The organism is Paenibacillus sp. GQ49 (assembly GCF_059759055.1).
Genome location: NZ_JCAXEL010000026.1, coordinates 1 through 57,671, shown reverse-complemented (window position 1 = coordinate 57,671; position 57,671 = coordinate 1). Strand labels below are relative to the sequence as shown.

General features: G+C 38.9%; 46 protein-coding genes and 5 pseudogenes (1 of these 51 running past the window's edge). 14 read left to right on the top strand and 37 right to left on the bottom strand.

The window, feature by feature from the left end; translation table 11 throughout:
- Together AC6CIF_RS28810 and AC6CIF_RS28805 are read left to right on the top strand one after the other, a co-directional pair.
- Nucleotides 1–147 carry the final stretch of a DUF2306 domain-containing protein gene (locus AC6CIF_RS28810; protein WP_105598975.1) on the top strand. The gene continues 492 nt to the left of window position 1, outside the view, so the window shows 147 of its 639 coding nt (coding positions 493–639); its start codon lies beyond the left edge, outside the window; the stop codon is at nt 145–147.
- A complete protein-coding gene (locus tag AC6CIF_RS28805) occupies nt 144–968 on the top strand; it encodes a DJ-1/PfpI family protein (RefSeq protein WP_076334222.1) in 825 nt (274 codons plus the stop codon). Before AC6CIF_RS28810 ends, AC6CIF_RS28805 begins: the two co-directional genes overlap by 4 nt.
- A 972-nt stretch (nt 969–1,940) precedes the next feature.
- Here AC6CIF_RS28805 and AC6CIF_RS28800 read toward each other — a convergent pair.
- From AC6CIF_RS28800 to AC6CIF_RS28775, 6 genes and pseudogenes are all read right to left on the bottom strand, one after another.
- Nucleotides 1,941–2,723, bottom strand: coding sequence for an MBL fold metallo-hydrolase (locus AC6CIF_RS28800; protein WP_076334221.1), 783 nt, complete (start codon nt 2,721–2,723; stop codon nt 1,941–1,943).
- A gap of 202 nt (nt 2,724–2,925) precedes the next feature.
- The gene (locus AC6CIF_RS28795) at nt 2,926–5,439 is read right to left on the bottom strand and encodes an excinuclease ABC subunit UvrA (RefSeq protein ID WP_076334220.1); all 2,514 of its coding nucleotides are present in this window, start codon (nt 5,437–5,439) and stop codon (nt 2,926–2,928) included.
- Nucleotides 5,440–5,510: 71 nt separating this feature from the next.
- Nucleotides 5,511–5,924: an Lrp/AsnC family transcriptional regulator gene (locus AC6CIF_RS28790; RefSeq protein ID WP_076334219.1), complete on the bottom strand. Its 414-nt coding sequence runs from the start codon at nt 5,922–5,924 to the stop codon at nt 5,511–5,513.
- Between the two features lie 788 nt (nt 5,925–6,712).
- Complete coding sequence (locus AC6CIF_RS28785; protein ID WP_498202464.1) at nt 6,713–6,865, bottom strand: hypothetical protein; 153 nt, start codon at nt 6,863–6,865, stop codon at nt 6,713–6,715.
- Complete coding sequence (locus tag AC6CIF_RS28780) at nt 6,862–7,170, bottom strand: hypothetical protein (protein WP_076334218.1); 309 nt, start codon at nt 7,168–7,170, stop codon at nt 6,862–6,864. The genes AC6CIF_RS28785 and AC6CIF_RS28780 overlap by 4 nt, the downstream gene beginning before the upstream one ends.
- 12 nt (nt 7,171–7,182) lie before the next feature.
- A pseudogene (locus AC6CIF_RS28775) lies at nt 7,183–7,590 on the bottom strand (carbohydrate ABC transporter permease); the annotation flags it as partial.
- Between AC6CIF_RS28775 and AC6CIF_RS28770 the strand changes: the two are divergent.
- A complete protein-coding gene (locus tag AC6CIF_RS28770) occupies nt 7,535–7,780 on the top strand; it encodes a GntR family transcriptional regulator (RefSeq protein ID WP_254848011.1) in 246 nt (81 codons plus the stop codon). The pseudogene AC6CIF_RS28775 and the gene AC6CIF_RS28770 overlap by 56 nt on opposite strands.
- A gap of 328 nt (nt 7,781–8,108) precedes the next feature.
- Here AC6CIF_RS28770 and AC6CIF_RS28765 read toward each other — a convergent pair whose 3' ends face one another.
- Nucleotides 8,109–9,008: an SDR family oxidoreductase gene (locus AC6CIF_RS28765; RefSeq protein ID WP_076334215.1), complete on the bottom strand. Its 900-nt coding sequence runs from the start codon at nt 9,006–9,008 to the stop codon at nt 8,109–8,111.
- Between the two features lie 137 nt (nt 9,009–9,145).
- Here AC6CIF_RS28765 and AC6CIF_RS28760 point away from each other — a divergent pair, with 137 nt between their 5' ends.
- Complete coding sequence (locus AC6CIF_RS28760; RefSeq protein WP_237175050.1) at nt 9,146–9,487, top strand: winged helix-turn-helix transcriptional regulator; 342 nt, start codon at nt 9,146–9,148, stop codon at nt 9,485–9,487.
- Nucleotides 9,488–9,504: 17 nt separating this feature from the next.
- Here the strand turns inward: AC6CIF_RS28760 and AC6CIF_RS28755 are convergent, their stop codons facing one another.
- The 6 genes from AC6CIF_RS28755 to AC6CIF_RS28730 all read right to left on the bottom strand — a co-directional run bounded on the left by AC6CIF_RS28755 (nt 9,505) and on the right by AC6CIF_RS28730 (nt 18,462).
- Entirely contained in the window at nt 9,505–10,314 is an 810-nt protein-coding gene (locus AC6CIF_RS28755) for a response regulator (protein WP_076334214.1), read from the bottom strand.
- Nucleotides 10,289–12,055, bottom strand: a complete 1,767-nt coding sequence (locus AC6CIF_RS28750) for a cache domain-containing sensor histidine kinase (RefSeq protein WP_076334213.1) — start codon at nt 12,053–12,055, stop codon at nt 10,289–10,291. The genes AC6CIF_RS28755 and AC6CIF_RS28750 overlap by 26 nt, the downstream gene beginning before the upstream one ends.
- A 116-nt stretch (nt 12,056–12,171) precedes the next feature.
- Nucleotides 12,172–13,710, bottom strand: a complete 1,539-nt coding sequence (locus AC6CIF_RS28745) for an extracellular solute-binding protein (protein WP_076334212.1) — start codon at nt 13,708–13,710, stop codon at nt 12,172–12,174.
- 43 nt (nt 13,711–13,753) lie between these two features.
- Nucleotides 13,754–14,617 carry a carbohydrate ABC transporter permease gene (locus AC6CIF_RS28740; protein ID WP_439823117.1) on the bottom strand — a complete coding sequence of 288 codons (864 nt, stop codon included), beginning with the start codon at nt 14,615–14,617 and terminating at the stop codon, nt 13,754–13,756.
- 56 nt (nt 14,618–14,673) lie between these two features.
- Nucleotides 14,674–15,564: an ABC transporter permease gene (locus AC6CIF_RS28735; RefSeq protein WP_498202463.1), complete on the bottom strand. Its 891-nt coding sequence runs from the start codon at nt 15,562–15,564 to the stop codon at nt 14,674–14,676.
- Between the two features lie 186 nt (nt 15,565–15,750).
- The gene (locus tag AC6CIF_RS28730; protein ID WP_076334210.1) at nt 15,751–18,462 is read right to left on the bottom strand and encodes a glycosyl hydrolase family 95 catalytic domain-containing protein; all 2,712 of its coding nucleotides are present in this window, start codon (nt 18,460–18,462) and stop codon (nt 15,751–15,753) included.
- A gap of 153 nt (nt 18,463–18,615) precedes the next feature.
- Between AC6CIF_RS28730 and AC6CIF_RS28725 the strand changes: the two genes are divergently transcribed.
- Entirely contained in the window at nt 18,616–19,500 is an 885-nt protein-coding gene (locus AC6CIF_RS28725) for an AraC family transcriptional regulator (protein WP_258170176.1), read from the top strand.
- A gap of 571 nt (nt 19,501–20,071) precedes the next feature.
- On the opposite strand, the gene AC6CIF_RS28720 is transcribed toward AC6CIF_RS28725, so the two are convergent.
- A complete protein-coding gene (locus tag AC6CIF_RS28720; protein WP_083679762.1) occupies nt 20,072–20,368 on the bottom strand; it encodes an ArsR/SmtB family transcription factor in 297 nt (98 codons plus the stop codon).
- Between the two features lie 291 nt (nt 20,369–20,659).
- Between AC6CIF_RS28720 and AC6CIF_RS28715 the strand changes: the two are divergent.
- Nucleotides 20,660–21,204, top strand: a pseudogene (locus tag AC6CIF_RS28715) (cupin domain-containing protein).
- Nucleotides 21,205–23,206: 2,002 nt separating this feature from the next.
- Here the strand turns inward: AC6CIF_RS28715 and AC6CIF_RS28710 are convergent.
- The 5 genes from AC6CIF_RS28710 to AC6CIF_RS28690 form a co-directional block, all read right to left on the bottom strand.
- Nucleotides 23,207–24,697 carry a hypothetical protein gene (locus AC6CIF_RS28710; protein ID WP_498202462.1) on the bottom strand — a complete coding sequence of 497 codons (1,491 nt, stop codon included), beginning with the start codon at nt 24,695–24,697 and terminating at the stop codon, nt 23,207–23,209.
- Nucleotides 24,698–24,700: 3 nt separating this feature from the next.
- On the bottom strand, nt 24,701–25,681 hold the full coding sequence (locus tag AC6CIF_RS28705; protein ID WP_498202461.1) for an AAA family ATPase: 981 nt from the start codon (nt 25,679–25,681) through the stop codon (nt 24,701–24,703).
- A 19-nt stretch (nt 25,682–25,700) separates the two neighbouring features.
- Nucleotides 25,701–26,231: a hypothetical protein gene (locus AC6CIF_RS28700; protein ID WP_498202460.1), complete on the bottom strand. Its 531-nt coding sequence runs from the start codon at nt 26,229–26,231 to the stop codon at nt 25,701–25,703.
- 215 nt (nt 26,232–26,446) lie between these two features.
- Nucleotides 26,447–27,676 carry a TnsB C-terminal domain-containing protein gene (locus AC6CIF_RS28695; protein ID WP_498202459.1) on the bottom strand — a complete coding sequence of 410 codons (1,230 nt, stop codon included), beginning with the start codon at nt 27,674–27,676 and terminating at the stop codon, nt 26,447–26,449.
- Nucleotides 27,673–28,350 (bottom strand): TnsA endonuclease N-terminal domain-containing protein, encoded by a 678-nt coding sequence (locus AC6CIF_RS28690; protein ID WP_498202458.1) that lies wholly within the window; start codon nt 28,348–28,350, stop codon nt 27,673–27,675. Before AC6CIF_RS28690 ends, AC6CIF_RS28695 begins: the two co-directional genes overlap by 4 nt.
- Before the next feature lie 128 nt (nt 28,351–28,478).
- Here AC6CIF_RS28690 and AC6CIF_RS28685 point away from each other — a divergent pair, with 128 nt between their 5' ends.
- Nucleotides 28,479–28,736, top strand: coding sequence for a helix-turn-helix domain-containing protein (locus AC6CIF_RS28685; protein WP_123066444.1), 258 nt, complete (start codon nt 28,479–28,481; stop codon nt 28,734–28,736).
- A gap of 62 nt (nt 28,737–28,798) precedes the next feature.
- Nucleotides 28,799–29,836: a tyrosine-type recombinase/integrase gene (locus AC6CIF_RS28680; RefSeq protein WP_498202457.1), complete on the top strand. Its 1,038-nt coding sequence runs from the start codon at nt 28,799–28,801 to the stop codon at nt 29,834–29,836.
- A gap of 49 nt (nt 29,837–29,885) precedes the next feature.
- Here the strand turns inward: AC6CIF_RS28680 and AC6CIF_RS28675 are convergent, their stop codons facing one another.
- Nucleotides 29,886–30,212 (bottom strand): hypothetical protein, encoded by a 327-nt coding sequence (locus AC6CIF_RS28675; protein WP_498202456.1) that lies wholly within the window; start codon nt 30,210–30,212, stop codon nt 29,886–29,888.
- Nucleotides 30,213–30,340: 128 nt separating this feature from the next.
- Between AC6CIF_RS28675 and AC6CIF_RS28670 the strand changes: the two genes are divergently transcribed.
- The gene (locus AC6CIF_RS28670) at nt 30,341–30,682 is read left to right on the top strand and encodes a helix-turn-helix domain-containing protein (RefSeq protein ID WP_402872742.1); all 342 of its coding nucleotides are present in this window, start codon (nt 30,341–30,343) and stop codon (nt 30,680–30,682) included.
- A 46-nt stretch (nt 30,683–30,728) separates the two neighbouring features.
- Here AC6CIF_RS28670 and AC6CIF_RS28665 read toward each other — a convergent pair whose 3' ends face one another.
- The gene (locus tag AC6CIF_RS28665; protein ID WP_498202455.1) at nt 30,729–31,568 is read right to left on the bottom strand and encodes a hypothetical protein; all 840 of its coding nucleotides are present in this window, start codon (nt 31,566–31,568) and stop codon (nt 30,729–30,731) included.
- Between the two features lie 1,175 nt (nt 31,569–32,743).
- Between AC6CIF_RS28665 and AC6CIF_RS28660 the strand changes: the two genes are divergently transcribed.
- The 4 genes from AC6CIF_RS28660 to AC6CIF_RS28645 all read left to right on the top strand — a co-directional run bounded on the left by AC6CIF_RS28660 (nt 32,744) and on the right by AC6CIF_RS28645 (nt 34,914).
- Nucleotides 32,744–32,923, top strand: a complete 180-nt coding sequence (locus tag AC6CIF_RS28660; RefSeq protein ID WP_498202478.1) for an aldo/keto reductase — start codon at nt 32,744–32,746, stop codon at nt 32,921–32,923.
- Between the two features lie 670 nt (nt 32,924–33,593).
- A complete protein-coding gene (locus tag AC6CIF_RS28655; protein ID WP_498202454.1) occupies nt 33,594–33,956 on the top strand; it encodes a transposase in 363 nt (120 codons plus the stop codon).
- A 3-nt stretch (nt 33,957–33,959) separates the two neighbouring features.
- Nucleotides 33,960–34,412 carry a hypothetical protein gene (locus AC6CIF_RS28650; protein WP_498202453.1) on the top strand — a complete coding sequence of 151 codons (453 nt, stop codon included), beginning with the start codon at nt 33,960–33,962 and terminating at the stop codon, nt 34,410–34,412.
- Between the two features lie 310 nt (nt 34,413–34,722).
- Complete coding sequence (locus AC6CIF_RS28645; RefSeq protein WP_498202452.1) at nt 34,723–34,914, top strand: hypothetical protein; 192 nt, start codon at nt 34,723–34,725, stop codon at nt 34,912–34,914.
- Nucleotides 34,915–35,219: 305 nt separating this feature from the next.
- Here the strand turns inward: AC6CIF_RS28645 and AC6CIF_RS28640 are convergent, their stop codons facing one another.
- The 15 genes and pseudogenes from AC6CIF_RS28640 to AC6CIF_RS28570 all read right to left on the bottom strand — a co-directional run bounded on the left by AC6CIF_RS28640 (nt 35,220) and on the right by AC6CIF_RS28570 (nt 55,200).
- Nucleotides 35,220–36,377, bottom strand: coding sequence for an ATP-binding protein (locus tag AC6CIF_RS28640; RefSeq protein WP_498202451.1), 1,158 nt, complete (start codon nt 36,375–36,377; stop codon nt 35,220–35,222).
- A 398-nt stretch (nt 36,378–36,775) separates the two neighbouring features.
- Nucleotides 36,776–37,945 (bottom strand): hypothetical protein, encoded by a 1,170-nt coding sequence (locus AC6CIF_RS28635; RefSeq protein WP_498202450.1) that lies wholly within the window; start codon nt 37,943–37,945, stop codon nt 36,776–36,778.
- Nucleotides 37,933–38,157: a hypothetical protein gene (locus tag AC6CIF_RS28630; protein ID WP_498202449.1), complete on the bottom strand. Its 225-nt coding sequence runs from the start codon at nt 38,155–38,157 to the stop codon at nt 37,933–37,935. Before AC6CIF_RS28630 ends, AC6CIF_RS28635 begins: the two co-directional genes overlap by 13 nt.
- Before the next feature lie 207 nt (nt 38,158–38,364).
- Nucleotides 38,365–39,510: a hypothetical protein gene (locus AC6CIF_RS28625; protein WP_498202448.1), complete on the bottom strand. Its 1,146-nt coding sequence runs from the start codon at nt 39,508–39,510 to the stop codon at nt 38,365–38,367.
- 247 nt (nt 39,511–39,757) lie between these two features.
- Nucleotides 39,758–40,876, bottom strand: a complete 1,119-nt coding sequence (locus tag AC6CIF_RS28620) for a UvrD-helicase domain-containing protein (protein ID WP_498202447.1) — start codon at nt 40,874–40,876, stop codon at nt 39,758–39,760.
- Between the two features lie 6 nt (nt 40,877–40,882).
- Nucleotides 40,883–42,520, bottom strand: a complete 1,638-nt coding sequence (locus tag AC6CIF_RS28615; RefSeq protein ID WP_498202446.1) for an ATP-dependent nuclease — start codon at nt 42,518–42,520, stop codon at nt 40,883–40,885.
- A complete protein-coding gene (locus AC6CIF_RS28610; RefSeq protein WP_498202445.1) occupies nt 42,510–43,403 on the bottom strand; it encodes a hypothetical protein in 894 nt (297 codons plus the stop codon). The genes AC6CIF_RS28615 and AC6CIF_RS28610 overlap by 11 nt, the downstream gene beginning before the upstream one ends.
- A gap of 216 nt (nt 43,404–43,619) precedes the next feature.
- Complete coding sequence (locus tag AC6CIF_RS28605; RefSeq protein ID WP_498202444.1) at nt 43,620–47,111, bottom strand: DEAD/DEAH box helicase; 3,492 nt, start codon at nt 47,109–47,111, stop codon at nt 43,620–43,622.
- Nucleotides 47,081–47,896 (bottom strand): hypothetical protein, encoded by an 816-nt coding sequence (locus AC6CIF_RS28600; protein ID WP_498202443.1) that lies wholly within the window; start codon nt 47,894–47,896, stop codon nt 47,081–47,083. Before AC6CIF_RS28600 ends, AC6CIF_RS28605 begins: the two co-directional genes overlap by 31 nt.
- A 785-nt stretch (nt 47,897–48,681) precedes the next feature.
- Nucleotides 48,682–49,102 (bottom strand): annotated as a pseudogene (tnpA, locus tag AC6CIF_RS28595) (IS200/IS605 family transposase).
- 266 nt (nt 49,103–49,368) lie between these two features.
- Nucleotides 49,369–50,421 (bottom strand): hypothetical protein, encoded by a 1,053-nt coding sequence (locus AC6CIF_RS28590; RefSeq protein WP_498202442.1) that lies wholly within the window; start codon nt 50,419–50,421, stop codon nt 49,369–49,371.
- Nucleotides 50,422–50,734: 313 nt separating this feature from the next.
- Entirely contained in the window at nt 50,735–52,513 is a 1,779-nt protein-coding gene (locus AC6CIF_RS28585) for a hypothetical protein (protein ID WP_498202441.1), read from the bottom strand.
- A 1,066-nt stretch (nt 52,514–53,579) separates the two neighbouring features.
- Nucleotides 53,580–54,181: pseudogene (locus tag AC6CIF_RS28580) on the bottom strand (SDR family NAD(P)-dependent oxidoreductase); the annotation flags it as partial.
- A 134-nt stretch (nt 54,182–54,315) separates the two neighbouring features.
- The gene (locus tag AC6CIF_RS28575; protein WP_498202440.1) at nt 54,316–54,588 is read right to left on the bottom strand and encodes a hypothetical protein; all 273 of its coding nucleotides are present in this window, start codon (nt 54,586–54,588) and stop codon (nt 54,316–54,318) included.
- Complete coding sequence (locus tag AC6CIF_RS28570) at nt 54,589–55,200, bottom strand: hypothetical protein (protein ID WP_498202439.1); 612 nt, start codon at nt 55,198–55,200, stop codon at nt 54,589–54,591.
- Nucleotides 55,201–55,632: 432 nt separating this feature from the next.
- Here AC6CIF_RS28570 and AC6CIF_RS28565 point away from each other — a divergent pair, with 432 nt between their 5' ends.
- Nucleotides 55,633–57,279 carry a carboxylesterase family protein gene (locus AC6CIF_RS28565; protein WP_498202437.1) on the top strand — a complete coding sequence of 549 codons (1,647 nt, stop codon included), beginning with the start codon at nt 55,633–55,635 and terminating at the stop codon, nt 57,277–57,279.
- A 125-nt stretch (nt 57,280–57,404) separates the two neighbouring features.
- Here AC6CIF_RS28565 and AC6CIF_RS28560 read toward each other — a convergent pair.
- Nucleotides 57,405–57,661 (bottom strand): annotated as a pseudogene (locus AC6CIF_RS28560) (transposase); the annotation flags it as partial.
- Nucleotides 57,662–57,671 lie beyond the last annotated feature (10 nt).

Below are 57,671 nucleotides of genomic sequence, written 5' to 3'. Positions count from 1 at the left end.
CATCTCATTACTTCCCTGTTTCATCAGGGATTCGGGTACGTTTACCCTACTAGCTACACCATCGGCGTTTACGGCTCGATTGCGCTGCTGCTAGTTATTCCTGAAATCATCATCAGAACAAATCGAAAGGAATGGGTATCAGGATGAAAAAAATACTTAGCTTACTCACGTCGTTAACGCTCGTTCTATGTCTATTATCCCCCGCAGCAAGCGCAGAAACAAACAAGAATCCAGATCCATCCAAGGGTAAAAGCGTGCATGTACAAATCGTATTATTCGATGGGTTTGATCTGCTGGACGCATTAGCGCCATATGAAGTATTTGCTGCTGCCGGAATGTACACTGGTGGAAAAGTTACTGTAGAATTAGTATCTGCAGAAGGTAAGCGTTCGGTGCCGAGCGGGCTGAATGGACCTGCCCTCGATGCGCAAGATGTGTTAGACCCTGATCATTCCGGTATTATTGTTGTTCCTGGCGCTTCGGGGAAGCCAGCGGGGAATACCTCAGATGCTATTCCCAACATATTAAGGCAGGCCAAGGATACGGGATTAACAACGATGATGAAACAAGCTATGAATAATAAGGAAGTTACGGTGGCTACCGTGTGTGGAGGTTCATTGCTGCTGGCTATGGATGGATTGTTGAAAGACAGATATGCTGTCACCAATCAGTTAGGCATGAGTGCGTTAGGGGCTCTCGGTGCAATTCCCGTCGATGCAAGGATCGTGGAAGATGGCTCTCGTTTGGTAACTGGCGGTGGTGTTACTTCTGGACTTGATGTTGCCTTGTATTTGGTTGAGCGTGAAGTAGGACCACAGATTGCGAATGCCGTAGAGAAGTTATTCGAGTACGAGCGTAGAGGAACGGTTTGGCAAGCAAACGGCATACCGCCGATTAACTTTGGGACGAGCCAGGATACGTCTAGAAAAGAACAACCGTCTGCACTGGAGAAAAAAGTCGAGAAGTGAGGAATCGAGCATAAGTTGCAATGAAACATGTCGTTTCATCTTCTCACCTATGAAACTGAAAACAAGCCGGAATTTTGACGTGACCCCTAAAAGTTAGACACGGTTATTTTGCCAGGCAATTTGCTCAATATGGGTTCGGTATTGCACCGGACTCATTTTTGATTTTACTTTCAATCGTTTTGCATGTTAGTATTCCACATATTCCCAAGGTTTTGTATAAAATGCTCTACTTTCGAATTTCTTATAGTAAAGTATTCTGATTTCATATCCTCAAAGATTACTCCTTCACTGAATTATGATAACATTTTCCTTGGTAGGTTCGCGTTCTTTCTTCCAACCCGAAAACTGCTGTGATTGTATGCAAATTTCGGAAATGAATTAATGGGCGAATAACCAATTATATATGTGCCTAATAATCGGCAATAGGAACCTGCTCTTGTCCAATAAGGTAATCGGTACAGATTCTTGTCCTCAACAGCTAGTTTCCGTCCGATATTTCGCTTTAATACCTAGCCACCCGTGTTTAACCTCTCATCGTGTCTGTTGTTTCATAACAATGTGAACACTTTCATGTATTATGGTACTTAATGAGATTTTAAGTGCATGTGCTCATCGTTAGGTATACATCTAATCGGCTAACGGACTATGTTCTTGTCTATCCCGGCAATCGGTACAAGTTCTTGTCCTTAGGGAACTTGTACCGATAAAATAAGAAAGCCGCTAAAATAGCGACTTCAATAGGAATATGTTCTTGTCCCTCGACAATAATAAAGTTAATAAATTTTTTTCTATTAACTCAGATTCTTACCTTAAGTACATACCTCTGTACGTTTGCTTAAACAGCATTAATTGTTCCTTAATCACATACGCTCACTAAGATGCACGTCTATCAATTAGAAAAGAAGCTCCACCTACATAAATAGGTAAAGCACAACTAATCTATTGTTCAACTGATATTCTTTATTTATAGGATTAGTACTCTAATTTTTCCCCATCTTCTGGAACTGATAACTTTGCGCCAAATCCGTGCTCTTTTGCAAAGTCTTTTAACTCTTTACGTGTTAGATAAGCATGATTAACTGCCTCCATATGGGTTGCAAACAATTCAGCTTCTGGAAGAGTTTGATGTACTTTTAGTACACCTTCTGCCCCCATAATTAACGGCCCACCAATTTCAAATTGATTGTTACCTGCGTTAATAATTACAACATCCGGCTGATATTTTTGTAGATTGTTCTCCACTTCGTCATACCAAACGGTATCACCTAATAAATATACAGTCTTCTCACTTTCATGCTTAAAGACAACACCGCAAGCAGGACCTGATATTGCTAGCATCTCGTCAACACTTGCGTGTTTTCCATTGGTATGAGTTAAAGAAATTCCCTCAAAATGTGTCTTATCACCTATTACATAAACATTCTTAAACCCTTGCTCACGAAGTGTAGTTGCATCATCCTCATTTTGCGAAAATAAAGGAATTTGTTTATCTATTTGTTCACTTGCCGCAGGATCCCAGTGATCTGGATGCAAATGCGTTACAATCAATGCATCCACGCCTTCTAGAATTTCATTAACTGACATTGGCAATTCAGTTATAGGATTACTCTCCAAATTTCCAGACATAGGCATCGGTGCATGTGGTGGTGCAAATGGAGGAATTTCACCTTTTTTAGAGAGCATAGGATCTACTAAAAAGATTTTTTTACCATACTTTATTTTTAACGTTGCATTCCTGATTTGCGTAATATACATCGAAAATCCTCCTTTAAATTTATCAAGTTATTTGAGCTCTGTAATTTACCGATTTGAATCAAAGTACCACTTGCTCACTCATAATAATCTAATCGGTTTATATTATCATTTTACCGTCTAATAAAAAATCATTACATTATTAAAAAAGGAAAACAGCCAAATTACTTTATTTTCTAAAGAAAGTAGGAACGATATAATTGATTCATGTAAGATAATTCTTTATATATTTTCCAGTAACACTGGATTTTGTTCTGCAAATTTGTTCTACAGAACCATTTGCCATTAATTGACCTCCATAGCGTCCCCCATTTGGCCCCATATCAACAATATAGTCAGCATTAGCGATCACATCTAAGTCATGCTCAATTACAATTACTGTTGCTTTACTTTGCACCAATTTATCTAATACACCCACTAATGTAGCAACATCTCGAGGATGCAATCCAATACTTGGTTCATCAAAGATAAATAAGTAGTTTGCTTGTTTTTTCTCTAAATAGTAAGTCAGCTTTAATCGTTGTGCTTCTCCACCAGAAAGTGCTGGCGTGCTTTCGCCTAGATGTAGATAACCAAGACCTAGTTCATTTAAAACTTTCAATGTTTTAGAGATGCTGGATTGGTTTTTAAAGAAAGATTGTGCTTCTGCAACCGTCAATTCCAGTACTTCCGCAATATTCTTTCCTTGCAAAGTAAGATCTAATATCTCATCTCTATATCGCTTGCCCTGACATTGTGGACAGACTTCAACAATATCTGGTAAGTACTGAATATCTAGATTTACACTCCCTGTACCCTCACAATAAGTGCAAGCTCCTGAATTGTTATTATAGGAAAAATCAGTTGCCTTGAATGCATGTGTCTGATCCGCTTCCGTTTCAAAGAGTTTGCGCAGCTTGTCCATAATTTTAGAGTAAGTGGCTACTGTAGAACGAATATTTTTCCCAATCGGATTTGAGTCAATTTCTACGACTTGCTTGATCTTTCCTTCGCCTGTTAATGCAACATGGTCGGGAAGTTTCTCCTTTGCCAATCTGGCTTTCATAGCGGGGACGAGACTATCTAATACTAATGTGGTCTTCCCTGATCCTGAAATCCCTGTCACAACATTGAGACCATTCAACACAAACTCCGCACGAACTTCATGGATGTTGTTTTTACCTTGAACTGTAACTATTATCTTATCCAGCTGATTAGCATCTTGAATGTTACGAACAACAACCTCTGCTGATTTATTTAAATAAGCAGCAATAACCGACTGATCATTAGTAGATAGTTCACCTGGAGTTCCTGCACCGATAACTTCTCCACCATCTTCACCAGATAAAGGTCCTATTTCAATCAAATAGTCCGCTGCTTCTAAAATGGCAACATCATGATCAACGACGAGAACTGAATTACCTTGTTTAATAATCTGCCGAATAATCTGTATTAAAGCTTTTACATTTTCTGCATGGAGACCAACACTTGGTTCGTCCAAAACATATAAAATCCCTGTCATTTGATTGCGAATCGTACGAGCTAGTTGAATTCTCTGCAATTCTCCTGTTGAGAGGCCATTCCCCGCTCTATCTAAAGTTAAATAATCCAGACCTAGCGCGACAATTGGATCTATTAGTTCTTTCAACTCTTTTGAAAGTTGTCCAGCCATATTTTTCATCTCGGCAGGTACCCAGCTAACTAATTTATCTGAAAACTCTTCTAGCTGTAATAAATCATATTGGCTGACTTCTGCAATGTTTTTGCCCATAATAAGCGTCGAGAATAGTTCGGGATTATAGCGAGTTCCATGACATCTGGAACAACACCCTACATCATAAAACCGATTTAATCGCTCGATGGTATTATCATTTTTGGCAGTATTAAAGCTGTTTTCTACTGCTACAAAAGCATTTTCGTACTTGGCATTAAGTTCAAAAGATTTCCCAGTTGAAGTTGGAACCACAATGACTCGCTTTACTTCTGGTCCATGAAGTACAATTTCTTTTTCTTTATCCGTTAGTTCTTTAAAGGGAAGATCTAAGCGAACACCTTGCTGTTCCGCTAGTAAATGCATATGCGTTCTGCCCGGTAATCGCCAGGATGCCACGGCACCTTCTTTAATAGTTAAATCAGGATTTGGAATAATCTTCTTCAACTGAATTTCTCTTGCTTCTCCCGTTCCTTGACAAGTTGAACAAGCTCCATCTGAATTGAATGCAAAGCTTTCTGCACCATAGACCATGAAAGGGACTTGGCACGTAGGACAGTTAATAATCCCCATTCTTTCGTCTGTACCCATGAAATCCATGACTTCTGCTACTCGAAGTGTGGGCTCTAGACGATGCCCATTTGGACAAACATGAGAACCTAAACGTGAAAAAATCAACCGTAAAATGTTCAAGGTTTCGGTTAGAGTTCCCACTGTTGAGCGAATCCCGGGTGTGTCTGGTCGTTGGCGTAAGGCAATCGTTGAAGGGAGATTTTTAATTGCTTTCACATCTGAACGTCCCACCTGCTTAATACGGCGCCGTGTGTACGTGGCCAAGGCATTTAAGTATCGTCTTGTTCCTTCAGCATAGATCGTGTCCATCGCTAAAGACGATTTGCCTGAACCTGATACTCCAGTAATTGCAACTAAACGATTCAAAGGAATATCAATATTAATATTTTTCAAGTTATTCGCATTGGCTCCCTGTACATTGATATGCGTTGGAATATAGTTCATTTCATCCTGCATTGTTATAACCTCCTATCAGCTCTTTTTTTGTAAATTATTTTGTATCACATTAAATTCGTTGTTTAATTGGATTAAATTAGCTCAGAGATAATGTGTAGGACTTTGTAATTTGCATATTCATTTAACAGTTCCAAAAAGTTATTCAACTCATCATTAGAAGGAAATCCACCTTGGATCATATAATTCATTTGTCCAGAAATTCTATAATGGTGGAGAATAAATTGTTGTTTGGATTGAATAAACTCTAAATATCTTTTATGACTAAGATGCGTCATTTCAGTCTCGATAAACACCTGATGAGTATACCCAAGCTTAGACGGATCAACTTCAATTGTATATTTTTTTATAACGTTTTTATCCTCCATTTGTTTAATTCTTGCAGAAACCGATGGGGGTGTCATATGAACCAATTGGGCTAACTTATTTTCACGAATTCTGGAATTTTTTTTCAGCTGTTTTAATATCTCAATATCCGTATTATCCATTAAGTTATACACTCCTTATTATTTAAAAGAAAAGATGGGATATACCAAATTTTTTAAATTACTATATACAAATTTACAAGTACAGTATACACATACCACGTTAGCAGATGGTAAACTATAATTTTTATTAAAGGAGAATATGACATGGACAAACCACAATTTAATCACGTTGCTTGGTTCGAAATTGGAGCAAACCAACCCAAAGAGGTAAAAGATTTTTACAGCTAGATGTTTGGTTGGAAGTTTAAAGCAACAATGATCTGCCTGGTGTGAATTATGATGCAGTGCTTCAAGGAAATGGAGAAATGCCAACAGGCGGTATTCTGCACACTGCAAACAAGCCTTGAAGAATACTCAACATTTTATGTGATAGTAGAGGTTCAAGAATTTTTGATAAGTATGGGCTTCTTCATCAGCCTTAGCAAGCGTATAAGTTGCCTTTCTATAAATTAATTGCATCAGTTTGAGCATAGCACTCATTACAAGCGCACTCACCGAGACGCCAAACTCTTACTTTATCGATTCATCGACAAGGTCAAAGTATAGGGGGCTTCAAAGCCGACATCGACTGGCTGTTGACGTTGTCCTTCAGTGGAAGAATGAATTATGATTTGATGCATAGTACGTGAAAGGGTTAAATTCGTCCCATAATCGTAAAGCATCGGTTGCAGAAATCAGGACCGGATTATCTCCACCTGAGGGATCCGTTTCAAGCTGAAAAGGAATTATCCCGCCATCGTACAGCTTCTGGCCGACAGAAACCTGAACCTGGATGGATACCGTCCTAATCAGGGATGGCCCCAAGGAGAACGTTCCAGTTCGTTCTGGGTTTGATCCGTTGCCATATGCGAATAGCGGATGCTTCTCCAGCCCATAACTCCGGAGCTGTTATCCTCGATAACAAAGAGAATATGCAGCCCCGGCTCAAGGTAACCGCTCACATCATACAGCTCTGCGGTGTCGATAACGTGTTGCAAGATCCTACCTGTACCCCGTCGATCCACAGCTCCGTTTCCCGCGTCCGTTCCATTGTGAAGAAAAGTAATTTGCCCCGCCATTCCTCCGGAATAATGACTTGGTGTTCAAATCGGGCACGTCCCTCATACGCATGCTTCCGGGTCAGATGATCAGAGGAAACCTCAGGCTTCGATCCCAGAACATGCTCGTCGGGTGTTCCGGGTAATGCGATGGTCTTGGACACTAATTTTCCCGGATCAGTCCAGAGACATGGTTTGTCTGCTGCCATTCTCCATTGGTCTCATCCTTTCAATCCCGTTGTGCTAATACCTTCTACAGTGTACCGCAGGTTTTAAAGATGATGAGAATAGGCGGAATCAGCGACAGCGTAGCCATCGCAAACATGGCGGACCAATCTGTACCTGAGCTCGGGTCTGCGAACAGACTGAGGGCGACGCTGATGGTGTACAGCAGCGGTTTCCCTAAATAAATCAGCGGCCCCGAAGAAATTGTCCCAGGACCAATAAAATTCAAATATGGCCGCTGTCACTAACGCCGGTGTAATGAGCGGCATAATGACACGCGCGAAAATACCGAACCGGCTGCAGCCGTCAATCTTGGCAGCCTCATCCAATTCGTAAGGAATGGTGCGGATGAATTGCAGCAGCAAAAAGATAAAAAAGGCAGAACCGAAAAGGGCCGGAACCAATCAGTTGGCCGAGCAATTGTCGATTAACTGGAACACTATTCAAAGCGTATATGCACAATTGAAAGAAGAAGGACTTCTGCTGATGCAAAAGGAGCGGGGAACGCAAGTTGCCGACGAAGAACAAATCCAGCGCTTTGAAGCTAAAAATCCTCATTTTTCCTTTGTGGAGCAAATGATTGACGACAATTAGAACCTTCATTGATGATGCCCAAAAAACAGTCATTTCCGTCGGCGCTACCAATGACGTCTCATCACTGTTTAGCATGATAAGACAGCCGTGACTAGATCTGGATTAATTGACAGCAAGTAAGGGAATCCGAGACTAGTATTAGAACAATTCGACGTGCTCATGCAGTTTAACTGCTCTAATTTCAGCCAAAGCACAAATAACCACTACTCTCGTAGTGGTTATTGTTAAGTTATAGCTCACTTGCTGATCTCGGCAATCGTCTGTCTCCCTCCCGGTATAAACTGAACTTGCTTTTCTCTGCGAATGGATCGCCCCGAATCCTATGTTGTTATAGTGCGAAAAATCCATTCTGTACAGCTTGTTTCACCCACTCTTGGAGCGGAGTGCCCGGTGTAGCAGAACGCAACTCGTCGCTGACCTGGTCTGGCTTGGGAAGTATTTGAAAATGAGAATTTAATCCAAGCCATTTGTAGGAGTCGGCGAGGCCTTTTGCTGTTTCCTTGCCTAGTATTGGAGATAATGCTTCTTCGAACGCTCCCACGGGGAGAGAATAAAACTGTATTTTTCGATTTAATGTGGCGCTAAATTGCTCTGCCAGCTGATTTCCAGTTAGCGCCTCAGGTCCTACGATAGGCAATGTCTTCCCTGCCAGTTCTGGGTGGTTAAGTGCATATACGCTGTAAGCGGCTGCATCTTCCATACTAATCCATGCGACTGCAGAATCAGCAGGTACAGGGTAAGCCAGTGTTTGGTTGTCTACAACGCCGGGAATAAGGAAGTTTTCCATATAAAATGTAGGTTGTAGGATAATAGTCGGAATGCCACTTTGCTTCACATAAGCGATTAATTCTCTCTTAATATCATAAGCAGCAACACCTGTAACATCATCTGTAAAGAAACCGCTGGTATTAAAAACAAGGAGTTTAACATTGGCTTTTTTGGCAGCATCGACGGTATTACGGATGAATTGTCGATTACGCTCCAAGTCGTAGTCCACCGGCAGCACCAGGAATACTTTGTTGACACCGTGATGAGCAGGAGTTAGGCTGCTAGCATCTGTTAGATCGCCAACAAAGGCAGTAATGCCCTGCTCTTGAAGCTGAGCGGCCTTGTCCGAATTTCTTACGATTGTATGAACGGCGTGTCCTTCTTTCAGAAGTTTGCTGGCGACTGCCCCTCCTTGTACGCCGCCTGCTCCATATACTAATATCTTATCCTTAGTTGTCATTTATTGATCATCCTTCCGTTTACTAAAAGTAATTTAGTGACTATAGTTAAATAATATAGGTTTAAATTCAATAATGTAAGTACGCACATGAAGGATATTTAGTATCCTTAAGGATACCTAAAAAGGAGAGAATCAGAGTGGATAATCAAGACTCACATTGCTCGCAATGCCCGGTTGAATTTACAGTCAATATGATTGGGGGCAAGTATAAGCTGCTTATTTTGCACAACCTTTCGCTTCTCGGCGTAAGACGGTTTAATGAATTAAGAAAAGAATTTCCCAACATTACGCAGCGTACACTCACTCGCCAGCTGCGTGAGCTCGAAACCGATGGGCTGATTAACCGACAAGTGTATTCTGAAATTCCACCCAAGGTAGAGTATTCTTTGTCAGAGACCGGGAAGAGCCTTCATTCTATACTTTATCAGATAGAGGAATGGGGCTTGAATTATATCGCAAATAATCCAAAAAATTCATAGGCCATGGCAAGTATGTCTCAGTGCACATCATACCCATGGTCTGTATTTCCTTTAAAAAATAGAGAATTCGAGTCTGATTGCACTTTCCGGTCTCTGAACTGTCCCGGAGTTTCATTATTAAATTTGCGAAACACTTTATAAAAAGTCCGCTGGTTCTCATACCCTACCATTCTGGCTATCGTATCCAGAGACAAATTCTTCATGCTAGCCATCATATCCTTAGCCTTACCTATCCTTACCTGGTTTATATATTGCACGAAAGTATTTCCGGTTTCCCGCTTAAACATCTGTCCAAGGTACACTGGATGCAAATTCAGGTATGCCGCCGCATCAGATAAAGAAATATCCTTCATGTAACTTTGCTCTATATAGGCTTTTAGCAGTTTAATATGTTCGTTCTGCGAGGTACCCATTTCTTCAGGAGGATTGCCAGAAACTTCCAAAATTTCACGTTCTTGAATCAGTTCACATGCTGTTCTTCTTAGAACCTCAGCTAACTCCACCTGGTTAATTGGCTTAAGTAAATACTCTATCACCTGCAATTTAACAGCTGTGCGTGCATAGTCGAATACATCGTGCCCAGTTAGGATAATGAAGCGCTTTATATCTTTTTGCTGCGCTCGCCGAATCAGCTCCAGACCGTCTATCTCTGGCATATGGATATCCGTAATGATTAAATCCGGACGGACAAGTTCTATTCGTTCCAGCGCTTCGATACTATCACGAGCCGTTATGATTTGCCTGAACGCTGTCTTTTCTTCCTCAATCATGTCTCGCAGACCTTCCAGAATTATTGGCTCATCATCCACAATCAGTAGTTTGAGCATTGGAGTATTCCTCCTTCAGCAGCAGTTTAAGGCAACAAACCGTCTCTTTGCCGGGAGTACTTATTATTCCAAGCGATGATTCTTTACCGTAATATGCTTTGACCCGTTCAGCCACATTACTAAGCCCGATGCCTGTCGTCTTATGCTGCGATTCATGCTTGGTGATACTGCCCTCCAGCAGCCGCTGAAGAAACTTTATCTGCTGCTCCGATATCCCGGAACCGTTGTCGGCTACCTCAATCCACACATATCCATGTTTTCTTTCTATCCGCAACGTAATCCGCTTGCTGCCCCTGTTCCTGGACAAACCATGGATCATACTGTTCTCCACCAGCGGCTGCAGGATAAATCTGGGACAAGGCAACGATAATAGCGTTTCCTCTACCTGGAGCTCCACCTCAAGGTCACTCATACGGATTTGATGTATTGCGATATAGGTGCTTACATGATCTAGCTCATCTCGAAGCGTCGTATGTTCCGACTTTGACAGACTGTAGCGGAACAAATTACCGAGAGAAAGAGCCATCTCTGCTACTTTATAATCCTTATTTGATCTGGCAAGCATTCGCATCGTTTCTAGGGTATTATATAGAAAATGGGGTTGAATTTGTGCCTGCAGCATTTTGAAATCTGCTTCTTTCTTAAGCATCTCCACCTTTTGAACATGGTTTACTAATTCATCCATGCGGCTGATCATTTCATTATAGTTGGTGATTAGGAAGCCGATTTCGTCTTTCCCAGCTTTCCCCTTAACGGGGTTGTTCAGGAACTCTGGCTCCACTCTGCGCATATGACGCGAGAGCCGGACGATTCGTTTGGTTAGCGAAGAGACGATCCAAAAGTACAGAGCGGACAGCAAGGCGAGCAGCGCCAAACCGCAAGCTACCCATAACTGCTTTACCCTCAGGAATTCGAATAAAGCTGCCCGTTTATTCACCTCGATAATCGTTAGCCCCAGCTTTGAAATATGAACAGAATTAATCAACAGTCGATCATGGTCGGCAAGAAATCCTCCCAAGGATTCATTACCAAACAGTTGGATAATGGAGCGTATTTGCTCATCTGACAGCTTCGTATTCGTGACATAGCTAACCATCTTTCCTTGACGATCAAGCACCATTATTGCATTATCCGGATGTACTTGAGTCAAGGCCGACACGAATTGATCTAACATTGCAGGGTCAACACTTATCTGAATAATACCTAGATCAGTAATATAGGAATTACTGTACAGCTTCTGGAAATAACTCAGTGCCGGAGCGGCAGGATCGAAAGATTGCTTCCATAGTCCCTGGGCTGGACGCAACTCTCCAACTTCATCAGGAGTTAGGAATCTCCCTATATCACGATAGTTCTGAAAACCGGGAGCCCCCAATAGCCGTTTCTGATACTTGGGATAAACTGTAAGATTTTGCACTAAAGGATCTGCCAGATAAGCAAACGAAAATGCTGGATTAATTTCTTTTAAATACGAGTAGATTAAATCACGGTCATCCACAAACCCTCCTTGCAAAAAGTCAATTAAAGCTGCATTGTTTTGATAAACCGAAGTAAGTGATTCCAGCTTAGCTAGGCTCGAATCCAGATTGGATGCAGTCTGCTCCAAATTTTGCTGGTTTGCAAGTTGATATTGAGTGAGCATTTTGTCATACAGCTGAATATAGGAGAACAGAGCGAAGAACAGAAATGGAAGCACAATGAGGAGAATGTAACCCAAGTACATTTTTGTACGTATACGCATATTACATATCTCCCCGCTGTCTAATATGGTATTTTAACGTTGGTGAGCTCATACAGGATGCGGGCTTCTTGAGCCTGCATCCTGTATGAGCGGTATAGTGCCTGTATGTTGGCTTGTTACTTCGTTAACTGATCATACTTTTGCTTAAGAGGACCGTACTGCGCGGTTGCCCATTCTTCGAGCTTGCTCATTCCGATTTTTTCGGCTTTTTTAATCAGCTCGTCGAAGGCAGCCTGTGCTTCAGCTTCTGTAGCAGCCAGATAGATCTTAGTGACCTCCGTTTTCACCATATTATCGATGTTCGTGCGGATAATCTGTTCGGGTGAATCCGTGTCAGGATTAATCATACCTATCGCCGGATTAAACTTAATTATTGGTGAGTACTTCTCTCCCTGCCGTGTCGTTTCCGAGCCTTCTTTGTAAGATGTTAATGCCATTCCTACACCTGTCTCAGTAGGCACACCCCACCAGTACACCCCTTTTTTCTTCAGTAGCTCGAGATCGTTAATATCATACGTGAATTCCGGGTACCCGGCTGTATTCCAGCTCCAATCCTTGCCCTCTACGCCCCACTCTGCCGTTCTCCAGCCTTCCTCTGAGTATAGATATTTCAAAAATTTGACGGTCGCTTCCACATTTTTATTACTCTTGGTGACATACATTCCCAGCCCCCCGGTTCCTGAGCTTAGGATGGAGGCCTCTGGTTCAAGCGGTTCGGCCAATTGAACAAAGCTGATACCGTTGTCTTTGTTATCCGCATTGAGGCGTTCTGCCCCGGAATAGGTCCAGGTATAGGCGAAGCCCTTCCCGGCCGCCATCATTTGCTCTGTCTCCGTCTCATTCTTATAGGCAAAGTTCTCTGATGTTATATATCCGTTCCGATATAGGCTATTCATATACAACATCGACTTGCGTACAGCGTCTTGTCTCAGATAGTAAACAATCTTCCCATTCTCGTCCACAAAACCTCCATAAGCACCGAATTGTGCATCGAAATATGGCCTTTGCCAGTTAGGATTAAGAATTAAAGGCGTCATCTCCGGATATTTCTCTTTGACAGTTGCGAACACATTATCAAGATCATCCAGTGACTTAATGGACGGATTACCTATTTCCTCCAGAACATCCTTGCGCATGGCTAACCCGGGAACCATCATATGGGCATAAGGATTAGCCTTCCACTCGGATTCAGGAGAAAAGTCATTACGAATGGCGTAATAATTCCCGTCACTTACAGTATTCACTAGTTCCTTTACTGGATCGAACTTCACATCAGGAGCATATTTAGGAAAAATTTCATTATACGGCAAGCTTAGATTGCCATCTGACATTAGCTTGAAGTTAAAAGAAACAATGATATCCGGGAGATCCCCTGAAGCTACCATCAGCGCCAATTGCTTATCGTCCGTGGCAACCGTAATTTTCGGTTTCACCCCAGTAGCTTTAGTGATCATTTCCGGAATTTCCCCGGACCAGTCCTGAAAAGGATACCATGTTGCATCAACGAACATACTCAGCTCCACTGGCTTATTTCCATTGTCGGTAGATGATGCAACACCACTCTGTTCCCCATTTTTGCTGCATGCTGAAAGTACGCCGACTACCAAAAGCACCGCCAGTATAAGCTTAAATAGCATACGTGAGCTTTTCCCCATCTTTCTTTCCCCCATTCATGTGATTTTGGAAATTACCGGATGTTTAACCTTTTACCGAACCGAGCATCATCCCCGAAACAAAGTACTTTTGCAGAAACGGATAAACCCCGAGAATCGGAATAATAGACACCACCATTGCCGTCGCTTGAATAGAGAAGGGCGTAACCTTAGCTCTGGACATCGAAGCTGCTGCAGCATCCCCCGTGGGTACCATTGACTGATTGATTACCTGCATCATCCGATAAGTAAGCGTTCTCAAGTTCTCGTTCTGAACGAAATATGCAGAGTCGAGCCAGGAGTTCCACTGTCCGGAGCCAATGAATAGGCTCATCGTCGCCATCAGCGGCATGGAGACAGGTACAACGATGCTGAAGAATATCCTCAGTTCACTTGCTCCATCTATTCGAGCAGATTCTCCTAGTTCATCTGGAATTTCACGAAAGAAAGAGATGGCTATCAGCAGGAAGAACAAATTCAGCATGCTGGGAATCACGTATACCCCGAATGTGTTAATCAGCCCGAGGCTTTTGAGCACAATGTAAAAAGCAATCAGTCCACCCGAGAAATTCATCGCTACTACCACGATAAAAAAATACGTTTTTCTAAACATCAAATCTCGCTTCGCAAGCCCATATGCAACCATACTGGTGAAAAACACTGCGAGCACCGTACCCACTATCGTCCGTAGGATCGAAACCAGAAAAGCATTTACCCATTTGGGATCTTCAATAAAGTAGATGTAATTCCCCAGCGTGAACTCCCTCGGCCATAAATACATTCCTCCAAGGTTAGAATCAGATCCTGAATTGAATGTAATGATAAGAATGTAATAGAAGGGGTACAGCGTAATAAACACAATGATTAATAAAATTACCGTTATCAGAATGTCCAGTATCCAATCCTCCATCGTTCTTTTCCTGCGCATGGCTTCACTGCCTTTTCTGTTTGAGTAATGACCCTAGGCTAGAACAATCCGGTTCCCGAGAACCGCTTGGCGATAAAATTACTGGTGAAGATCAGGAAAACCGAGATTACCGACTGCATAAGGTCAATTGCTGTGGCAAAAGAGAACCGTCCCTGGGCTAGACCAACCGAAAATGCATATGTCTGGATAATCTGCGACTTCTCGTTGTTGAGCGGATTCCCCAGCAGCATCGACTGTTCGAAATTTGACCCTACCAATCCGCCTCCCAGAATACTACCGATGGTCAGAATGAGCACTACTATGCTGGCACTTTTGAGCCCCGGTAAGGTAATGTACAGAATTCGTTTAAGTCTGCCAGCCCCGTCAATCTCCGCTGCCTCATACAATGCTGGATCAATGCCAGCCAAAGCTGCCAGAAAAATAATTGTCCACCAGCCTGCCTCCTTCCAGATCGCAGTCATAACCGCCAAGCCATAGAACGAATCGGGATCGGTCAGGATTTGTACAGGTTCCTTGATGATATGCAGCGATAGCATCAACTCATTGAAAATTCCAAAACCGGATGAAAAGAAAGCGTATGCAATACCAGTCACTACAACCCAGGAAATGAAATGTGGCAGGTAGCTTACAGTCTGTACAAACCTTTTAAAAAATACATGTTTGACCTCGCTAAGCATAATCGCAAACAGGATCGGAATCGGATACGAAAAAATCACTTTCAGTACACTGAGTATTAACGTATTGCGCACCAGGCTTGGAAAGTTGTAATCGTTAATCAACTCTCTAAAATGCGACAATCCTGCCCAGGAACTGGTGAAGATACCTTCAATACCAGTAGAAATTTTGTAATTCTTGAAGGCGATGATAATGCCGAACATCGGAATGTAGCTGAAGACCAGCAAGAAAAGAATCCCAAGTCCTACGAACAAATGAAAGGGTAGCTGCTTGTGTAAACGTTTTAGAAATAGTTCTTCTTGAATGATGTCCACCTCCTTGACGGCTAATAGATTAACTCGCTTTCTAGGTTAAATTATAGGTTCCTCAAACCGTCATGAACACAGTTCATTTCCAATAATGAGATGTCCATTTTCAAGGTGGTCACAGTTGGACTGGTCCTACAATTGAAACGCAACTGTAACCTCGGTACCTTCACTAAGTGTTAACTGAATATATTTCCCGCGTAAGTCCTGTTGTACATCCGCTTTACTTCCGTCGATCTTGGCTTGAGTCCAAGATAGTCCCACCCTTATTCGGATGGTATTTCCATTCTTGCTGGAACTCACTACTACATGCACCGTTTTGGCGGAAAGATTCCAGGATAATGCCTTGACTTCGACCCAGGTTCTCGCCATAAGCCCATGTATAGAACCCTTTGTCCAATCAGAAGGCAAAGCCGGAAGAATCTCTATTTCACCCGTATTCGAGAATAACAGCGCTTCATTAATGGCTCCTACAGTACCGAAAGAGGTATCCGTGCAATAACAATTGCATCTTCTGTTTGAATCATGATCTGTCATTAAGGAGCTGTAATAACCCGCATCCCTCATCATGGGAAGAAGTGCTGAGAGCACTCCGTCACCATTTTTCAGCCTAGCTTGAACTAGCGCCTTATGCATCCAACCATGCCCAGCGGTATCGTCGACAGTATTAAATCGATCTCTATTGTCAATCGCAATCTTTGCAGCCTGCTTTAACTCCGGATCGGTTTGTGTTTCATAGGCTGGCCAAGCCACATAAAGATGGCTCAAATGTCGATGATTGTTATTTTCCGTATAGTCACTCATAGCCCATTCTCGCAAAGCACCATCATAGTCATATTTATAATTTGGCAGCAACTCAAGCAATGCTGTCCACTTAGCTATGGCTGTTTCATAACCATCGCGCTTGACTGCCTTTTCCATGGAGATAACCATAGATAGACCATCCCGTGCAGCAGAAATGTCCATGGTGGCATTCGCCGTGATTGTGCTGTTATATCCGATGGGGTGATTCTCTGGAGAATATGTGGGAATAATTAGGTATTTCTCTCCTGAATTCAAAGTCTTTTTGTCAAACTGGTAGCATGCCTTGCCGTTGACGTCCGTGAAATATTCCGGTGTGCAGATCTGCTGCCAAAAGTTTGCCTGCTTGGTAAGCAAGGGAAGCAGAATATCTTCTGCAAGATCCAGATAGCCTTTGTCTAACAGCTGTGTGAACTCCTCATCGCTCATGCCTCCATCTTGTACACTCAGAATGGTCTGCAGTTCATGAATCCGCATATTAACATGAAGCGGTATCTTTTGGTTGCCGTAACACTGCCAGTATTCATAAATGGGCAGAAGGCACCAGCTTGCCCCCGCGTTCCAGTATTCGAACGGATAATCATTGTCATATTCCACATGCATCCCGCGATCGCCGTCAGAGTTAACGGAAACCTGCAGTGCATCGTGCATCCCGTACGCCATCCGCGCATTGTATTCAAAGTCGGGAGTATTTCTCAAGAAAAATATAATATATCCGAGCTGTGCTTGCGTTAAATGGCCTGTATTCATGGAAGCAACCTGCAGATTCACATTAGCATCAAGCGTATAAATACCCCGCCAGCCAGGATTCCACTCCCCGGTCCACATTCCATATAAGCGCGGTGCACTGGTACCGCTGCAGCAAATCATGGCATACCGTCCCTGGTTATACACCTGCTCCATAAAAGCATGATTGACTCTGTCTGGAGTTGATTTTTGCGTAGTGATCAAGGTTTGGTTGTCTGAATTTTTGTAGTGGTCGTCGCCATCAATACTGAAGCTCACTGCATTAAACTCTACTGAATGCTTCCTTGTATGGGCAGCGAGAGCTGCATCATAATTTAATTGACCGTCTGAAGCCAAATATTTTTGCACAACCGCGTTTATATCTTGATAGAGTTGGTCTACGATCTTATATTGTGTCATTTCAGCAAATTCTTCGATTCTTCCCATAGAGTGAGTTCTGCTTGAGCGCGTAATTAAATATATGGCATCAGCGTCCTTAATTTGAATTACCGGATTTGGTTCTCGCCCAACATTGATCAGTTCATGACTGCCAGCCATCAGCATTCTCTTCTTGGTTCCGTTTAAAACAACAATCTGAGTCAATCCGGCATACCCGCCGTAAGCTAGTTCACTTCCCTGATACACGGGATAATGAGCAACCTGGGCGAGATAATTCGCACCGGAGTCCACCAGCTTCTTATATTGCAGCTCCCTCAGCTCGATGTGGCCTTTGTTCGCTCCGCTTATTGTGGAGATGTCATCAATGGAGAGGGTTATATTAATTTTTGTGCCTGTAGAAGATGCTGTGATCTTGGTAAAAGTTACATTATCCTCACGGGACGTAAAGGATGTGCGGACCCATTCCCCATTCTCATCACTGTAGCGTACCCCAGTCTCTGCTGTTTCATAATTCGTCCATCTCTCATAACCACTCAGACTTCCTTGGGAGGGTATACTGAATCGGAGTTGGTGTCCAGGATGGTAGCTATAATAAAAGGTTCTGATCCTTGTGGAACCGGTTTTATTCGTAACCTTCCATTTATCGTTCTGCTTAAAAACATTTTGTCTGGCATCAGTCAGTTGCTCCGTCAATTCTTCCGGAATCACTCTTGGATCCTTGGAAGGATAGTTAAAGAACATATTCTGAAAAATAAAACTGTCCGTATACGGCGAACCTGAAGTAATATATCCGTTCTCCCCGTTTCCGCTAACCATACCCTCCCGCCATGCATTTCCGGGATTAACAGAGGAAACTTCCGTGTAGGCGTTTGCATAATTTCCTTTCTTATACAAGCGTATTGTTTCCGGTAAACTGGTCATTAGGTCTCCTCCTGATCTGTTTGGGCTGCAATTATTAATATTACGTCGGATTTCAGTAATAATTATATCAATGGAGACTGGAATTCGTTATCCTTGTAGATGACAAGGAAGAGGGAAGCATGTCGTAATTTTACAAGGGGAGGGTTAGATGGCATGGAATTACCTAATATTAACATCGGAAATCTAGATATCAAACTGACTCTTGGCGCAGTAGTATTGAACGTATTGTATGTTAAGTTCGGCTATTTCCACAGTCCTATGCCTGAACACAGCCATAGCCAAGGAAGCTACGAGCTGCATTTTATTCCAACCGGCCAAGGTATTCTGAATGCACAAGGAAACCGTTACGCAATCACGCCCGGCACGTTATTTGTAACCGGTCCAGATGTCGTTCACGAGCAGATTCCGGATCCAGAAGACCCGATGGCGGAATACTGCATTTTCTTTGAGATTTTGCCCGGAAATTCCATATATCCGAATGTCAAACGTTCCTTCGTAAGAGAGCAGTCTCTCCCCGAATTACTGGTATCCACCCCCTTCTGGATTGGGAAAGAGGATGGGAAAATGCTCGAATTGTTCAAAATGCTTGCTGAAGAGCTTTCCCTTCAAAAAATCGGCGTCCATCATATGGCAACCAACATTCTTGAGATGATTGTAATTTGTTTGTTAAGACATTACAGCGAGAATCACACGACCATACCGTCCCTTCCCTTGAAGACTCTTGATGATAGCAGACTGCTTATGATTGAGAACAGCTTTTTATACCAATACAGCTCCATTAGCCTGCAACAGCTTGCTAACGAATTGGGGCTAAGCACAAGACAGACGGAACGAATGGTTCATAAGCAATACGGTATGTCCTTCAAAGATAAGAAGCTGCAAGCACGAATGGCTGCAGCTTCAAGGCTTCTACTCACAACGGAAACTTCCATCGGCCTAATCGCAGCACAAGTGGGTTTCGCAACACCGGAACAATTCAGTAATGTATTCAAAAAATATTTTGGGATGACAGCCACTAGATACAAAAGGAAGCGTTGAAACGAAGCTAACACCATTTAGAATAAAGCCTACTTTGTTTACACTGGAGAATTCCGGATTGAGCAACGAAGGCACTATGTGCTTCACGTTTACTTTTTATTGGATACTAACCCATCAAAAATAGCCATACTCAGCGTTAGCGTTGTGTTCGCATGTGAAATTACAACAGTCCCAAAATAGGCAGTACCTGCTGCCGAAATCGATGATGTACCTGTCTGGGTTCACATAGAACCGTTTACTGAAATGAAGGTTGTAACCACCACATTGCCTGTACGGGTTGCTCTGATCCAGTAGGGTGTGTGGCCGTAAAGGATGCAGGGGAATAGCTCATCCTATACTTCGAATGATTTACCATATGCTCAAGGACAGTAACCCTTGCTTTTAGATGATGAATTAATACCTATTAGATGTGCATCTTCGTTTTTTGAATCTCCCTCTTTTTCTGTTTGATTCTTCACCTCTTCAGCTTTTGTTGAAGTTGTATTATCTTTTACCTTTTCCGCTACTGAATTAGTACCATCATTACCGCTTACACCACGGTTTCCAAAACCAGATTGAGCTAAATCATCTTTTACTTGTGGTGAATCAGGAACACGGCATCTCTGTGTTTAGATCTCCAGGCTTCCCGCCATTTAAATTCAGGGAAGACAACGGAGTTCTCTTCTACAGTGACTTCAGAATCTTCTCGAATGCCATTCAAATGATTCCTTTTACGCAAATGCTGACTAATTCCAGGTTGTGACATGTCTAAAATCTCTACAAATTCACACACGCACCATTCACGTTCTTTGAGGAGTGTAAGTATAGTAAGACGTGTTTTATCGCCCAGCAATTTAATCTTATCCGCTGCTTCTTGAATAGAATCCATATCACTTCCTCCTTTCGTTCAACATAAGTGCATGCTTATATTATAATAAAAAAATTGAAGTCAACGTTTAATTCGAAATTAACCTAAAAAAGCGTTGGTTCAAATTAGAACCAACGCTTGGGTGTTCGTAAACTCTCTTTCATTTTCAATTGATACAAGAAGTACTGCAATCACTCTTTTCCACCAATGTAATTATGTAGGCTCCTGCCCATTATTGCAAATGTTGTATCCCTTTATATAGGCGGCTGCATAGGTTGTGAGTAGACATTTCACCAAAGAAGGAGAATGACTATGTACCCTAAATTATTTCATCAAAATCAATGGCATAATCCAATGCCTAACAACCAGAATAACAACGGACAAGGGCTCTCCCCTCCGTACTGCCATGGAAATGTGAACCTTAGTCATCCTAGTGGAAATATAGAAATTAGAGATTACGGACAACAACCACTTGTAATCAATATTGAACAAGCCGCAAAATATAATCAGAATTATCGTACCGCTCTGTGGACAGGAAAGCATTTTCAAGTGACTTTGATGAGTATCCGTGTTGGCGAAGATATCGGTCTGGAAGTGCATCCGACAACCGATCAATTCATTCGTATTGAAGAAGGTAAGGTCAGGGACTTGTGCAAATGGGAGACGAGAAAGACAAATTGAATTTTCAAACGATGGCCTGTGAGGACTATGCCGTTATGGTGCCTGCTGGAAAATGGCACAATATCACCAACACAGGCAGTATACCTCTTAAAGTGTACGTGATCTATGCGCCGCCCGAGCACCCTTATGGGACAGTTCATGAAACGAAAGCCATTGCCATGTCTTCTGAAAGTTAGTTGATCATATTCTAATGCAATACAAATTTACAAAAGCCTGATTCCTCTTTATTCGTCGTGGAGAAAAATCAGGCTTATACTATGTGAAATTAAATCATTGCAGATCAATACACTCAGTAACGTTATGACTCCGTTGCATTCGTAACGGTCTTCACGAATCTTAGCAAGGCTATTGTACTGAGAACGTGTACTAGGACCTTGAGATAATTCATGAAATACAGACAACATAAGTTGGTCGGCTGTTTTTTTATATTATTAAAATATCGGTTCCCGTTAGTTTAATGATTTAATAACGATTAGATAAACGCTTAATCGGCAATGAGAACATGTTCTTGTCTAATTCGGTAATCGGTACAAGTTCTTGTCCTCAACCAATAGTCCCATTACCGATATTTCATACTTATAATACCTAAACACTTGTGTTTACCTTTTAAGCGTATCAGTTGTCCCATAACAATTTGAATATTTTCATGTATTAAGGTGCTAAATGAGGTTAAAGTACCTATGGTCATTGTTTAGAAATATATCTAATCGGAAATAGGAACATGTTCTTGTCCCTCTCGGCAATCGGTAGAAGTTCTTGTCCTCAACTGCCAGTACCAGTCTGATATTTCGCTTGTTTAATTTATGGCCGATCGTGTTTAACCTCTCAGCGTGTCAGTTTTCCTTAACAATTTGAACATTGTTATGTATCATGGTACTTAATGAAGTTTGAAGTGCATGTGGTTAATGTTTAGATATATACCTAATCGGCAATCGGACTATGTTCTTGTCCATTCCGGTAATCGGTACAAGTTCTTGTCCTTTGCTCGGGACAAGAACTTGTACCGATAAAATAAAAAAGCCGCTAAATTAGCGACTTCAATGGGAATATGTTCTTGTCCCTCGACATTAAAAGACAAGAACATTGTTCCATTGCAATCGCATGTTAGTATACTGCACTTCTCACGGATCATGGTGTAAAGAAGCCAAACGCATATGATCGGCTGCTTTTTATGTTTGAATAAGCTAACGGTTCTCGTTAGCTTATTCCCATTCCTTCCAAAAGACCCATCCTCCATTTTTAAGCGAAAAAGTGATTTACACTGCTTACATCTCAGAATCGAACCAGAAGGATATTTTGGATTATCGATATACAGTTTGGGAACACATTTCTCGTACCCACATTTTGGGCATATCTGTCTCATACTTTTCTTTGTTTTCAATTTCTTACCTCAATTTATTATTATATTTTCTTTATTTTAGCATCGTTCATTAAACTAAACTGCCCGTTAACTTTAAAAATGGATATTACTTTACAATTAGTTTTTTTGGGGGATCTATTTTAGCTCACACGCCCTCTATTTTAGCGACTTTTTATGGTAATGTGCTCTTTTCAATCGACATAATTCCTTTCATGCAACTGTTTAGATAACATTCTAATCGGGAATGGTACAATGTTCTTGTCCTGCGACAGTACATTGATTGACACAAAGTTCCCTACCAAAATGACACAAAGTAAAAAAAATGATTCTCTCCAGGGTAGTAGGGAACTTTATGTCAAATTCCAGCCTAGTAGGGAACTTTATGTCACTAAAAATTGACACAAAGTTCCCTACCAAAAAATAAAAAAACCTTATTCTATAAGGGATTTCATGGTTGGTAACTTTATGTCATTCTACATCGTTGTCGGAGGACAAGAACATGTACCGTTAAAGGACAAGAACTTGTACCTATTGCTGTCTCCTCCTTCAATTTACGGGTTTATGGTTTAATAAATAAAGCAATCAGTCTCTATAACTGATTCAAAAATTTGATTTTATAACAGTCCCTTGACATTTTTTATCAGTATCTTAATGTTCATTATCACCTTACGTTAAGCATCTTTTTTATTTGATTTGGCCGTTTGGGACAAGAACATATACCGTTAAAGGACAAGAACTTGTACCTATTGCCGTTTACAAACCCCATTTTAAACCGAGTTAAACACAAAAAAACCGTTAATCTTTTCAGATTAACGGCTTCAAAAACTTAATTTTTTCACATATTTCTCGACTGCTTTTTGGAGGATCTTATATTCATCACTTGGATTACTCATGTTCAGCATGGCAACTTTTTGTGGTGCATACGATATCATTGATTGAATATCTTGTTTAGCGGTTTCATGTTGATTCGGGCAATTGCATTTGTTAGTCAACAACGGTTCTCTTTTTTGCAAATGATAATATTCAATGCTGCTCGGTGAGCTGCTCTCATCAATGTTATATTTGAAAGCAACATCTGGAAACGAACGATCCCTCATATTCTCAATTTCCTTCCAATTAGGAACACTAATTTCTTTGCTTCTCTTCCCTGCGATCTCCATCCAAGCACAAAAGAAATTTTCACAGAACTGTAAGACTAGTTTTTCAAGAATCCAAGAAATCCCCCCTATATCAATACTTCTACGAATTTTCATTTGATAATTGACGACCTGATCAGTAAAATACTCCAGAAGCTCCCTGATTAGAAGTGGCGATACATCAGAAATCAATCTCGTTCTTAAAGAATTAAAGCCGTAGAAATGCTCCTCCTTTAAAAGAGATTTTCTCCAAAAAACATAAGCATATGCATAGGGACAAATTTCAGGGAATTCAATTGTTTCATTCAATTTTCTAAGCTCCATCAATTGAGTTATGCAAAGTTGATGAGACTTAAGTGAACTCTGAAATAATCGGTTTATAACTTGTTGAACAGCATTAGAAGTAACTCGCAGTAAATCTTTTTGGAAACGGTTAGAGAAGTAATCCTGTCTGTCCGTGGATTCTTCCGTATCAAATACTTTTATTTCTTCAGGTTCAACTGTAACTAAACGCTTTAAATTGCAATGTTGTGCATGAATAATCCATTTGGAATGCATATTTGATATCTTCATGTTTGCCTGGTTTGCTTGAACCCAACGAAGGACAGCAGGATTCATTTGATCAGGTGCTCTCCATTTGTTCCAACTGGACATATGAAAAGTAGCAAAGGCATATCCACACTTGCACTGAAATGCATGTTCTAACTGTCTATTCGACAACAAGAAAGGTATAGTTGATTTACAGGTAGGACAAGCATTATTCAATTTAAGATCATGAAATGCGCATTCATCAAGAAGTTTAAACTGATGCAGCCAAGAATGATAGCCCCCCTCCATACATTTCGAACACCAATGCAATTCACGATGAAACCAATGCTCCCACGAACTATATAGATCACAAAAAGGTGCTATTAACGACTGAATAATCTTAAAATTGTGTTCTTGTAAGTTAAAATCCAGCGCTTGATGAAGCCTTTCGAGGTGAAATCCATTTAGCTGTAACAGCTCTCTTTGCTTATCTCCAATGTAATGTTTAATATTCTTCACATGAACACTGCCAAAGATTTGAAGAATTTCATTTCGATCTGCAAGGTTCACCAAAGCAAGTTTTTCAAATACGGACCAAGGCGATTCATATTCATTTATCCATTCTTTCCTCCACACGACATTCATGTTCTAATCACCATTACCTGCTAATGCCATATAAATTTCAGATTCAATATAGCCTGTAAGTTTAATGGAATCTAACCAATTTTGGGCTGAGATCCATTCAAGTTTCTCTCCATGGGTTCCGTATATTTTCAGAGCGTTTTCAACAGTATACGTAAAATACTCCATAGGAATCTCAAGTTTTGAGTTCACTCCATGCTCCCTTCGAAGATTTTGAAATTGTTGAAATATCAAAGCTGCATCCTTTTCCAACCGATGACCTTTCTCATATCCTTCCCGAAAAAAATATCTAGTGAAGCTCCAATCACTGTTTTCAGGATAAGCTGAGATTTCAGGTGAATCGTAGCAACGAAGAACTGCTTTAAAATCATCTAGTGAAGTAATACCAAAAAAACGATGCTCATGTGTCATAAAGCGTCCTATGATCTGGGACTTACGTTGTCCTAAAAAGAACGTTCTCCTAGTGAGCAATTCTTCTTGACCTACGCAAATTACAGACATACTGATTTTCTCACGATCTAGTTGATTATAGATGTCCATTAACCAATGATAATGTGATTCTGTTAGATGATGTGCCTCATCCATAATCAAAATAACCCTTCTTAAACGAGACAATTCAGCTTTTTCTTTCAACAAATTAACAATTTGATTCCGCAACTCACCAGGTTTTCTTCTAGCTATAAACGGAAATTGAAAATCATGTAACAGATCTGCGTAAAACTTCTCTTCACTCGGAAATCTATATGAGTTGCTATTGGCTATGAAGATTGGTATTGGCGCATTTATAAAATGTGGCAGATTTTCTAATGCAAATTTTAATGCAGTGGTCTTTCCAAGACGCGGACGACCATAGACAATCATTCCTGGTAATCGGTTCAGTACAATCTTTTTGAGATTATCCATTAGGCGGAGTACTTCTTTGGTCGGAAGTAGATAATGCCCTACTTCAATAGGGTGTGTACCAACAGGTATCAAATAATTTTCCATATTTTAAATTCTCCTTATCTCAATACATCTTTGTCTTGAATTGTTTTAGTAAGCGCTCATAATTATCCATCTCATTGATCTTTTCCCTGTTGATTTGTTCTTCTCGAACTTTGTCTAACAATTCATGTTGTGCTCTTGCTTCTTCTAATGCTTTTGTTTGTTCCTCCGCTTCATCCGTTAGCTTTTGTTTACTTACCTCTTTCACTTGAGTAATTTTATTTATTGATTTCTTGGTATTTTCTTTACTCAAGAGATAATCAGTGTACACGAAAATAGGATCGTCCCAAGTTGTATAATGGATTAGCTTTCGCTGAACTAATGAATTGATCGCACGTCTCGTTTGCAAGGAATGTGGAGTAAGTGACCATCTGCCACAAGCAGTTAAATAACCGAATTCGCTGCCGTCAGGAAGAAAAGCTTTTAATGTACGCAGATCATCAACATTTACATGTAGAACTAGCTCGTGCTTTATTAGATGGGCAGAGTTAGTGAGCTTTTCACTTCGATATTCTACGCCTTCATATTGAATGTAGGGCTTTCTTCCACTCAATAGGGAACCTCTTACGGTTCGATTTATTCGGGTTTGCATAAACAACATCTCCGATCGTTTCTCTTCTTCCAGGCGTCTTGGTAGTAAGCCTCTTAGTTGTATTCTTTTTTCAAGAAGTTCGAGTGGTGTTTGATGATAAATCCCACCATGAGGTGTTCCATTGTAATTTGAAATCATTACATCAATGAGCTGCAATAAATGTTCGTATGTGATGTTTAGACGAAGAGCGTTTTTTCAGGATTGTTTCTTCTTGGGTCATCCGGACCGTTGCCGGTTGTATTCGGTAACCGATGAAACAAATTCTCAGCTAGAGTTTTAAAGTATCTCTCAATAACTCCTCTTCTCATTGGAAGTGCAACGGGACCAAAGTTCGGAGTACAACCAATTAAGTTTGTGAGTCGATCCTGCACCATTTTAGCGTAGTGAGATTTGGCGTTATCTAAACAGATTACATCCCACACTGCCCACTCTAGCTCATGGAACTTTTCTGATGGAAACCCACCTGGGGGATGATAACTCAGGCCTGGGATTGTCAATTCTAGTCGTTTATGTGGCATAATTGCATTACGAGCACAGTGCATTACGTCACTTCCACCATACTCTCTATTTAGTGAAACAGAATATCCTAAAATGCTGCGATTACTCACATCAATGATGGTAAGAATCCAAAAACGTTCAAGCGTCAAGGTCATAGGATCTCCATCGGGTGTATCAATATCTACTGTAAAAAAACCGTCAATACGATGGGCATCAAACTGGACTTTCTGATACGGGAATAAGTTTGATAGTTGGTTTTGATCTTCCTCTCCCACTCGGTTTGCTTTATGAAATGCATCTTTACCGTAACGGGCTGCAGCCTTTTTGAAATTTTGCTCAGCTATTTGTTTAATGTAACGTTGTAGAGCCTTATACCCCATCCATTTTGTATTTAAAGGGTATTCAGAGAGAGTTATACCCTTTTCACGGCACTGATCCACAAAGCGCTTGTGGATATGCTTAACCTTCATAACTGGCTCTAGGGAACGATTTTTTCTGCCTAAATATAAATCTTCTACCAAATCTTTAATGTCCGGATGCATTTCCAAAAAACGGTTGAATTCCCCGGTTTTTTGATCTTTGTTTCTTTTTTGACCTAATAAATCCAACTCATATTTTTTTACGTTTTTCTGAGGAATCAATCCACGGAATCCTAAAACAACGCCATCCAGATCATATTGAATACATCTTTGAACTAATCTTCTTAAGTTTCGTGGCGAGACTCCGGTCGTATGTTGAATACTATCTAAACTCTCCCTCTGAAAATACATTAAGACCGCATTTTTACGTTGTATAAACAAAGTATGGGCAGTCTTATGGAGTACATTCTCGTCTACAGAGGGCCATAGTCCAGGATTAGCTTGGTCGGGTTCTAATCCGTCCTGCTCATAAATTCGCGATCTGCTCATTGTCTCCAAACCTCCATTTCAAATCCGATAAGTTGATCTTCCATGTTCGCTTTAATATCCCCCTCATAAAGGAGCCATTTTAGGCACAAAAGTACAGCCTCAACAGAAAGAATAGATAGTTCTCGCACAACTTCTTTAATCTTTATCCCTTCACCTGGAATAACTCCGAGCACCTCTTTTAAGGAAACAGGCTTCTTACTATTTACTACTGCCATACATAAGGATGTTCTGTTTTCTATTGAGTGACGCCCCTTTCTTATATCCTCTTCAGTACGAACAACGTAAAGCTTATTATTCATTCGGCACCATTCTCGTTGTGCTTCGATTTGCCGTTGAGTTCTCGCATGTTTTGGATGTTTAGATGTCAGTTCCTTCTTGTATTTGACTTCTACAAAAATTTCCGTTCCATCCTCTTTTAAAATCCACATATCAAAGATAGAAGTACGAAGTCGGCCATTTAGAACGTAGGAAATTTCCATTGGTTGCTCACAATATGTGATGACTTCAGGGTCCGTATCAACCAGAAGCCAATGATCGTATTCCAGATCACTATATAGTTCAACGATCCGCTCATCGACTTTATTTCCACGCGGAGTCCAATAGTTATTTCCATATTTTTTACTTCGAAGTACCTTGATGGGCTGATACTTCATGAATTCGTTTCTATTCGTCATAAGTTACCCCTTTAGATTTGTTTTCCTGTATAAACAAAAATTCAAGTTTTTATACACATCATGTATAAAATTTGCATTTCTATGAACATACTAAGAAGTAATAGAATGATAGAGGGAGAGAATACTATATGTCAGAAGAAGAGTTTTACAAGTGGCTTGGAGAATATCTACGGGACCTTAGAAAGTTGAAGAAACAAACACAAGAAGAGATTTGTAAAAGCTATCATCTTGCTCGTTCATCCCTAGCCAATATTGAGCGGGGCAGACATGTTATTAGTGCTTATAATTTGTATCTTCTATTACAAATTTTAGATGTACCTCTTGAATCTTTGTTGAGGAATAATTATCAGGAAATCTCGAATTCTAGGAAAGAAATATTCTATTGATTGTATAAAATAAAAATATATAGGGAATAAAGCCTGAAAAGATGAAAGGCTGTGTTTCCTATATGAAAGTACAAGAGCGTAGAGATTTAGAAGTATTATTAGTCTTGCTAAAAGAGATGCCGTTGCCCGTTAAAGTTTTCATTGAACACAAATTAAACGAGATGCTGTCACCTTCTTCCGGTTTAGAATACGTTAGGGATTTTCGCATTTTCTTCAATTGGATTACACCCAAACTTTGGCCGCATGTTGAGTCCACATGTGATCTGACCTTGGAAAAGTTTAATGATATAAACCAAGAACATGTACAGCATTTTGTACAACACTTAACTTCATCGAGAAATTTGCAATATAGCTCCATGTTACGAAAATTTAATTCGTTACGCTCTTTGTTTGGTTTTCTACATCAGGAATTCGACAACAGTGGATTCCCTGTATTGAGACGTAATGTTTTTGCTACATTTACCATGGAGAGACCAAAAAATCACGTAGAGATCGCACGTCAGATACAGAATAAGATCCTTCATGTCAACGAAATCCCTTCTTTTGTTAAATTTATACAGGAAGGCGTAACCGAGCAAAACAATGTTCAGGCTCAGTGGTTTCACAATCTAAACCGAGATAGGGATGTTAGTATTATTACATTACTTTTGGAATCCGGAATAATAGTAAGCGATATTGTCAATTTAGATATGGGAGATATTGATCTTAAAGATGGCTACCTTATCGTAACTAGACAACATGCTAAAGTACAAATGAGTCATAGAATTATGTTCGGAGAGAACGCTAAACATTATTTACATGAATACTTAAAAATCAGGACAAATAACTATGCTCCTCAAGAGAGTGAGCAGGCATTTTTCTTGGCCAAACCTAATGGTGAAACACATGGAAAACGAATCTCAAAGCGTACAATCCAAGCTATGGTTAAAAAGTACGCTGTGAAATTTGGTGCCTCAGAGGTTACAGTGAGGCAGCTTACCCATTCATTTGGAGTTCAATACGCTGGAACAAATAACGTACGCAATATGAAACAACAATTGGCTCAACGTAATATTGAATCACTAGAGAAGTACCTTATATTGTCGAGTCTTATTGATTGAGTTAACCTATTAACTAGGTCTTGTTCTCTTTGAACAAGGCTTTTTTTGTTTAGTTAATCTGTTTTGTAATGCTCTTCTTAAGCTGCTTTAGTTGGTTTAATTGATCGTAGTAAGCCTCCACCTCCTTTACGTTTTTCTTTTCAAAGCTCACCCTTGTAGCGACACTGACTTCTTGATATTTTAACGAAATGATCAGAATTGCTTCGTGATAGTCCTTGATATGAACGATAGGAATCTTCCACTCTCCTTGTTCTCTAGCCAAATCAAACCATTTCTTCTTGACCACTTCTCGATTGGTATACATTCTTCCGTCAAACAAAATTCCTTCTGCCGTTACAGTAGCAATTTCAATACCTACTTTGAGTCTTTCATTCATCCTCTCCACCTCCTTTATCATTTATGTCCAATAAATTGATATATAAACTTATCATTTTAATTAAATAATCTATATACATTAATGTATCGGAGGTTTCGCATTGTTTAGACTGAATTAGAGGTGTGGCAATGAACGAACCTGTTTTAAGATTAGTAGGACAACGTGTTCGCGAATTACGGAAAAAACAAGGATATTCACAGGAAGAATTAGGCGAAATGGCTGGTTTTCACTTCTCCTACATTGGAGGCGTTGAACGTGCCGAGAAAAATATTACCTTGTTAAATCTTCAAAAAATTGCGGATGCTCTCAAAGTTAATGTCCATGAACTCTTTGTTTACAGTAAGTTTGTTAAAAGCGGAACTAATGATAAAGAGAAATTGCTAAACGAGATCAATGAGAAACTTTGGCCTATGAAATCTTCCGATTTAAAAAAGGTTAACCTGCTCTTATCTGAATTTTTCGATAGTTAACACAAAAAACCAATGTCCTCTGACATCGGTTTTTTGTGTTTCAAATTTATTGCTTCCACTCTGCTTCACTTTGTATGTTAATCCAAGAGTATCTGTTATTCTGCTGTATATGTCCCTCCATCATATTGCGCTCGCTTTTTAATGTTAAAAGCAAATATTTCGTTTGGATGTTCTCCACCTGTAGATGCTTATATACATGTGACAATGAAAAGTATCCTCTAGCTGCATATAATCTTACTTGCTCCATGTTAATCTTTCCACTTCGTTGTAGCAGCTTCCTCCCTCCCATTTTATATGCAGCATCTGCATCAATGTTTGGATCTGAAATTACTACACTTAGCTTCCCAGCAGGTAAGGTTACTTTATGCTGATTCGTACGCAACATTTCTTTACAAGCCAGATTGCGTATAGATTCCCAGTGTTCAACAAAGCTAGAGTGGATCCTTTTATAATGCTTCCATTGGGCTAAACACCAGTATATGTTGTTGTTTGTGATGTTCTTTTTATATGCAAAGAGTTCCTCTTCTCTCTGGCCGTTATTAGCTCTGATCGGAGAAAATCTTAAATATTGGTTGCTAGCTATACAGAATTCTTGAAGTAATAACTTTTCTGACTCATTTAATTTGTTTAATTTAATTCGGACCACCTTAGATAGAACACCATGATTATCAAATAAGTCGAACATTTGCTGATTTTGCAGATCGTACTCTTTAGTTGCAATAAATTTGCCAACAACATTTTGTTCTGTCCACTCAAGTCTCTGAAGTCCAAGGGACGATTGATATTCACCTATAACTTGTCTCAGCAATTGGACTTTCGCACCTGAACTGTGCATTTGCTCATAGTTCGATGATTGAACAAAATAAAGGATTTTTTTTATGCTCACTAATTTATTCTCCTTTGCATCAGCAGATTAGTGAGTGGTATTGACTATTTTTATAAATTTTATTCAAAGTAAAGAGTAGTGAATATCCGAAGGGGGTTCAATATATGGATAAATGTATATATTTATACCTGTTCCCCTCATGATTTTCCTCATTTCATATGGTCTAATATGCTAACTGTCTGAAGATACTTTTGCTATGGAGTTCTGCCTATCCCCCACTAATGAAATCATCCAATCCAAGCTTTTTAATCGTATAACTTGTAGACTAAATTCAATTATGTAATGGTTGTTACCTTTCACCTAACTTGATATTATCAAGCTAAATGAGTCCTGAAATTAGGTGTTTTACACCTGCTTCAACTTAGAAAGCTTCCCATTTCATAATAAGATTGGTTGAGGCAAACATCTACATGACGTGATACATTCGTTATCACTTTAAGGAATAAAGCCAGCATTTAATTGCTGGCTTTATTCCTTAGAAAGCGTTTATTTATCTTTGAGAAATGACGGCCTTCCATAGTTTGCCTTTCGCTGGTAAACAACAGTCACTTCCCGATCAGGACCACCGTCTAACGAAGGAGCCATGAGTTTCACTTTAGGGAGGTCGCCAACTCGCTGTTGTTTAATAAACTCTTCATTCGTTTTACTTATTTTAATCCCTCCCCAAAAATAGATGATTCAATATGGTGTGCAGTTCTTGATTTTCTTTATCTAAAGTAGCGAATATTCAATTGAAACCTCTTCCTGACTCCAATATGAAGGGTGACTCAATTTACCCAAAGGATAACATAGTTCATGTGAAAATGACACTCTGCCATTATAATTGAATGTTACATTAAAACAAAAGATAACGACCCTTCAAATTCAAAGGTCTGTTTACCGAGAGAAGAAAAAAATGTTTATAGCTGATTATATCCACCCTATTCCTTTATATACCGTATTTTGACCTAACCCTATGAAACTTTGTTTACCTTGACATATCAGTAATAATAACGCAAATTGTTAATTGAAAGAAATATGAGCTGTTATACATTAATGAAATCATTTCACCTTATTTCCTCATTTTTTATAAACTCAATGTAATTCATTATTTATAATAGATACTGGAGGTTTTTTATTTTCCAATATAATGAAGGGCGAGGATTTCATATACAAGAAGTGTATAGTAAAAGAAAATAAAAACTTTTCCTGCAAGCAAAAATATCACCGTAGTCCAGCTTGCCTTGGCTTTGATCTTGACGCAGGATGAGCCAATTGTACCTATTCCAGGCTCACGCAGTCCTGAGCGTGTTACCGAAAATGCTGGCGCTGCAGATGTGGAGATGACCAAAGCGGATTTACAAACCATCGCTTAGATCGTTCCTAATGGATCAGCCGGAAGCCGATATCCGGAGAGCATCCTGGGTATTTACACAACCGATTAAAATTAATACATCTTGTCTCTAACGTAAAAACAAATTGTTGTGCTAGGCTCTCCTATGCGACTCACATATATTAAGTTAGCCTTTCGGGGCCACAAAAAACCATTGATCAACGGTTTTTTCCATGACCTTCATAATGCCAACAGAGGATAATCTTAATTGATTCAAAGTGGGGCTGACCTTCATCATCCTTTGGATTCTTCGCGCTGTTATCTTTTAGCCACTGCTTCGCTCGTTCCATGCTTTTGAAACTATGCGTTTACAACAGGATCTTTACCTGCTGGTATTTTTTGAATCAGTCATCTATAATATCTCCGTCCCGATTGGTCTGATTGTCTGTTGCTTGCTAACAATATTTTAGCACACTACCAACATAAAATTCGCTATGGGTAACGAAAGATCATGGCATTGCTTCGGAGAGAGTATCAGATGAAGCACAAACATGTGCAGCGGATTATGCAGCAGGAAGAGTTACAGTGCCGTGTCAGAATGAAGAAACGCAGACCTAGGGGGCAACAGAACACGTGTTAAAGCGTCAATTCAAAGCCTATGCTCCCATGCAATAACTTGTAACCGACATCACGTATTTGCCTTTTGGGGGAAAATGTTATACCTAGTATTTTGGACTTGTTTAATGGCCCTAAGCCAGTTACCGAATTTACCAGACACAGTGCTTCATAGCGACCAAGGCAGTGTCTATACTTCACAAGCATATCAAGAAGTTGTAAAGCGAAAAGGCATTACCATGAGCATGCCCCTCAAGGGTACGCCCGCTGATAATGCCCCCATTAAATCGTTTCATTCCACGCTAAAGTCTGAAACGTTCTATCTCCAATCGTTACCAGTACAACGACGGCCATCGCCGTACAAGTCGTTCGAAGACTACTTGACTTACTATAACTCAATTCGCATTCAAACAAAACTAAATAACCAGTCACCGGTTCATTTCCGGCAACTGGTTGCTTAGAACTTGAAAGGTGTTTTGATACCTGTCTCACAAGCATCCAACCCGCACCCGAAGCAAACTGAGTATCGGGTCGGACGAGGATACGAACAGTGGGACACGCAAGTCTCCATTCGCAAGACGCAGATGGTCTATCAAGGCAAGGTTGCGGGGAAGGTCGTTCCTTCCTTCCCCGAGAACACGCTCGACGTGGTCGCGGTCAACTACGCAATGGATTTGCTCTCTAAAGGATGGGGCGTTTACGCTAAGAACAAGCGGAACGTGGTCATCGTCAAGAAGATCAACTCGAAGCAAACTGAAGATCAACTAAATGAACTGGCTCAGGATGAAGTCTTCGACTTCTACAGCGATCTCTACCCTAATCAGGTGGTCGATGTAATGCAACGTAATTGCGAACGGCTGAATGGCGATCTCATCGCATTTGTCTTCGACGTCAACATCGGCTTTAATACCCCATAATAGCAAAAGAAAGAACCTCTCCGATAGTTCGGTAGAGGTTCTTTCGCTTAAATGAGGTTGGTACGTTCTCATACGATACACTTTCGGTAGGCTCCTCTGAAGCCGCCTTTTTCGGCTTGCTACCAAAACGGAATGCCGAATCACCTTCAAGCTTCTCGAGTAGAATCTTCCGAGATGTCTAATAAATATCGTCCTTCATTCCGAGTCGAATCAGGAACAATCGGAAGATGAACTTATCATTATCGGTATGCTTCAATTTAGACGAAGCATAATTCAACGTCTTTGCCGTCTCGTTCAGCAGAGCTACAAAATGCGTGTAGGCTTGAATCTTTTCGGCGTTCAGCTCTCCAGTGAAGAACTTGAAAGGGAGCTTCTTAATGTCGAAATCAAAGGTGATGCCTGGGCAGAGGTGAACGAACTCCGCTTTACCTTCCCATCTGTGTCGGCTATCAGCTCGTGGATCGCGGCGATGAACGTCTCCTCGAAAATGTTACCGCTGTAATCAAGAGCCTTCAAATGAGTGCTTGGCGGCTGTAAATCAGATTTGCCAAATTCCGCAATGTGGGTCCAGTGTGATTATCCATATCAACAGTGACCTCAAGGTCGGTAATTGGTGGTACGGACTGATCGGACGGAGTTGCTGGTTCTGCAGAGGCTACAGTATCGCTGAGAGCCACAGAATCGTTCAATGCTTACCAACTGACAATTTTGAATAGTAGTCTTCTGGATTGCCAGTTATTTTGTTCACGACGAATCGCTTAAACCGCTCCTTTAGCTCGGACTCGCGATTATAAGGAACGCTCATAACTAACACCATCTGGATCGGAATTCCAAGAGCATCTGATTCAACACTTTACCCGTCTTCAAACGCTCTACAATATGATCCCTATAATGGTCTGTATCTACATCAACCGAGAAATAATCATCACGAGCTTTCAGTTTATCGATAAAGTCATCCTCGTGATGGTGGACATATTCTAAGAAAGTCTCCTTCTCAAGTTCATCATTAAACAACAGAACAACCTCGAAAAATCTTCTTCGAGCGTGGGCTTCTTCCTGATCTTCTTCATTGTAAAGAAACTCGTTCAGCTTATACGATGCGCTATCCATCGTGAAATATTTAAGTGCATAATCTGCATGCACCTTGTGTTCTCCAAATTTGAGGAATTCCCACTCTGGAGCAGGTGTGCTGTACCTGCCACCATCGAGTATGACTATCAAGTCATTGTATAATTGCGTGCCAAAGTATTTGATTCTGAGCTTTTGATACATTGTAGATGGATTCATCAATGTATACGAGTAGAACTCAGGTCTGCGTCTGTCATATTCGTCATCTTCATCACCGATAGTGATTGTGTACTCAGGGTTATAGTAATTGTAGTAGCCGCCTTCATCACTTTTCCATTCACTCTTATTTTCAAGTCGCTTAAGGACTTGTTCAAATGGAGATCTGGTTAATAAAAATCGTTTCTTCCACAAATACTCGACATTATTAATATCCGCACTCCTATTAATATCGGTATTGGTGTCGCCTACCCTTGTGTAGATGTGATTAGCACGAACTCTTCTTCCTTGATCCTGATAATCTTCGGTTAGATAATACGGAGTGTCAGTACTATTCTTAATGACCAACACATCAATTTCCAAACCGGAGATCATTAAGTTACGTACTTCGATTCTAGGTCTAATACCCGAAACGAACTTCTTATCCTTTAAAAAATCGATCATATGTTGTTGAGTCTTTCGATTTTCATCGTCTTTAACCCCAACAATCTCGTATGTCCTATCTACTACTCCAAATATAATGTAGGCATCTCTGTCTACACGATTATTCGCCATACAAATAATGTCGTGTAACAGATTAGCCGAATTACTATGATACTTCACTTTGAAGTCCCAATAATCGTCTTCACGTTTGGAGTCGATAAGCATCAGTACTTCTTCCTTAAGTTCAAACATCATCATCTCACCTTGACTTTCCTTGCCCTAGGCTCGAAATCATTTCGACACCATCTGACAAAGTTATTGGAGTGGAAAAGGTACGTCCTTGTTGTTTCTCCTCAAGAATACCTTCTTGTTACTTTTCTAAAACCTCTTTCTCATACTGCTCGAACAATAAATTCCAACTGCTTTATGAACTTGGAGGAAACCTTCAGTGATTCGAACCCCCTCGGAACAAATAATAAGTTCATTATACTTATTTATAATCATTTGTATAGATAAGGAATTGTTGTGGTTCACTGTTGGGTTTGTGAGTCGATGATTGTGATTAAGGGAATACGTTTTTAGTTCATCCGCTACAGGGAATATCCATCAAAAAAGAAAAAGCTGCCGATTTTCGCGGCAGCTCCCTAGCAGTTTGTTTATACATTGTCCTTTACGCTAAACTTAAATTGAGAATCAATCCACTCCTTGACCATTGTCTTAGACCGGAAAAAGGTTTGAGCAATCTCTAAAAGGTCAGAGAGCATAACGTTATCTGCTCGTATTAAATGAGTACGGAAAGTTGCATCTGTAATTCGTTTACCTGTGGTTAGTGTTGAGTTCAAGCGTTCTTGAATACTACTCTTCATGTAAATATTCACAGCTAGATCCAAATGGTTAAGTTTAACTTGATCGAAAGGAGTGTCGTAAGAGTCTAAGGCATCCAAATGAATCATTCGACCGATTAACATACCGTCCCCAATGGCTTCTTCGGATAGTTCTTCTAACGACATACTGAAGTGTCTAGTCTCTCCTTCATTCTTCATATTGGCAACGATCTGAAGCTTTCGAATGCCCTTGGTATGATATTCCCACCATTGCTGCCGCTTCCACTCATCTCCATCTATCTCCTCAACTGAATATTGTGGTAAGAACAGCTCAGTTCCCTCATGTTGGTTAGGATGAATTAACAACCGTTCTATCCAATGCGGATTAGGTGGCTGAATGAACTCCTCTTCAAGAATCAACGGTGGCTGTGTTTTGGAGATATGATACGGATCTAGCCTAATGTATAGATTCTCTGTACCGTATTTTTGTATCAAGTAAAACGGAACCATAGCATTTAAATAACTATCCAAAAACAGATATGTATCTTTGTAGTTACAAGTTCTATATTTGGGCATGTTGGGAAACGGTTTATACTTAACTGCATCCAATCGGATCAATTCTAGGTCAGAAATTCCACTTGTCTTTTTGCGTAATTTTTCATATAACTCAGGATGTTCTCGAAAGAGTGGCTGTCCTGGATGATACTTCTCAAAAGATTTAATATGATGATAAACACAACTTGCTTTTGAAATCTCAACCGTCATAGCAGTTAATGTTATTAGTTCATCTTCTTTATACTCCGGGAAATAATAGCCGATGAAATGAACTAACCCACTATCTTGGGGTGAGAGATACTGTTTTCTTATCGAAACCAACTTCATTATGTTTTCTTGCTCGTATAATAATGCTTCTTTAAGAAATTCAGCTGCATCTAGTAAATCCAACTTTCTACTTTCCGCGATATCTTTAATACTCTGTTCATAGACTTCTAACTCATCCATACTGCGCCCCCTCTCTCAACGAAACCGTCATACTTATTGGTCACGACATTAAGTACACGATGACCTTCGCATTCAATCTGAGACGATTGATATCTAACCTCGTATTCGATATCGCCCTTCCGCTTCAAAGGAATCCGCTTATAGTTACGCATTCGCTTCAAATCATCGAGCGAATCGCTGTCGCCAAATAGACCTTCCAGGACATCCATCATCTTTAACATCTCCTCGTCAACCCGCTGATCATCAACTTTCAAAGCAGGAACCCCATAAGCCCGAAGCCGTATCTGTAATCCTTAATTCAACAATTAACCTCCCAACACCTTCCAACAAGTCGACAGAAATCTACAGAAAAAGAGACAGCGCATAAAGTCTGTCTCCAGATTGCTATAGATATATCAAGCTTGATAATAATTGTCTGCCTAGCCTTTTTCGGTAAGCCTAGCCAAGAGCAGAAGCTGCAGGTCGCGCTTGTCCATCTGCCGACTAACGTAAGGCGGGAGAACCCCTTCACTGATAAGACGTCTGAGGTGATAGTCGACCCGATCAGTACTGAAGTATGGATTGTTCAGATACTCGAATACTTTCTCCAAATCGTAATGAAGTCCGTGGAACTTAGACGATCTCGAATATAGAAGATAGCCATGCGCCATACCATCTTCACTAAACGTCATGCTCTGGAACGCTTCGTATAGCTCATTGACCAATACATGCAACGAATTCAGGTATTGCGCTACTTCTTGCCGTTCCTGCTCGGGGAAGTCCTGCGGAGCAGTGAACAGCTCGATCAGCGTCTCGATGTCATAATGATACCCATCACCTTCACGAATTCGAGTACTGTTCTCCTTCAAGAGAATTTGGAGCTGTTCAACAACATCGGAGCGGTTACGGGAGATCGAGAGTTGTCGCTGCTGCTCGATAAAAATACCATGCTTTTTCTCAATTACGCTGATCACGTTCGATAAGAGGGAGTATCGTTTGATTGTATATTCATGAATTTTGGCAAAGCTCATGGAGAAGCGAATCGGCTGAATCGTATCGGGATTGTTACTGTAGAGATAAACCGAATAATCATCGTTACCCCCGATATTGCTGTTGACATCGCTAGACCAAGATGCGAAGTACTTTTCCGTACTCTTCCTGTCAGGCAAGGTTCCGTCAGCACTCCTTAAGTCGACCGGATGCGCCCCGAAGCATGCCCGGATCTGCGCGAAATATGCATCGTCTGAAACTGCCGCATTAAATACTGAATCGTCCTTCTTTAGCGGGTGATCCATCTCGAAAACACGATGGAGCTGCTCAATGGATTGAAGGACGATATCGTATGTCGTGATCAGCTGCAGAACATTCAATGAGCGTACATCATCATGTGAGTGGCTCAAGTTGATATACGGCAAACCGTTCACGCTGACGGAGAGCCAATCCTTCGCAGAACAGATCAGGCTCCATAGGTTCTTGCCATTGTAGTTGCTGTATGTGTTAATCAGGAAATCGTCATGATCGCTTACGGCTTGCTTGAACTTTTCAAGCAAGGAGCTATCGAGAATGTAGCGATTCTTGCCGTCCATACTTTCCCCCTCCGCTCGACAATGGATACTTCAATTATAACTTAAATTCCCATTAACAGCCACATTCTACTTGGGTGATCGGGTTATCCAAACAAAATGCCTCATGTGCGGAGGGGGGGCGCACATAGGGATATATGAAGGGCAACTGATACGTTCCAAGATATCAGCTCCACTATATACTTTGTCTCCGCTATAAGGTCTTGAAATTCACTGGTTACTCCCAACCCAAATCTTCTCTTTATCACTATTAGATCACATATTTATTAAGTCCTGCGATATCAGTCGCTTGATTATAGTCGTAGACGATACCCACACTATACTTCGCTCTAGTCAATGCAACGTATAGTTTTGAACGACTCGTAGGAGGTAATTCAAACTGATTATTTTTGATCCATCTTATGAAGGGTTGCGTTGGGTAAATTAATACTCTTTCTAATGTAAGACCCTTAGATTCGCCAAAATTAAAACATTTGTAATCTTTATTTACCGTTTCTCTAACACTATCTCTTAATTGAACTGGGTTGTAGGTTTGTAGATAATGTTCAACATCTTGTTTTCTTACTAGAAAGATCCCGTCATGTCCCGTCACTTCATTTTGGTTTGATTGGCATGGATTATATTCAGGAAATAATTTTGAAGAATAACTACAAATCACATCATTATTTCTATGGGATACATTCAACGAGTCTTCATCAATTTCACAATCTATCCTTCGACATTCGGTTTGAATAAACTCTTTGATAAGCCCTTCTTTATACCGAGCATACTTTCTTTCAATGTGGGTTAAATATGTTACCTGACGAGGATCGCCTACGAACAGTATGCTTGAATCGCTCTTCAATAGTAACTTTACAATCTCCAAATCATACCCCGCTAAATCTTGAATTTCATCAATAAAGATATGTGAATAGATGCTGCTTAATCTCTTAAAAACAGCGCCATCGCTTGTTTCGTTACATCTAATAACCAATTTTGAAATCTTATCCGAGTAAATTTTTGAGTCGCTTGTAAAGTAATGTTGTTTAAAGTGAGTATTTTCTCCAAAATAAACTCTACGTGTACCCTGAGCATATCTCAAAGCCGATGGTTGATTTACTAGAAGCATTCCTCGAATTGGCTTATCATATAAACCACCTTGATAAGGTCTAATACCATGCTGAAGCAAGGTGGAAAACCACGTTTGAATTGTAACATGCGATGGAATGCACCCATTCAAGGTAACAAACTTTTTACGGATTTCGGCTTCATTTGCTTGAGTATAAGTGGTAATAAGTATTTTTCCATCACGATGATTTAATGCTTCATTTACAAGAAAAGTTGTCTTACCAGAACCGGCAGCTGCGATAACCAGCTTATTAGTCTTCATACTTGATCACCTTATTGCATCTGCGATGTATTCAGGAAATACCACAGATTCAGCCGTTTCAAAGATTTTCAATGCACACTCAGTTTTATGAGACTTCATATATTTATGCATCTCATCAATATCTAAGGATTCTGTTCCAAAAATAGTATTGAGTTTGCTCAACTCATTAACCTTCAACAGTTTTGGTTCTAATGTATTATAATTAAAAGGGTTCTTCCCAATATGTAAGTCGCCTTCATCCTCATTCGGATCAAAACAAATTTTAATACCTTCTTTTGCGTTATCCCCCAGATAGTCACTGTACTTTCTTTTAACAGCCAATACGTCTCCATCATTATCTGTAACTACTGTTACAGGTTTATTAAGCAATACTGAGATCTCTAAGAATCGCAAAAAAGATGTGCCTACCGAAATAACATCAATTTCGTCTTGAATAGGTAATTTTCCTTCGTTTGAAATCATGTATGCTTTTTGAACTACCAGTTCATCAGAATCTCCTTCCACCAAAATTGCCTTTTTACAAAGGACGAGCCGAAGGGTATCATAGCCTGCTACCTTCTGGAAGAATCCTCTGGTGTCTTTCTTTAGATCATTCAACTTTATTGCCTTCTTGTCATTTAACAATATCAAGTTATCTAACCCTAATTTATTAGCTACGAAACTACTATGTGTAGAAATAATAATTTGTTTATCCTGTTGATTCTCTGCGATTTTATTAATAAATTGGTTCAACTTAGTGTGGGATAGGTGGTTTTCTGGTTCTTCAACTAAAATGACTGCAGCTTCTCTTGTTCTCCTATGGCTTAAAGCCAACTCAGTTTTCACAATGCATTGCTCGCCTTTTCCAACAAAGTGAAAAGGCACGTCATCAAGATAAGTAACCAGACTATTTTCCCAAGCATTTTTAGAAAGTAGCTCAACAGAAAGTTCAACTTTCTTTCCTGTCAGCACTGCGGTTTCTTGAATTTTTGTATTAATAGCCTGAATGGACTCCGAACCCATGAAATTATCTCGCATTTTTCTATGGGCTTGGGAAATATCAACTATATCTTCGGGCTCAAGATTATCTCTAACAATTCTGGAAATATAAACATCAGAGCCATTTTGGTACCGATTACTCGATGAATCAATCATCGCAGACTTCAGTGGGATGCTTTTTGGCGTTATTATCTCCCTAGCAAATGTAGACCAGAACAAATCGTAATATTCAATTGGAAGAGTCTTTACATCTCCCTTATTTACTAAATGTTCATACTCCGCTTGATACTTTTCATCGAAGCAAATTTTAAGTGCAATCCCGCTCTCTTTAACATGATTGCTATTACCGTTACCTTCAAACAACGCTATACCATCACCACTCAAAAATACTTCAATCAATATGTATGGTAGCTCATGACTTTGTCTTTGCTCCAATTTCGTTAAGTATTCACTAACAATTCTATTGTTGAAATAATATTGTGTTAGCTCATTTTTGATTTGTCTACCATTAAGGAGCCCCGTGAGCGCTAAATGAATAGCTTCAAGAATGGTACTTTTCCCTGCCTCATTGTTGCCAACTAGGATGTTCATTCCTTGACTAAGTTCTAAGACGAATTCCCCGTAAAAACTCTTAAAGTTTTGGATTTTCACCTTTTTAATTTTCATTTGACTTTCCCCCACTTAACCGATCTAAATAAGCTACTACCAAATGAGATATGCTTATCATTAGCTCAGCTTCGTACTGGTCAACAGGAACAGAAGGTAGATTTCCGTTGTCTTTTATTTTTGAGTTTCGATGATGTCCAACCTTATTTAGGTAGGTCGATACTCCGGTTAATAATCCAGTAATTCCATCTCTTTTTTGCTCCGTGATATCACTTAGGAACCCCTCCCAGACTTTCGAGTTGTATGGTCCACCTCTTCCATTCCCAACGTCAGTATAAGATTCTATTACTGAGAGACATTGCCGAAGGGCATCGTAAGTCTTTCCTCGTTTCATATGCTCACGAGCATCATCAAGCAGTTCATAGGCTTGAATCCAACTTGTATCGTTTAACAATGCTGCTGGAAGGCTTACCGCGTATTTAGTGGAATACCCATAATAATTTATAAACCGAATCCAATCAGACTCTGATATCTTTATTTGTTGGTTGCCGGTTATCGGAATGATCTTGTTTCCGTTCTCCATGACTTCTACAATCGCCTTTACATCAATTGTGAAATACAGGTCACCAGAACGAATCCCTTCTATGATAGAAATATCGTTTGAGTCAAATATCCAATCCCATTCTCTATAACCAGAGCCTTGATTGAACACACGAATGTTAGGTTGGACTTGACCCACAGCTTTCTTTAAGAAAGTAGAGTTAACCTTTGATGATACCTGAATATCCAAAATGTTTTGAAGTCTGTGTGTTTGATCCGACATCTGAATGTCAATAAACTGTATGCTTTCTGTGATTCTTAAGTCGAAATCAAACTTTAAGTATGTATTGTTGTTTAGATGATTAGAGTGCATAGATGATTCAAACAAATTAATTGTATACATGAATGAACTATCTCCTTCTTTTAAAAAATTTTAAGTTTATAATTTTTAGGAACATCCTCTTTGGTAATTAACATCAAGGATTCTTTACTTTATTCTCAGCTGATAGCCATGGCATTCTTTGCGATTGAAATTCATATAACTAGACTTGTAGGTAATAGATGATTGCGTAAAACCGACTCTTATATTCTAAAGTTGGTCTCGTACTCCCCGTTTAGTTTAAATTACAAATGATAAAACCATTTTTATATCAATGAATCGAGAAGAATCTATAATTCTAATATTTTCTATTGTGAGCCTGTATTCAAAGTTTAAATCTAGATAGTAACAGACCTCCTCATTGTATTTCCGAGGTATATAGCCAATCTTGTGTTCAGAATAATAAACTGCAACAGCATTTTCATCGTAAAAATTTTCTCGTTCCCTTTTTATTATCAACTCACTGCCGCTCTCAATTTCTTTTAATAACTGGTCCCTATTGGGTAACTCACACAAATTAAATTTAGTACCAGCAAGATAGATTTCATTAGAACTACTATCACCAAAGTCGTTTGTCATATCTTTATAATTATTTGACAAAGAGACTAATTTTCTAACCTCGAAAGGGATAATATTACTTTCGTTATCGAGAAAAATCAATGGGTCAGCATCCTTTAAAAAGTCCCTTAACTCATCAATAGTTCTATAACTTGTATTAACCTGAACATATTGCGACAAGTCTTTAACTGTTTCTCGTGAATTAAGTCCTAATCTAAATAAACTAACATCTACACTATTGTTGACCCCAAATTTAATGTAAAGTGGAAGATACATAAAAAATTCATTATTTCCAACAACCTCAATTACCATAGAACATAATGAGCCAATAACCCAAGGTAGTTTAAACTCAAACATATCCTTAGTATAGTCTACAAGACGCGAAATTCTGTATTGTTCACTTACACCACTAAAATATTCTTCACCAAGTTGTCTATATGATTTGTAACTCTCAATCCAATCAACAAAAAGATTATATTCGTTGATTTCTATTTCTTTGGAGTTTCCTGCACCTCTTCTAATCTTATTTTTTTTACATTCTGGCAATGACAATATTCCCTTGAAAATTTCTGGGGTTATTACTTCAGAAACACTTTGAATTGGGCTTTCACGATTATTAAGAAATTCTAAAATAGAAGTAACCATCACTTGTAAAGCTCTATAAGAATTAAATGATAAGCCGCTTTCTTGGATTTTTATTAGGTCTATTCTGCTTTGTAAATCATAATAAAAAAACATCTTTCTAGAGAAACTCAATACTTTCCCTAATTTGCTTGTATCAGCTTGATGGAAAAACAATGTATTACTTAGCATACTATTAATCTCGTCTCTCGCTGGCGATAAAGCGTTATAAAATAATAATAATGATTTAGCAAAAGATTTTGAAGTTAAATTTAAGAGTGCAGCTGTTTGTTCTGCTTCTTCTAAGCGTTCAATCTCATCAAGTGAATTAAAAAATTCCTCATCACTTAAAAGAGAGCTTCCAACAATGTTAGAGTAATTTTCGTAATTATAATGTTCCTCTACTAGATTATTATAAAAATTTATATATACTATTTGCCCAAATGTGCTCTGATATGCTCTACCGGCACGCCCAGCGATATTTTTAAAATCTCCAGGACTTAATGTAGGTTGGCCACTATAAGATCGTCCTGAATGTATAAAATTCTGTATTGGGAAATTCACCCCTTCTACTAACGTTGTAGTGCAGACCATAATTTTTATATGACCATTTAGAAAGTAATCTTCTAAAGCCTCCCGAATATCTATCGGTAAACTTCCATGATGATAAACCAGTCCCTTATCTAACCCTAATGTTAGTAGATGATTTGTGCCAAGACGTTTTTCAATATAGGTAATTAGATTTTTCATTTCTAGACTAAGTTCTAGTCGTTCAGGAAACAACGGTTCATAAGCACGCACGAATTTTTCACATTCATCTTTTGTATGGAAAAAGATAAGACTTCCCCCTACATTTTTAAGCTTTTGAGCAATACCCATAATAAAATTTTCTCTCTTCATATTACTATCACGATCAACGCGATTATTTCTTATATGATGATACCTTCCAAGTTGAAAAAGACTAACTTTTCTAATTGTCCCGTTAATTTTATATTTAATATTTGCATTTGCTCTGTAATTTTTAAAACCATCTTTAAAGAGAGGATCAGTTTTATTAATATTAACCCAATTACCATAGTTATCAGTTTCATATTCCCAAGAAACAATACCCTTTAACTTCACAGTTGGTTTCCAATCACTAGGGAAATGTCCGGAACACCTTTCTGCACTATCCACCCACTCCATGACAGAGGCACCATTATCAATGATTGCTGATAAAAGCAGAAGTTTTATATTGCTATATACGTTATGATTTATCAAAAAAGAAATACAACCCTCAATTAACCAACCACGTTCCTTATCTTGAATCTTATGAAACTCATCAAAAATAATAATTGACGTTTTCACTAGAATATCATTCGAAAAAATATTTCTTGTAATCATATCCATTTTTTCGGGTGTCGTAACTACTACATGATCCTCAGCATACTGACCATAAATGAAATCAGGTTCATAACCACTTATGGAACTAGAAACTCTATAACCAAGCCTTCTAAATCTTTCTCTTAATCGTTTTGTAACTTCATATACAAGCGCATTGGTAGGAACAATATAGAAGCACTTTTTGGTTATGTCTTTTTCAAGCTCTTTCACAATGGCTAATTCGGCCAATAGACTTTTCCCACCACTCGTCGGGAAATTAATCATTGCACGCCTTATATTATCGTTCCTTAAAAACCCGTTAATATTATTTATTATTTCAAGCTGATTAGGCCAGAGTTCCACTATAGAGGGTCTTGATTTAATAAGTTGTTGTATATAACTGGTAGAGGTTACAGTGTCGAGATTGGTCCAGACACTGTTTTTTATTAATTTATCTATGCAGTGGTTTAAATACTTAGTTAATTTAAATTCCTCAGAATTATTCGAATAGAGCTTCTTTTCGATTAATGCATTTAATAACTGCATAGTTTTCTCCGCAGCAAAATGGCTCCCACTAACAACGAACTTTTTTAATTCCTTAAATATATTTATTAAGTCGTTATCATCAATTCTTTTTTCTATGTCATTAACGAATTTTCTAGCTAATAATAAACTCGAAAACATGTATAAATTTTTTAGATTTCTCGGTAAAGTATGATCCATTTTATCAATTAATTTGCTTAATTTTCCTGAGATTACAATCGAATTTGGTGGATTTTCACTTAAAGTATACGCAACAGCTGCTCTCCAATAACTCTTCAGTTGTTTATTCAGAATTTGACCTAGTGATAACGTAATCAATTTATCTTCACTTACATGTTCAAGATAATCGCCCAACTTCTCACTAGCTAAAGCACATAACTGCATAGCTCTTCTCATTATTTTATCATCATAAGCCCTTAACGTATTGTTATACTCAGAGAAAAGAAACATACTTACCCTTTCGAGATCCCTTATTCTTCCTATGACTCTTTCGATTGTTTTTTCAGATATGTTTCTCTGGTTTATCTCCAGACCTATACAACTAATAGTAAGAATTTCGAGTATCTCTTGAAAATCGTTTGGTAATTTGGATTCTTTTAAACGTTGCAGTAGTTCACTTATATTGAGTGTGTTTGTAACTTGTTCCATACTCTATCCCTCAAATCATCTAAAATCTTAGCTAGGAGTTCAATAAAAACAAATTTAACTAAACGTTGTTCTTTCGAAAGTTCGTCTTTGAAACAATCCCCAAATTGCCTAAAGGTATCATCAGTGGAAGTGAAATTCGACGAAACTCCAGTCGCTCCTATACAAAATTCTCTGTTAATTACAGTCTCAAACAATCCTTCTACTACTTCTCTCAGTGTATCATTAGGCCGATATTGGAAGAGCTCTTGTAAAACGGCTATTTCATTATCTATATTCTCCTCGAAACTCCCGTTCTCGCTAAAAAAATCGTAAATTTGACTTGCGCGTGTTGAAATCGTATTCTCTGTTGTCTTAGTTTCCCAAATTGTCACTTTAATTGAGTTTTTATCAATCATGTCACCAGTAAAGGTTATATAATCTATTCCTGGTTCAGCAGATGAACGACCTTTAGGACCATGAGACCATAGAAAATCCTGAACTGTCTTTTGAAAGTAGAAAGCAAAAAGAAACTCACCCACCAGACCTTTGTAATGTTGCCTATTTTTGAAAATTCTTCTTATATTATTAACTATGTACTGCTTGTGCTTTTCATTAATATTCTCACCATTTAAAAGTGACATTAAATCTTCGTAAGGTTGTTGCGTAAGAACACTCTGTAAGAGATATCTATGAAATTCGTCATAAAACTCTTCATAAGTACCTGAATCATTCAACACGAAGGTAATGTGTTTTTTTACGAAATTATGAGGAACAGTCATATCGGCAATTTGAATATAGTGAGTCATTTGTTTACACCTCGGTTTGAGACATTAAGTGAAAAATCAACATTAACTTCTATAATTTTCCGCTCCTCTATTATTACACATACGTTACTTTATGAATAGGACATTAATACTACTTCATTTAAGCCTATACACATCATCTGTGAGCAAATATGATCTTGATGCAACTTCAGCTCAGCATTTCTGCCTTTCCGTAATCGTATCTATCTAAAATTCACTTACTACACATCTATATTCAAACCGAAATGCACTAAAAAACACCCAATAATAATTTAAATTATGTGTGCATTAGCCCCCGTCTTCTTTAGTGTCACATTTTATACCCATCAACATTATGCTATTCTGCTCGTTAAGATAAATCAACATTTAGACCAAGTACTTAGCCGTTTCAAAGATGAACTAATCCTTAGCTTTGATCGAAAAAACCTAATTCCCAATACAAAAAAATCCGTTATTCACGCGAATTCTTTAAATTCATGTGCTTTTTCTCGCCACATGATCTCCATCATGATGCTATTTAGATAAATACCTAATCCGAAATGAAACCATTTTCTTGTCCTCAGCTTGGGACAATACTCGGTTGCTTAAAACAAAAAATTCTCTAAAATAGCGACTTAAATAGGACTATGTTCTTATTCTTCGACAAATCATGACCACCCGTCCATCGGGTGGTTTGCTCTTGGGGTATAACTCCCTGTTGCCAAACTGCGCCTAAAGACGCTACCTTGACAGAAAATCTGTTCAGACTCAATGTTATTTGTCACTTTTACTTACTAGTTAAACTGGTTTTACTTCTTTTTGTCCCTATTACTGCTGAATGGATCTTCGTATTTTTTTACACTCAGCTTATCTAATGCCTGATCATCTGCTTATAGCTCACGCATATACTTTTTTACTGTTACTTCTTTAGACCCATTGTGCTCACATAGTACCATTCTGCCCAAAACTTTTGGTTTCTGTATTTATACTTGTTTTTCGAATATCATTAGCGAACTTTTTCCCTTTAAATATCCTATGAACTTCGAGACTGCAATTTTCGGTGGAATCGCTACCAACATTGCACATGATCGAGCATCTGTGAACTTCTATAATCTCTACTCCTTTGTACTTACATAAACGTTTGAAGATTTCAATTAAATCTTCTCTCACTTAATTGTAGATTTCTTTCCGTCTATACTTCGGGGTAAACACAATGTGGTATTTACACATCCACTTTGTGTGAGCTAGGCTTGTTTGCCATCGATGACCAAAGTGTATGTGATCGAAGTTTAGACATGCATCTAATCAAAAATCGGACTATGTTCTTGTTTGTCAATTTGGGCAATCGGTACATGTTCTTGTCCTTGGCTTGGGACAAAAACTTGTACCGATAAAATAAAAAAGCCGCTAATTAGCGACTTGAATGGGAATATGTTCTTGTCCCTCGACAATTGAGGCTGACCTTAAAATGGTGAGCCTCAATTTCATAATTATATCTATTGAAGTGGATCTTTCTCTATATTGCCAAAGGAGGATGAATTCCACACATTTCTTGTATACAAGAATCTGTGCTTACCTTGTATTTGTTCAGCATCGAAGCAGACCATAATGTCAACTTCGTTAAACAGTCTATGATCAACTGGATTTTTAGCATTGGGATTAAGTAACAAATACGTCCCATCTAGCAAAGATTCATGATACTTTCTGTGAGGTATTTGATTTTCTTGTATTGTTTCATATCCATAATTGTTATAACGCACAGTGTCAAAGGTTATTCCTTTAGATTTTTTTCTTTGATGGGCTCTGACTTTCCCAATTGTAGCAATGGGGTTGAATAGTACAGCACTTATATGTTCGTAACGTTTATCATTAAACAAACCAATATCGATTTCTGCACCATTATGTTTAAATGTTTTTGTTCCATAAGTAATATTGGGTTGACCATCCCTATCATACTTCGCACTTTGCATTCCGTACAACACTCTTGATATAGCACCGGACTTTTGCGTGTAGAAGAAGGGTTGTTCAAAAGCACCAATAGCTAAAATAAATGGTTTATCTTTTACATGAGGTAAGTTCTGATAGTAATCCATGTAACGGTTGTATTTGTTCCTAATGCTATTACTTATCCGTTCTGTAGCCATTGATAACACTTCTTCATGCATTTCATTACGATCTGACTGAAATAGATACTTTCGGTCAGTCTGTTTTAGATAAGCTAGTTTTTCATGTTCGGGAATAAATCCTTTGGCATGGGCAGTTGAAACAGCCTCAACAATTAGTTGATGTCCTTTTTTTGATATGGAAAAATCAGGGGACTGATGAGAAAAATCAAATTGGAAGTTTAGTTTGTTGAGACTAGCATACAAGTAGATCTCCCAAAAAGATGAGTTGAAAGTTTCTTGAAATTGCTTTACAAATTTATTATCTCTATCAACAAAGCCTCTAGCCCATCTTTCAATAACGTCTACTAGCTCAGGATCGTTCGCGACGTTAATAAAATTTGGATGTAGTTTATCCTCTGGAATTTGCCGCTCAAAAAGATTCATAGTTTTGCGCTCCTGTGTAGTTATTTGTATATCATCCTTAATTTTCCATCAAATAAGGCGGCTAAAGCCTAATTTCTTTTTTTCTATCTACTAAATATTACATAGTATTTTGTACATATGTATGTAGCTCGATTTTCGTTCTGTTTTTTTATAAGTCTCTGTTATGTTCTTCTTGTCCATTCCGCTAATCGGTACAAGTTCTTGTCCTTGGCTTGGGACAAGAACTTGTACCGATTAAATAAAAAGCTGCTAGAATAGCGACTTCAATGGGACCCATTACCTACTTCTATAGAACAGCTTTAGTTTAATATAGCTAGTTAGTGAACATACTAGTGATATTCCCAATGCTGTCTAACAATGTACAGAATCTATCCAATAGATCTTCTACACTTTCCTCAACAGATTTTTCAGATGATATTTTATTTTGTCTGGCATTTAATATCGATTCTTTAACTTTGTACCTATCGACAATCAAATAATTTTGAATAGTTGCGTTTGTATCTGTGAATGCATTGTAGAGTATATAATACATTGTTTTTTTCAGCAAGGCTTCCTGCTTTATATAATCGCCTTTTAGCGATGGTATTAATACATTTCCCTCCAAGTCAGTCACATCAGTGTCTACATGTATTTTCTCTATCAGCCTATAAAGGCTTTTTCTACTGGTAACAGCCATTACTGCAGTTGCAGCATAGCGCCATTTTCCATCGTTGTTCTTAGTTGTAATACCGCCAGATTTACCAAGTAGCTCGTAATTTGGATCAGTTAATTCATTTTCTAATTCAAATTTTGTCATTGTTGTAAACTGAGGTTTTACGTATTCTGTTGCTTCATTTGATGTATGCCAGTTGTCATATTTTAGAAGGTCCTTTTGCAGATCGGGCACAAATAATTCATAAGCTTTCCTAAGTATGTCACTAGCTTTCCCTGATTGGATCACAGTATTTATGCTCTTATGTAGCTCACTGATCATTTCAACCATTTGTTGAACTGCTACTGTTACAGTATATTGGAAAAACAAAAAATCATCATCTTTTGAAATATTAGGAAAATCCCTCTTTAGTCTTGCTTTTTTTAGTGATGTACACGATGAAGAAAGAAACTCTGTTTCCATCTGCTTGAAATATTGATCTTTAAATTGATAATCACCATCATTGTTCCGCTCAGTTACTTTAAACTTTTCCAGTAGACCAAGAGTTTCTATAAAGTATTCATACTCAACATCTGAATAATTCTTATTTTCTCCAAGCTGTACTCCCCGGATCAATGCACGTACGTTTTCAAATGTCTCTGGTTGACTATTTGATCTAAATAACCTACTCATCCCGTTATCCCTAGCAATAAGAAAAAAGGGTACAGATTGAAAAACATTAGTAAAGGTATCCTCATAAAGTGAAGAAACAATATTAGGGTAGCTTTCAGAGCAATAAAACAAAACACCATTAATCCCATCCAACCCAAGTTCGCTCAAAGGACGTACGTTTGATATTTTTTTGAACCCATTATCATCTTCTAGAACTATATCCATTAACCCACGGGTATCACGAATATACAAATCCAATCTATTTTTTGAAATTAAAGTTTGTAGTTCTTTATTAGCTTTGACCTTCAACGTTATTTTCTTTATATATTTATCTATTCCTTCGGTATTAATTAACGACTTTATATCTCTTTGCTTCAAAGTTTTTTTCAATTGGCCTAACTGAAATGAAACACTCTCCTGTAAATTTTCGTCATCTGCTACTTTTCTTAGCCTAAGTATGTTTCGTAGAATTGTATTCTTTTCAAGTTCTTCATTAAATTTCTCTGTACATGAACCATTTGCAGGTATCAATATTGTCTGTTCGAAAAATTCTACGTTCTCAATTCCAATCTCTTCTGAATCCTCTCCGCTAAAGTGATATTCAACTGTAACTTTGGTTCTAGCGTCATCTCCAGTTGATATTTCAATAATGCTTTCAGGGTATTCCGTAAGAGCAGCAATCCCTGTGGTTTTTCCTGATTTTGTCATCCCTAAAAAAGCAAAGACTAACTTTTGAGTCTTTGCTTGTTCTTCTTTGCTCAAAGTTCGTACATCTTGGCTACAAATCATATTATTTCCTCCTAGTCTAATATGTTTGATAGGCTCCATTCACAAAAAAATAAAAGGATTATGCCGACTAACGACATAATCCTCAAACTCCCATGTCACCTAAGCACATCAATCATCAATAGAGTGATACCATTAGTTATCGTCGAATCATTCTTTTCTTTATTTTACCATTAAACGCTTTAAAAGATCAATTTATTATTATCAATTGTGTATTTTAGTTTTGGCTTTAGTAGTATTTTGTGATAGAGCGTTCCTTTCAACAGTATAATAAAATTTTCATTATGATTTTAAGTAGTTCAGATTAGTGGATTTCTTTATTTAGTTTAGACTTTTACGACCCACCAAATATATTCCACTGATGATATGGAGGTTGTAATATGATTTTCTTAGTGAACCTGCCCTTCTCTCTGTCATCCTGGATTCATACAATAACGAAATTGCATCGTGGCATTTAATGGCCATCTAACCCTGGATATACACCGTCAGTGTAGATCATGATTGACGTAATCCTACAGCATCAAAAGAATTGTAATCTACCTCGAAGCCATTTAACCGTAAACTAAAAATCAGCATATCAGGCAGTCACTATAGGCATGAAATATACAATGTGATATGCTCAGCATCAGTCATACGCAACGTTCTCGCCAGGCTGTACCAAGCAAGGCAAGGAAATGCCCGAAAGCACGGCGACCTCTTCCCTACGCAACCCTCGAGTCCGCCTTCTAGGGAAATCACTATTTGTCAAACCAACTTCTTGTGGTAATAAATGTATTTGGCGACTTTTTAAAAAGTTCCAAGTTCCTTCCGTCGGATTTCTCCATTCATATGATCACCGTTTTTCTTGAGATTTAGTTAGATTATATGCGGTTGTAAAGGATAGAACAAGAATGAACACTCCACGACAAAGCAAACTTATTTAACAATCCGTTTACCACGCTATTCTGCCCGTTACCTAAAAAGGCAGCCGATCACTATAGTCGGCTGCCTCCTTTTTTATTGGGATAACGTTTTCTGTTGAGGTGCTCTTTTAACTTATAGTCCCTTTCCCCTTGCATAAGTCAATGAATTAGTTGATGAAGGGTTTGGTGGCCTCATACAGTCTATTAGCATATTCATCAACTTCGTCTCGCGACATGCGTAACCGAGGAATGGACGTACCATACCCAATTTCGGGCATACCTTCTTCCAATCCTGCGAAAATACCGTCTGCGAAGGCGTCCAATGTTTCACTCTAGCTGTTCAACCCAGCTGCTTCGCCAGCTAGCTGGGTTGGGACGGAAGGCGTGGGGACTTCAATAACTTCGACGGAAGTCCCTGAAAGCTGTAGTCGAAGATACACCGTGAAACAATGTAGGGCCGCTTTCGTTGCGGAATACAATGGGGCGATTAAAAAAGGGTAAACGCCAAACCAGAAGTCACGTTCAGGATCGCGGCGTCTTCCTTCGTTGCCAAGTACGGTGTAAACAGCACGACGAGATGAACGGGCGCATCTAAATTAGTGGCCACTTCGTGATTGTAATGTGACCAATTTCGTGCATCCGCGGTTCGCATGTTGAAGGACTGTTCCGTTCCGGCATTGTTCACCAACACATTGACGTCGGGATAGTTCGCGGTCACCCAATCAAACATAACAAAGTGAACATTTTCATGTATTATGGTAATTGATGAAGTTTTAAGTGCGTATGATCAATGTTTAGATATACATCTAATCGGCAATCGGATCAAGTTCTTGTCCTTTTCGGTAATCGGTACAAGTTCTTGTCCCTCGACATTAATCAATTTTACCACGAAGATTAACGTTTTTAAAAATTCAATTTTTTCACATATGCTTCAACTGATTTTTGGAGTTTAATAAGATCCATATCTGGTTTGCTTCCTCTGACCATCAGTGCAACTGCATGTGGTGTATACGAGTTCATTGCTTTAATGTTGCTACGAGCAGTCTCATTTTGGTTAGGACAATCGAATTTAATCGATATAGACTCATTACTTTTTGAAAGGTGATACTCAATATAATTTATTTGCTTGTTAATGCTACACTTGAGAGCTACTTTCGGAAATGATTTATCTCTCATCTAAAGAATTTCTCCCCATTTAGGAACATTGATTTTCTCACTTCTCTTCCCTGCTATTTCAAACCAAGCTCTGAAGAAACTCTCACTAAATTCACTAACCAGTTTCTCAAGAAACCAAAATATAATATTTCTATCAATAGTTCCATATGTCAATTTTTGAAACGTTATAAGTTGTGTTACGAAATATTCTATGTGATCTTCAATTAACATAGGAGCAGTATTCGATGTTAGGTCATCTCTTGTAGGATCAAACCCATAGAAAAGCACTTCCTTCAGTAAAGATTTTCTCCAAAAAACATAAGCATATGCATAGGGACAAATTAAAGGAAATTCCGCTAAGTCATCCTTCTTTTTAAGTTCCAATTGTTGATGGATGCAATGATGATGGTTCCGAAGAATTCCTTGAAGTAAATTCTTCTCAATTTTCTGGAAAGTTTTTGAGCAGATTTTTAATTGTTCTTTTCGAAAGAGATTCGAGTGAAAATAATTTTGCTGAATAGGCTCGCTTGAAACAATATGTTTAATTTCTTCAGGTTCTTCTTCAATTAACATTTTTAGATTACAATGATTAGGATGGACAATCCATTTTGTCTCCAAGTTTTCTTGATTCATGTTCGATTGAATCCAACGCAGAACTGCTTGGTTTATATGTTCTGCCCCCATCCATTCGTTCCAACTAGATTCATGAAATATAGCAAGCCTGTAGCCGCACTTATTGAACAGCGAGACAGATCAGCTCCATTCCCTGGATGGACTGCTCGGCAACTCACTCTCGGAATTGGTCAATTTCAATATCAATGCGCTTACAATTAAAACTGAAATGATTATGCAACAGGTAACTTATCATTGTTGTCTTAACTATTTTCAATTTTGTATTGACAAAAGATAACCCATAAAATAAGATATAAATAATATATTATATGGATTGTAACCGTATACACGGGCAAGACCTATTAAGCTACTTCAAGGAATTCTTTGAAGTATGTTTTATGGTCTGCCCGTTTTTTTATGCGTTTAATCCATACACCTTAAGGAGGCGTTTACATGAGAAAGTTGTTTGGCAAGAAAATGGCACTGTTAGTTGTAGCAACACTACTTACTAACACTTTATTTTCTTCAATAGCTGACGCTAATGATGATAAGGCTATTAAAAGAATAACCGCGAATACTTATATTGGTGATTTAGGCACAATGGTAGATTCTTTTGATATTGTAGTGGATGATATCGATAAATTTAAAGAAGTTCAATCCACTGATTTTGATGTTACTGGTAATTATGATGGTTACTCAATAAATGAGAAAGAAGGAACTGTACAAAACAATTACGAAGATGATGGTATTGGACTCCAAATTAGCGGGCAAACTTTACACCTCAAAGTGAAAGCGTTTCGATATCCCGGGGGACCCACATCAGATTTCGTTATTTATAATAGGAAATACTCGGAGCTTTCCTTCACCAAAGAAGATGTTTCTCAAATTAAAACACGGACTGTAGATGATTTTAAGGCAGGGACTCTCACGGGAAGTAATGGTCACACTCTCTCCTATCGATTAAAACAAAGCGAATCAAATGAGGCTCGTCCTTTAGTGGTCTGGTTACATGGGGGAGGAGAAGTTGGAAATGACAATCTAAAGCAGTTGACGGAGAATCGCGGCGCTACAGTTTGGACTGAATCAGGTAAAGATACATCTGTTTTAGCAGTTCAATACCCTAAAAACTATGGCTGGGCTATATATAATAACCCCGAACAATTAAAACTAATGCAGGATTATTTCTTAGTACAATATGAACTCATTCAAGACCTAATTGAAGAAGGTAAAGTTGATGCTGATCGTATTTACCTTGTAGGTGCTTCTAGCGGCGGTGGCGGGGCTTTCCGTTTTATGATGCAATATCCTGATTTATTCGCAGGCAGTCTTGTCATAGCTGCAAAGGATGCAATAGCAGACTACAAAGGAGATGTTGATGTATTCAAAGAGGAATTAAAGGATCTTGTAAAAACTCCAATTTGGATCATACACGCCGAAAATGATCCAATAACAGATAGTAGAACAAGTAAGTTGGCCTTTAAAGCATTAAGAGAACTGGGATCATCTGTTGTTAAGGAAACAATTTACGATGATGCTTTTATGAATAAGCACAGACTATTTGGTGACCTCAAGCACTTATCATGGGTTCCTACATTTAATGATTCAACGTTGGTCAATTGGCTATTTAATCAGAGGAAATCTGATTTGAGTGAAATTCTATCAGAAACAAAGGAAGTTACACGTGAACAATTAGCCAATGCCCTGGTAAATGCATTACATTTGCCTACAGTAACAGATACAAAAATTTACTCAGATATCAACTCTTCGAAAGTAAAACAGCAAATATTACAAGTTACTCATTCTGGATTAATGAATGGAGTAGCAAATAGTATATTTTCTCCAGAAGGTAAGGTTACTCGAGCACAATTAGCAACAGTAGCAACAAATTGGATTGGAAATAGCGATTATCCTGATTCCACACTCACTCATAGTGATATACCCGTGGATCATTGGGCATATTCTTCAATAATTCGCGTCATTGATCTTAATCTTATGAATATCAATGCAAGGAAACAATTCGAACCCAATAAACTTGTTTCTGGAGAGGAAGTGCAAGAATTGTTACTAAAACTTGCCACATATAACATCAATAATAATTAATATAATTATAGAAAGGCTGAACTCTACCTAATCTTTTTCAATGGCTTAGCGTTTACCGATTGAACAAAAAAAGTCGCTAAAATGGTCATAACCCTGTCAAGTAGACAGTACAAAAAAGACAAGATTTAAGCTGCGGCCGTTTCCCGGTATTCTACCGGAGAACGGTCGTTTAGTTTTTTCTGAAGTATTCGCCCACTTGTTGTTCAACCTCTGTTTTATTTTCCGCTTTATTCAAGTATATTTTCTCCGTCTTTAAGTGAGAGAAAAAAGACTCGATACAGGCATTGTCTAGGCAATTTCCACACCTAGAGTGACTGCCTAGTATGCCGAGGTGTTCCAGTTTACGGTTAAAAGGCTTCGAGGTATATTGAAATCCTTGATCCTAGTGCAGG

Excerpts from the sequence above, each read along its gene's own strand:
- AC6CIF_RS28805 (WP_076334222.1), top strand. The coding sequence starts at position 144 with ATGAAAAAAATACTTAGCTTACTCACGTCGTTAACGCTCGTTCTATGT.
- AC6CIF_RS28800 (WP_076334221.1), bottom strand. The coding sequence starts at position 2,723 with ATGTATATTACGCAAATCAGGAATGCAACGTTAAAAATAAAGTATGGT.
- AC6CIF_RS28795 (WP_076334220.1), bottom strand. The coding sequence starts at position 5,439 with ATGCAGGATGAAATGAACTATATTCCAACGCATATCAATGTACAGGGA.
- AC6CIF_RS28790 (WP_076334219.1), bottom strand. The coding sequence starts at position 5,924 with ATGGATAATACGGATATTGAGATATTAAAACAGCTGAAAAAAAATTCC.
- AC6CIF_RS28780 (WP_076334218.1), bottom strand. The coding sequence starts at position 7,170 with ATGGCAGCAGACAAACCATGTCTCTGGACTGATCCGGGAAAATTAGTG.
- AC6CIF_RS28770 (WP_254848011.1), top strand. The coding sequence starts at position 7,535 with ATGAATTGCAGCAGCAAAAAGATAAAAAAGGCAGAACCGAAAAGGGCC.
- AC6CIF_RS28765 (WP_076334215.1), bottom strand. The coding sequence starts at position 9,008 with ATGACAACTAAGGATAAGATATTAGTATATGGAGCAGGCGGCGTACAA.
- AC6CIF_RS28755 (WP_076334214.1), bottom strand. The coding sequence starts at position 10,314 with ATGCTCAAACTACTGATTGTGGATGATGAGCCAATAATTCTGGAAGGT.
- AC6CIF_RS28750 (WP_076334213.1), bottom strand. The coding sequence starts at position 12,055 with ATGCGTATACGTACAAAAATGTACTTGGGTTACATTCTCCTCATTGTG.
- AC6CIF_RS28745 (WP_076334212.1), bottom strand. The coding sequence starts at position 13,710 with ATGGGGAAAAGCTCACGTATGCTATTTAAGCTTATACTGGCGGTGCTT.
- AC6CIF_RS28740 (WP_439823117.1), bottom strand. The coding sequence starts at position 14,617 with ATGGAGGATTGGATACTGGACATTCTGATAACGGTAATTTTATTAATC.
- AC6CIF_RS28730 (WP_076334210.1), bottom strand. The coding sequence starts at position 18,462 with ATGACCAGTTTACCGGAAACAATACGCTTGTATAAGAAAGGAAATTAT.
- AC6CIF_RS28725 (WP_258170176.1), top strand. The coding sequence starts at position 18,616 with ATGGAATTACCTAATATTAACATCGGAAATCTAGATATCAAACTGACT.
- AC6CIF_RS28720 (WP_083679762.1), bottom strand. The coding sequence starts at position 20,368 with ATGGATTCTATTCAAGAAGCAGCGGATAAGATTAAATTGCTGGGCGAT.
- AC6CIF_RS28710 (WP_498202462.1), bottom strand. The coding sequence starts at position 24,697 with ATGAATGTCGTGTGGAGGAAAGAATGGATAAATGAATATGAATCGCCT.
- AC6CIF_RS28705 (WP_498202461.1), bottom strand. The coding sequence starts at position 25,681 with ATGGAAAATTATTTGATACCTGTTGGTACACACCCTATTGAAGTAGGG.
- AC6CIF_RS28695 (WP_498202459.1), bottom strand. The coding sequence starts at position 27,676 with ATGAGCAGATCGCGAATTTATGAGCAGGACGGATTAGAACCCGACCAA.
- AC6CIF_RS28690 (WP_498202458.1), bottom strand. The coding sequence starts at position 28,350 with ATGACGAATAGAAACGAATTCATGAAGTATCAGCCCATCAAGGTACTT.
- AC6CIF_RS28685 (WP_123066444.1), top strand. The coding sequence starts at position 28,479 with ATGTCAGAAGAAGAGTTTTACAAGTGGCTTGGAGAATATCTACGGGAC.
- AC6CIF_RS28680 (WP_498202457.1), top strand. The coding sequence starts at position 28,799 with ATGAAAGTACAAGAGCGTAGAGATTTAGAAGTATTATTAGTCTTGCTA.
- AC6CIF_RS28675 (WP_498202456.1), bottom strand. The coding sequence starts at position 30,212 with ATGAATGAAAGACTCAAAGTAGGTATTGAAATTGCTACTGTAACGGCA.
- AC6CIF_RS28670 (WP_402872742.1), top strand. The coding sequence starts at position 30,341 with ATGAACGAACCTGTTTTAAGATTAGTAGGACAACGTGTTCGCGAATTA.
- AC6CIF_RS28655 (WP_498202454.1), top strand. The coding sequence starts at position 33,594 with ATGTTATACCTAGTATTTTGGACTTGTTTAATGGCCCTAAGCCAGTTA.
- AC6CIF_RS28645 (WP_498202452.1), top strand. The coding sequence starts at position 34,723 with ATGCGTGTAGGCTTGAATCTTTTCGGCGTTCAGCTCTCCAGTGAAGAA.
- AC6CIF_RS28640 (WP_498202451.1), bottom strand. The coding sequence starts at position 36,377 with ATGATGATGTTTGAACTTAAGGAAGAAGTACTGATGCTTATCGACTCC.
- AC6CIF_RS28635 (WP_498202450.1), bottom strand. The coding sequence starts at position 37,945 with ATGGATGAGTTAGAAGTCTATGAACAGAGTATTAAAGATATCGCGGAA.
- AC6CIF_RS28630 (WP_498202449.1), bottom strand. The coding sequence starts at position 38,157 with ATGATGGATGTCCTGGAAGGTCTATTTGGCGACAGCGATTCGCTCGAT.
- AC6CIF_RS28625 (WP_498202448.1), bottom strand. The coding sequence starts at position 39,510 with ATGGACGGCAAGAATCGCTACATTCTCGATAGCTCCTTGCTTGAAAAG.
- AC6CIF_RS28620 (WP_498202447.1), bottom strand. The coding sequence starts at position 40,876 with ATGAAGACTAATAAGCTGGTTATCGCAGCTGCCGGTTCTGGTAAGACA.
- AC6CIF_RS28615 (WP_498202446.1), bottom strand. The coding sequence starts at position 42,520 with ATGAAAATTAAAAAGGTGAAAATCCAAAACTTTAAGAGTTTTTACGGG.
- AC6CIF_RS28610 (WP_498202445.1), bottom strand. The coding sequence starts at position 43,403 with ATGTATACAATTAATTTGTTTGAATCATCTATGCACTCTAATCATCTA.
- AC6CIF_RS28605 (WP_498202444.1), bottom strand. The coding sequence starts at position 47,111 with ATGGAACAAGTTACAAACACACTCAATATAAGTGAACTACTGCAACGT.
- AC6CIF_RS28600 (WP_498202443.1), bottom strand. The coding sequence starts at position 47,896 with ATGACTCACTATATTCAAATTGCCGATATGACTGTTCCTCATAATTTC.
- AC6CIF_RS28590 (WP_498202442.1), bottom strand. The coding sequence starts at position 50,421 with ATGAATCTTTTTGAGCGGCAAATTCCAGAGGATAAACTACATCCAAAT.
- AC6CIF_RS28585 (WP_498202441.1), bottom strand. The coding sequence starts at position 52,513 with ATGATTTGTAGCCAAGATGTACGAACTTTGAGCAAAGAAGAACAAGCA.
- AC6CIF_RS28575 (WP_498202440.1), bottom strand. The coding sequence starts at position 54,588 with ATGAGAGATAAATCATTTCCGAAAGTAGCTCTCAAGTGTAGCATTAAC.
- AC6CIF_RS28570 (WP_498202439.1), bottom strand. The coding sequence starts at position 55,200 with ATGAATCAAGAAAACTTGGAGACAAAATGGATTGTCCATCCTAATCAT.
- AC6CIF_RS28565 (WP_498202437.1), top strand. The coding sequence starts at position 55,633 with ATGAGAAAGTTGTTTGGCAAGAAAATGGCACTGTTAGTTGTAGCAACA.